Origin of the sequence: Bradyrhizobium sp. 142, assembly GCF_023074015.1 — a bacterium.
Lineage (GTDB): Bacteria > Pseudomonadota > Alphaproteobacteria > Rhizobiales > Xanthobacteraceae > Bradyrhizobium.
The window spans coordinates 1-57,671 of record NZ_JADPKQ010000209.1 but is presented as its reverse complement, the minus strand read 5'-3'; the positions used below and the strand labels follow the sequence as shown (position 1 = coordinate 57,671).

Below are 57,671 nucleotides of genomic sequence, written 5' to 3'. Positions count from 1 at the left end.
GTCGTCACGGTCGCCGACGCCAAATGGCTGTCCGACCGACTCAAGGACGCGCCCGAGGCCAAGAACCAGATCGCCTTCGCCGACGTCATCGTGCTGAACAAGACCGATCTCGTCACCAAGGGCGAGCTTGCCGAGGTCGAGGCCCGCATCCGCGCCATCAACCCCTATGCGAAGCTGCACCGCACCGAGCGCTGCTCGGTGGCTTTGGCCGACGTGCTCGATCGTGGCGCCTTCGACCTCGACCGCATCCTCGACATCGAGCCGGACTTCCTGAATGCCGATGATCATGACCACGATCATGACCATCACCACCATGGCCACGACCATCATCATGATCACGGCCACGGCCTGAAGCACTACCACGACGAGGACATGCAGTCGCTGTCGCTCAAGACCGACAAGCCGCTCGATCCGAACGTGTTCATGCCCTGGCTCCAGAACCTGGTGCAGGTCGAGGGCGGGAAGATCCTGCGCTCCAAAGGCATCCTCGCCTTCCACGACGATGATGATCGCTACGTCTTCCAGGGCGTCCACATGATGCTGGAGGGCAATCACCAGCGGAAATGGCAGCACGGCGAGCGGCGCGAGAGCCGCCTCGTCTTCATCGGTCGCGAATTGCCGGAAGAGGCTATTCGCACCGGCTTCGAGAGCTGCATCGTCTCGTGATGAAAGAGTTTACGCCGGCTCCCGATTCAGCCTCGATCGTTTCGGTCACCGACCGCGTCAAGCCGGTCGCGATTGGCATGGGCGTAATCTCAGCGCATTTTCTCGGCGATCGTGCCGCCTTTGTCGGCGGTGAGGAGAACGTCGCTTTCGTCGATGCCAAGGGCGAGATCAGCAAGGTCGCCGTTCACAGCGGCGGCATTCTCTCGATCGCGTCCGACGGCAAGCGCCTTGTGATGGGCGGTGACGATGGCAAGGTCGTCTCGCTCGATGCCAAGGGCGAGGTGACGCTGCTCGCCACCGACCCGAAGCGGCGCTGGATCGACGCGGTGGCGCTGCACCCGGACGGCGCCTTCGCCTGGTCGGCCGGAAAGTTCGCCTTCGTTAAGAGCGGCAAGCTGGAGGAAAAATCGATCGAGGTGCCCTCGACCGTCGGCGGGCTTGCGTTCGCGCCGAAGGGCCTGCGGCTCGCGATCGCGCATTACAACGGCGCGACGCTGTGGTTTCCGAACATGGCGGCCACGGCCGAATTCCTGCCCTGGGCCGGCTCGCATCTCGGCGTCACCTTCAGCCCGGACAACAAATTCCTGGTCACCACGATGCATGAGGCGGCGCTGCACGGCTGGCGTCTCGCCGACAACCGCCACATGCGCATGACCGGCTATCCCGGCCGCGTCCGCTCGATGTCCTGGAGCGCGGGCGGCAAAGCGCTGGCGACCTCGGGCGCCGACACCGTGATCCTGTGGCCGTTCGCCAGCAAGGACGGCCCGATGGGCAAGGAGCCCGCGATGCTGGCGCCGCTCCAGGCGCGCGTGTCGGTGGTCGCCTGCCACCCCAAAAACGACATCCTCGCCGCCGGCTACAGCGACGGCACCGTGCTGATGGTGCGGCTGGAGGACGGCGCCGAGATCCTGGTCCGCCGCAACGGCACGGCGCCCGTGGCCGCGCTCGCCTGGAACGCCAAAGGCACGCTGCTGGCGTTCGCGGATGAACATGGGGACGGCGGGCTTCTGGAGCTTTAATCTGTCATCGTTGATGCCTTCAGTCGCGGACGCTCTCGAAAGGCCCGATGAGGAAGGAAGCAGCATTTTGACGTCAGAACAAACATAGAACAAAATGCTCTATGGTAAGAAAACGCATCAATCAGCTCAAATCGCGGCCCCGGCGGCGACGGGCGGGGCTGGGCCTCAGTTCGAGGCCAAGGTTGGTGCATTCTACATTCTGCCGCTGCTGTCAGGCGGCGAGCCGCGCGGCCTCTCCAGGGCAACCGTCCGAAGCGTCGCCTTTCAGCAACGAGTTGCGGAACACCCGCTCGACGATGTGGTGGTCAAAGCAGTCAATTGGGACGGCTCCCCAGCCACATTGGAGATCCAGGTCAAACGCAGCCTAACCTTCACCGCCTCCGATACAGAGTTTCGCGATGTCGTCGGACAAATCTGGGAAGCGGCACAGAAGTCCGACTTCGCGACCAGCCGGTACGAACTCGCCGCGGCGATCGCGCGAACGACAACGCGTATCGAGCAGGCGTGCCAGGAAGTCTTGCACTGGGCCCGCCAACTCCCCGACGGCGCGACCTTTGCGGCGCGTATCAAACCGGCCGACATTCGCATCGGACGCGATGCGCAGCTTCGTCGACGTCTTTCGCGCCAACCTCGCGCTGGCTGGCGCGCCGGCAGACGACGAGACGGTCTGGCGGCTGCTTCGTCGCTTTCAGATTTTTGTTTTTGATTTTGAATCAACCGGCTCGGATTATGACCATCGGGCGCGCGAACATTTGCGGTGGATACTCGTCCCCGACCAGGCTGACCGCGCCAACGACCTTTGGCCCGTTCTCATCCGATCAGAGTGTTCCGCGCGAGGCGCACACCACCAGCGGTTTCGTCGATTTCATCGAGCGCCTGCTCAGCGGCTTCCGTCAGGCGCTCATAGACAGGACGCACATAAGGATGCGCCGTGAAGCGAACTCCATGCTGCTGCTCAAGCGTCGTGACGACTGTAGCCCGATCCATCGCGCCGGCCGCGCGAGCGCTTGCGCCGACATGATCGGATGAAGCGTACAACGTCCTCCACCAGCGTCCCGTGATGCTGATACAGGGTCGGCCCGGTGTCGGTAAATCCGCGGTCATGAAGCATCTTGCGGTGCGTCTGCAGACGGAAGGCTGCGTCCTGGCTCTGCGCCGCGGCAGGATTATTTCCCGCGGTTGGCTCGCGATGGCTCATACGATCGGTTGGGCCGGCTCCCAGGCGGAGTTGTTCAACGAGCTTGGCGCGGGTGGCGGAGCGATACTGTTCATCGACAACATCGACCAGATCGACGATCAAGGCGAATGGGCCACCGTCACCGATCTGCTGTCCCAAGCGACCCTCAGTCAGGGCTGGCGCATCGTCGCAACCTGCGGCGTCGAAAGTGATGACTGGAAAACGAAACTTGGATGAGGAAAAGGTCGAGCTGTCCTCGCAGAACAAGGCACTGGCCCTGATTTTGACAGACGGACATCTGGCAAAGGAAATTGCTGAAAACCTCTTCTATTTGTCGCGCCTGGTCGAACTCGGCGTCGGACAGGACGCAAGCATTGCAACCGAACTGGATCTTGCGCGCCTGTGGTGGCGCTACGGTGGCGGACGATCCGAGGACGACCGGAGATTTGCGCGCTTGAGACTGCTGCGCGCAATCGGCGCGCAAGCGATCTCGAACCCGTCGCAGGCGACGTTCAATGTCGACAATCTCGATTCCGCGACCGTGGCTGAATTGTTGCGCCTCGAAAGTCTGCGCGAGGAAATCCGGGGCGCAAGCGTAACTTTCCGCCACGATGTTCTTCGCGACTGGACGATCGGGTTTCAGTTTTACGAGGACGCCAATCTGTTGGCGGCGCAGCCAATGGAACGGCCACTGGCGGCTGTCTTGGCACGTGGCCTGGAGATCGCCGCACGATTGGCATTGGCCGATGACCCTACGGGGCAACGCTGGCTGGCATTGCTTGCCATTGCCGAGCGCGAAGGCAGCCATGGGAGCTGGAAGCGGCCGATCTTGCTGGCACTTCCGCGCTCTGAAGATGCTTCGACGTTTTTTGGGAGATTGGCGCCCGTTCTATTGGAATCAGGCGGGCGCCGTCTGCGCGAAGTCATTCGGCTCATGATCGCGGTTGAGTCTGAACCCCTCGCTGCCTTGATCGCGCGGGTAAGGCCGGACATAGCTCTACCGGCGGCGGGTGGTGGCGACTTCATCGCGCCGAAAGGTCCCAGTTGGGTTCCGCTCGTCGTGTGGCTCACGATATCCGCCAAGTCTCTACCGACCGAACTCATTCCGGATGCCGTCAAGGTATTTCAGGCGTGGCTAATGACCACGCACGGTCACAACCATCCAATCAACGCTCAGATTGTCGGGATTCTTTTTGATTGGCTTGCGCTCGTCGAATCGCGTGTGACGCATCGCGTCTATAAAGACATCAGCGAGGTTCCGCCGAGCCTCAATATCGATCATCTGGACGACGTGCGAAGCGACATCCGGATGATCGCGTTTACTTTCGCCAACCTGAATCCAGCGGCGGCGGCACAGTACCTGACCGCCATCAATTCACAAACCATCGCCTATCACGATCAGCAAACTCTTCTCAAATCGCCTGGAACGCTACCTGAGGCCGCTCCTGGGCGATTTGCAGATTTCGCGTTGGCGTCGCTGATCGAGAAGGACGATCCAGACCGATATTATTCGCGACGTCGCGACTACGGTCCGTTCCAGACTCACGAGCATGTCTTTCTGGATACGCCACTCGACCGCGGCCCGTTGCTCTCGGTTCTGAACGCGTCCCGCGAAGATGGATTACGGCTTATTCGCGGGCTCGTCGAGCACGCGACGCAATGGCGGCGCGAGCAATACCAAGAACAACGAAAGCCATTTCCACAAATCAATGTCCCTTTTCCGGGCAAGGCGAAGAGATTCGAGGGCGATCTCACCGTCTATCGTTGGGCACGGAACTCGGGTCCCTCGCTGATCGCAACAACGGCATTGAGAGCACTGGAAGCCTGGGGTCACCTCCAGATCGCGGCAGGACGCCCGTTCATCGAAATTCTTGATGACGTCCTTGGTCCCGATGGCTCAAGCGTTGCGTTCCTCAGTGTTGCGGTTGACCTCGCTCTCTCGCATTGGCGGGCGGCTGCTGATGCCGCTTGGCCCCTGGCGGCGAGTCCCCAACTGCTTCAATTGGACGAAGATCGCTTCCAGCATGATGTTTCTGGCGTTAATCGTCTCCCTCGTAGGGGAAGTCAGCAGATTCAGGCTGCCATTCGCGTGGATCTCAATGCGCAACCGTCTCGATGGACGCGCTTGGCCGACATGATTGCGCGTTACGTCTTCCGCGAAGATGCTACGTGTCTCAGGCTTCTCCGGGCGGCTCTCGAACAGTCGCGTGACGATCTCAATGACCAGATCGAAGACCATCCAAATCGGATCGAAGAGCTTCACCTAACGGTCGCACGCGCCATCCGCATGACGGAAGCCGAAAATTGGGAGAGCGTGTCGAGGACCTCGCAGGGCGGCACGCAAATCGAGGCCTATCAGTTTACCGAACCTCCTGAAGAACAACGGGAAAGAGAAGATCAGGCGGCACGCGCAAACGCCAGCCTTCAGCGCATGAATATTCGCCGTCGGATTCAGACTGCTCTCCTTGAATCCGACCAATCAACACCCGCCTTGTTACAAGAAGCACTTGAGTGGGCAGAAGCGCAGCTATCGGAAGCTGGGCCGATACCTGACGAAGAGGGTGAAAACTCAGGTAAAGAGAACAAAAGCTACGACGCCGAATGGAACCGACGAGCGGTCGTGATGACTGCGGCGCTCGTCGCGCGCGACTACGAAGCTGCGGATCGCGATGATGCTTTAGCTTGGGGAACACCAATCCTACTGGCAGCATCAGAGCAAAAAGTCAGGGAATATCAAGGCGATCAGATCGAATACAACACGACGGCTATTGCTACGCTCGGAATCGTGTCTCTTTTCTCAGAGGCGATTCTACCATAACGCAGAGCATGATCTTGCGCGCAGCGGCATACGAACATCCCGCCGCGCAGGAGGCGCTCGGCCAGAACCTGCTACGCCTTGGCGAGGTCGACGAACGGCTTCCCCGATCGATTGCCCGCATCGTCATGGTCAGCGCCGTCCATCCGCGCCGCGTCCTGGGCCTTGAGCAGCAGAAGGAAAACGAGCGCCTTTACCGCGAGGCAGTCGATGCTGCCATTGATATCGAACAGCGTTGGCTCGACGGCGAAGGTGCTGAGCCTTCATGGCCTGAATTGGCGTCGTGGCGATCGGCACCGCGCCGCGGTATACGCCTGGACGACCATGGACATATCGAAGACGACGACGATGACGACGAACCGGCGAGCCACTATGTTGATGAGCACGCAATAGGTCGGCTTATTCAACATCTCATCCGCTTCACGATCAGCGATGTGCCGGCTTGGGTTAAAGGGTTGGCTGGCCACCTCATGGCGTGGACCGACGATGCCAATGGCCCGCATGGAGACGGTGTGCGCGAGCGCGACAATCGTCCGCATACCTGGAATATCGAGTTCTTTGACTTCGCCGGCGTGTTGAGTGCTGCCCTTCCGCATTTGGAAGTGACCAACTTGTTTTTGAGTCGCATTGTGAAATTCTACGATGAAGCGTTTCACGACGCGATGGCGTCATTCCTTCGCGGGTACGACCGAGCCACGGTGGCAACGGACACAAAGGCTCCAGAAAATCCGGTCGCAGTTCGCGCGCTACTTGCGGATCGTATCAAGCGCGCTTGGAACTATCGGCGCTTGGGACGTGACAAAGGATTCACCAGCGGAACCCATGCCGGCGGTGCTCTGAATGCGATGTTCTACCAGGCGTCACGCTGGGCCAACACGGGACGTCCCACGATCCCAGATAATTGGTCGGGCTTGCAGACAAGTATGGCCACGCTCACCGAGCTCGTGGTCGGAGCGCCAACCTCAGGCTATCTGGCCAGCCTGTTCTTGAACTTGGTCGAATCTTCTCACGGCAAGGCCCTCATTCCTTTCGTCGTTCAGGCCATGGCGGCCTGGTGCGCAGCCTACGGCGTCGACCGGAATTTCTGGGCAGAGAAGAACATCGGCAGCCGCGTTTGCACCTGGTTCGATGCAGTTCTAACCAACGATGCCACGGCGCATGCTGTCTTGGCTGACCGGGCAGACGAACTTTTCAGGTGCCTCGATATCCTTGTTCAGTCAGGTGTGGCCCATGCACGCCTCCTTGAGGAAAGAATCGCGAATCCTTTTGAAGGCCGCAAGGCTGGCTAGCTGAGGTTGCCGCGTGATTAATCGTCATCTTCTGACCGTATAGGGGGCCATGCGGTTTCTGACGACCTTCCAGATTGCTGATTTCCTCGACACGCTGGTCAGCCTGTTCACGGCCTTTGTGCTGGGCACGCTGATCGGCGCCGAGCGGCAATATCGGCAGCGCACCGTGGGCCTGCGTACCAACGTGCTGGTTGCGGTCGGAGCCGCCGCCTTCGTCGATCTCGCCATGCATCTGACCGGCGCGGACGGCGCGGTGCGGGTGATCTCCTACGTCGTCTCCGGCATCGGCTTTCTCGGCGCCGGCGTCATCATGAAGCAGGGCATGGACGTGCGCGGGCTCAACACTGCGGCGACGCTGTGGGCGTCGGCCGCGGTCGGCTCCTGCGCCGGCGCCGACATGATCGCGCAGGCGGCTGCGCTAGCCGTGTTCGTCATCGCCGGCAACACCATGCTGCGTCCGCTGGTCAACGCCATCAACCGCATCCCGCTGAACGAGAAGGCGTCGGAAGCGACGTACTATTTCAAGCTCGCGGTTGCGGCAGATGCTCTGCCCGACATGCGCGACCGGCTCGTCGACAAGCTCGAGAGTGCAAAATATCCGGTGGCCGATATCGACGTGGTCGAGACCGGAGATGACCTGATCGAGATCGTCGCAAAGCTGGTCGCGACCGCGGTCGATCCGAACGAGCTGAATGCGGTGGCGACCGATCTGCAACACCTGCCGGGCGTGCGTCACGCCACCTGGGAAGTCAGCACCACCGACTAAGCGCGGCCTTTTGGCGCGCAGACGTGCGGTTCCCGATTTGCCCAGCAAGGAACCGCTGTCGCACCAATTCGTTGATCCCGCGGACAAAAGCGGTGATCGATATGACCGGCAAAGACCACAAGGGCACACTGACACGAGACCTGCTGATCGCCTGCTCGCTGTTTGTGGCTGGCGTCGTGGTGTCGGGCCTGTCGTTGGCGCAGATCCGTGCCGAGAGCCGGATGCAGACGGCGCAGGCGACGGGGCCGCTCCAGGGCACGCCTTCCGACGATCAGAGCAAGACGCCCGCGGAATCCAAGCCCGGCGGCGAACGGCCGACCACGCCGGCGCCAGAACCCGCGCGCCCCGAACCGCAAACCCAAGGCGCGGCGGGCGCGGCTAAACCAGCATTGCCGCCGGCACCTGCCGAGAAGATCGCGCCGCCAATCAAGGAGAAGTAGGCGGCAGCTACACTCACGGTGTCATCGTCCGCGAAGGCGGACGATCCAGTATTCCAGAGACCACGCGTGGATACGGAAAAGCCGCGGCGTACTGGATGCCCCGCCTTCGCGGGGCATGACAGCGGAGCTTGGGGCACGCGTCGCCCCCAAAGTGATGAGCAGAGAGAATTCCCCTCAGCGCACCAGAACATTCCGGAACTGCCAGGGATCGCTGGTGTCGATATCCTCCGGAAAAAGTCCCGGACGATCCGTCAGCGGCGTCCAGTCGGTGTAGTAACCTTTTACCGGGCCGAGATAAGGCAGCTGGATTTCCAGCAGACGATCGAAATCCATCTCGTCGGCTTCGACGATGCCTTCGTTCTGGTTTTCCAGCGCCCACACCATGCCGCCGAGCACGGCAGAGGTCACTTGCAGGCCGGTGGCGTTCTGATAGGGCGCGAGCTTGCGGGTCTCTTCGATGGAGAGCTGCGATCCGTACCAGTAGGCATTGTTGTCATGGCCGAACAGCAGCACGCCGAGCTCGTCGATGCCATCGACGATTTCATTCTCGTCGAGAATGTGGTGCTTTTCCTGCATCTTCGCTGCGCGGCCGAACATTTCATGCAGCGACAGCACGGCATCGTCAGCCGGATGATAGGCATAGTGGCAGGTCGGCCGATAGACCGCCGTGCCCGATGCATCGCGCACCGTGAAATAATCGGCGATCGAGATCGACTCGTTGTGAGTGACGAGGAAGCCATATTGCGCGCCGCGAGTCGGGCACCAGGTGCGCACGCGCGTGTTGGCGCCGGGTTGCATCAGATAGATGGCAGCACCGCAGCCAGCTTCGTGGGTACGCGCATTCTCGGGCATCCATTTTTCATGGGTGCCCCAGCCGAGTTCGGACGGCTGCACGCCTTCCGACAGGAAACCTTCCACCGACCAGGTGTTGACGAAGACGTCCGGCTCTTTCGGGGACTTGGAGCGCTGGGTGTCGCGTTCGGCGATGTGGATGCCCTTGATACCAGCCTGCCGCATCAAGTCCGCCCATTCGGCTCTGGTCTTCGGCTTAGGGGCATTGAGCTTAAGATCAGCGGCGACATTGAGTAGCGCCTGCTTGACGAAAAAGGAGACCATGCCGGGATTGGCGCCACAACAGGAGACGGCCGTCGTCGAGCCGGCGGGGCGCGCCTTCTTGGCGGCCAGCGTCGCTTCGCGCAGGGCGTAGTTGGAGCGCGCTTCCGGGCCCTTCGAAGCATCGAAATAGAAACCGAGCCAGGGCTCGTTGACGGTGTCGATATAGAGAGCACCGAGTTCGTTGCAGAGCTCCATGATGTCGGTAGAGCCGGTATCGACCGAGAGATTGACGCAAAAACCCTGGCCGCCGCCTTCGGTAAGCAGCGGGGTCAGCAACTCGCGATAATTGTCCCTGGTCACGCCCTTCTGGATGAATCTGACATTGTGCTTCTCGCAATGTGCTTTGCGGCCCTCGTCCTTGGGATCGATCACGGTGACGCGCGACTTGTCGTAATCGAGATGCCGCTCGATCAGCGGCAGCGTGCCTTTGCCGATGGAGCCGAAGCCGACCATGACAATGGGACCGGTGATCTTCGCGTAGATCTGCGAGGCGGGGCTCATGGGATGGTTTCTCCGGAACGTGCTGGCGGACAAATGGTGAGGATGGATCAGGTGCGGCGCTTCGCGGTCACTTCGATCTCGACTTTCATCTCGGGCTTGTAGAGCGCCGAGACGACGACGAGAGTTGCGGCCGGCCGGATCTCGCCGAGGACTTCGCCGCAGACGGCGAAGTGGGCGTCCGCGTCCTTGACGTCGGTGAGGTAGTAGGTCGCGCGGACGATGTCGGCCATCTCGAAACCGCCCTCCTTCAGGGCGGCTTCGATGGTCTTGAAGCAGTTGCGTGACTGGCTCGTGACATCGGCCGGAATCGTCATCGTGGTGTAGTCGTAGCCGGTGGTCCCCGCGACGAAGGCGAACTCGCCGTCGATCACGGCGCGGCTGTAACCGGCGGTCTTCTCGAACGGGGAGCCGGTGGAAATCAGGCGACGGGGCATGGGCTCGGACCTCGATTGAGGGGATGTTTCGCGGGTTAAAGGGCGTTTCTCGGGTTCGCGCAACCCCAAAGCAACGGGCGTCAGAATAGGCGCGTGCAGGCACCGCCGCGCGACGCGGCCCGTGGCCATCATGGCAATCCCTTAGGCCGCGTGCGCGTCGAGGGCGCGCGATGCCCGCCGTTTGGGCAAGGCCGCGCCCGTGGGGACGATCATCCCGGACACGCCGTCGAGTGCGCCTTCGGTGAATTCCAGCGCGAGCAGGCGGTCGCGCTCGAACGGGCCGGGCAGCGAGAGCTCACCGGTCCTGGCGGCCGAGAAGCCGAAGCGCGCGTAATAGGGGGCATCGCCGAGCAGGATCACGGCGGCATGTCCGCGCGCCCGGGCGGCGGCCAGCGCTTGTTGCATCAGCGCGGCGCCGATCCCGAGCTCGCGGCAGGCAGGGTCGACCGCCAGCGGTCCGAGGACCAAGGCGGGCCTGCCTCCGGCGCTGACGTGCCACAGACGCACGGTTCCCACGAGTTGTCCCTCGTGCACGGCGGCCAGCGCGAGGCCGGCGGCGGGTGCACGTCCGTCGCGCAAGCGCTGGCAGGTGCGGCCATGGCGGTTCTCGCCAAAGCAGGCATCCAGCAGCGATTCACGCATCGCGACGTCGGCAGCACGCTCGGCGCGGATCACGAACGGAGCGGCTTTCAAGGTGAGGGCGATCTGTGGCTTCCGAAAAGCAGTCATGGCGCGTCATTCCCCGCTTGGACCGGCGTGCGAGCAGCACGCCGGTCCAAGGCGTCGTCAGAATCGAAATGTCAGCGAGGAGCCGGCAAGCCGGCTCCGGGTTCGTCAGGCCTCAGAATAAGAGAGGCTGCTTAGATGTGGTACGTCTTCAGCGGCGGGATGCCGTTGAACGCCACCGCCGAGTAGGTCGACGTATAGGCTCCGGTACCTTCGATCAGCAGCTTGTCGCCGATCTCGAGCGTGACGGGGAGCGGATACGGGGTCTTCTCGTACAGCACGTCGGCGCTATCGCAGGTCGGCCCAGCGAGCACGCACGGCGTCATGTCCGCTCCGTCATGCGGGGTGCGGATGGCGTAACGGATCGACTCGTCCATGGTCTCGGCGAGACCGCCGAACTTGCCGATGTCCAGATAGACCCAGCGCACCTCGTCCTCGTCGCTCTTCTTCGAGATCAGCACGACCTCGGATTCGATGATGCCGGCGTTGCCCACCATGCCGCGGCCCGGCTCGATGATGGTCTCCGGAATCTGGTTGCCGAAGTGCTTGCGCAGCGCGCGGAAGATCGACCGGCCGTAGGTGACCACCGGCGGCACGTCCTTCAGGTACTTGGTCGGGAAGCCGCCGCCCATGTTGACCATGGTCAGGTTGATGCCGCGCTCGGCGCAGTCGCGGAACACCTGCGAGGCCATCGCCAGCGCACGGTCCCACGCCTTCACCTTGCGCTGCTGCGAGCCGACATGGAAGGAGATGCCGCACGGCTCCAGGCCCAGGCGCTTGGCGACGTCGAGCACATCGACGGCCATTTCCGGGTCGCAGCCGAACTTGCGCGACAGCGGCCACTCGGCGCCGGCACAGTCATAGAGGATGCGGCAGAACACCTTTGCGCCGGGAGCGGCACGGGCGACCTTCTCGACCTCGGCGGTGCAGTCGACTGCGAACAGACGAATGCCGAGCGCGAAGGCGCGCGCGATGTCGCGCTCCTTCTTGATCGTGTTGCCAAAGGAGATGCGGTCGGGCGTAGCCCCAGCGGCCAGCGCCATCTCGATCTCGGCGACCGTGGCGGTGTCGAAGCAGGAGCCCATGGAGGCGAGCAGAGCCAGCACTTCCGGCGCCGGGTTCGCCTTGACGGCATAGAACACGCGGCTGTCGGGCAGCGCCTTGGCAAAGGTCTGGTAATTGTCGCGCACGACTTCGAGGTCGACGACGAGGCAGGGCTCGGTGTCCCGGCCCTCGCTGCGGCGGTTGCGCAGGAATTCCTGAATACGTTCGGTCATAGCACTCTCCCAAACGGCCCAGCGACGGGGATCCGTTCAAAAAATGACGTCGGATAAGAGCGCTCCGGCCAGATCGCGCGATGGAGGCGCGACGAAGCCAAAGACTCAAACCAGACTGTGCTGCCGTGGATTGGTCGGGAATTTTCCCGCCCGCACACCTGGCAATGAAGGACAAGCCTTTTCAGTAGCCCGCGCCGGCGTTGGAATGCCGGTAGAGACCAAAAAAGCCCGATCCGTCGTTGCTTTAAGTCGCGTCCCCCGTTGAGAGCGGGGTGCGCCGGTTCGCCTCCGGCTGCCAGTCACGGTTGCAAAGAGTAAAGTCACCTTCGACAAGGCATCTCTTGAGAGAGATGCTGGACGCTTCGGGTTCGCTTCGTCTTCCGACTTTTCAGTCTTCCGACTTCGGCGCTTCCGAAGAGCCCCTCGGCTTCTTCACCCCTTGGCGGCTGTCCGGCCTCTTGTCCGGATACCTACCGACTGACACACGACCACAGGCACGTGCGAAATTGGGCAAGTCCGCACATAAGCGTTTTGACTCTGCTTCGCAAGAATTTTTTTAGGCTGCGAACAGAATTGCCTAACATCTGCTTGCGCGGTGATGCGCGAGCGCCGCTGAAGATGAACAGGCGTTAAGTTTTTCTGCGCGGCGCGCGTGTCGCGCGTGCGCGCTTCAGCCGCGCTTCGTGAACGGCTCGACGCGCTGAGCCCCACGGATGAAGGCGGTCATGACGAGGACGCCGAGTGCGAACAGCACGGCCTGGAGGATATGCGCACCTTGATCGCCGAGCCCGAACAGGATCGCGAGCGCCCAGCCGCCGGCAAAGGCCGCACCGAACACTTCGGCGCCGATCAGGATGGCGGCACTGATGATGGTGATGACGCTAGGCCAGACGATCTGACGGGAGGACGAGGAAGGCGCGTTCATGGGGTCAAGGTCCGTGGCTTCGAGGGCTGCAATCTCCCCGAAAAGCCCGCCGGGAGCAAGGCCAAATGGCCCAAAAAAGCCCCATCGCGTGCTATAGCTGGCCCCAACAAATCGGCTCAGAAATCGGGACTTGTGATGTCAGAAATCCGCCAAACTACGGACTCCGAGACCAACCCGCTGCTGAAGGCCTGGGTGACGCCGTTTGCGACCCCACCCTTCGACGAGATCAAGCCGGAGCACTTCCTGCCGGCCTTCGAGCAGGCCTTCGCCGACCATTCCGCCGAGATCGCGGCGATCACCAGCGATCCGGCCGTGCCCGACTTCGCCAACACCATCACGGCACTGGAGCGCTCCGGCAAGCTGTTGAACAAGGTCACCGCGGTCTTCTACGATCTCGTCTCGGCGCATTCCAACCCGGCCATCCTGGAGATCGACAAGGAGGTCTCGTTGCGGATGGCGCGGCACTGGAATCCGATCACGATGAATGCCGTGCTGTTTGGCCGCATCGCCCAGCTGCACGAGAACCGCGGCAATCTCGCGCTCACGCCGGAGGAACTCCGGCTGCTGGAACGCACTTACACGCGCTTCCACCGCTCCGGCGCCGGCCTTTCCGATGAGGCCAAGACGCGCATGGCCGAGATCAACGAAAAGCTCGCCCAGCTCGGCACCGGCTTCAGCCATCATCTGCTCGGCGACGAGCAAGAATGGTTCATGGAGCTCGGCGAGGGCGACCGGCAGGGCCTTTCCGAGAGTTTCGTCGCCGCCGCCAAGGCCGCGGCAGAAGAACGCGGCATGGCCGGCAAGGCCATCGTCACGCTGTCGCGCTCCTCGGTCGAGCCGTTCCTGAAGAGCGCAGGCCGGCGCGACCTGCGCGAGAAGATCTACAAGGCCTTCATCGCGCGCGGCGACAATGGCAACGCCAACGACAACAACACGATCGTCGTCGAGATCCTGAAGCTGCGCGAGGAGAGCGCGAGGCTGTTGGGGTACCCGACCTTCGCCGACTACCGGCTCGAGGATTCCATGGCCAAGACGCCGGAGGCGGTGCGCGGCCTGCTGGAACGGGTCTGGAAACCCGCCCGCGCCCGGGCGCTGGCCGACCGCGATGAGATGCAGACGCTGATCACGCAAGAGGGCGGCAATTTCAAGCTCGCGCCCTGGGATTGGCGCTTCTATGCCGAAAAGCTCCGCCTCCAGCGCGCCAATTTCGACGACGCCGCGATCAAGCCCTATCTCGCCCTCGATCATATGATCGCGGCTGCCTTCGACTGCGCCACGCGCCTATTCGGCATCACCTTCGAAGAGCGCAAGGACGTCCCGGTCTGGCATCCGGACGTCCGCGTCTGGGAAGTGAAGGGACGGGACGGCAAGCACAAGGCGCTGTTCTATGGCGATTACTTCGCCCGGTCGTCAAAGCGCTCCGGCGCCTGGATGACCTCGCTGCGCGACCAGCAGAAGCTCGACGGCGAGATCGCGCCGCTGATCCTCAATATCTGCAATTTCGCCAAGGGCGCCGACGGCCAGCCTTCGCTGCTGTCGCCCGACGATGCCCGGACCTTGTTCCACGAGTTCGGCCACGGCCTGCACGGCATGCTCTCCAACGTGACTTACCCGTCGCTGTCGGGCACCTCCGTCTTCACCGACTTCGTCGAGCTGCCGTCCCAGCTCTACGAGCATTGGCAGGAGCGGCCCGAGGTGCTCCAGCAGTTCGCCCGCCACTATCAGACCGGTGAGCCGCTGCCCGACGACCTGCTGCAGCGGTTCCTTGCCGCGCGAAAATTCAACCAGGGTTTTGCCACCGTCGAGTTCGTCTCGTCGGCCCTGATCGACCTCGAATTCCACACTCAGCCGGCTGCGGCCGCGCAGGACGTGCGTGCCTTCGAGAAAAAAGAGCTGGAGAAGATCGGCATGCCCGAGGAGATATCGCTGCGGCACCGGCCCACGCAATTCGGCCACATCTTCACCGGCGATCATTATGCCGCGGGCTATTACAGCTACATGTGGTCGGAGGTGATGGACGCCGACGCCTTCGGCGCGTTCGAGGAGGCCGGCGACATATTCGATCCGGCCGTGGCCAAGCGCCTGCATGACGACATCTATTCCTCGGGCGGATCGGTCGACCCGGAAGCAGCCTACGAGGCCTTCCGCGGCCGGCCGCCGGAGCCTGACGCGCTGCTCCGCCGTCGCGGCCTGCTCGACGACGCAAAGGCGGCCTGATGGGCATGCGCGCCCTGTTCGGATTGCTGCTCGCCGCCGGTCTCACGCTCGCAGGCAGCGCGGCGCGCGCGCATCCGCATGTCTGGATCACCGCGACCAGCGAGCTGCTCTACGCAGCCGACGGCACCATCACCAGCGTTCGCCACGCCTGGACCTTTGATGACATGTTTTCGGCCTATGCGGTGCAGGGGCTCGAGGCCAAGACCAAGGGGGCCTATTCGCGCGAAGAGTTGGCGCCGCTGGCGCAGACCAATGTCGAGTCGCTGAAGGAATATGCCTACTTCAGCTTTGCGCGAGCCGACGGCAAGAAGGAGCGATTCCAGGAGCCGGTCGACTACTTCCTCGACTACAAGGATACAGTACTGACCCTGCACTTCACCTTGCCGCTGAAGAATCCGGTCAAGCCCAGGCAGCTGATGCTCGAAGTGTTCGACCGCTCCTTCTTCATCGACTTCCAGATGGCCAAAGACAATCCGGTCAAGCTGGTCGGCGCGCCCGCCGGCTGCCAGACGAAGCTGGAGCGCCCGAGCGACGGTACGGCGAGCGCGCAGAAGCTCAACGAGCAGACCTTCATGAGCGGCGAGAACGCCAATTTCGGCATGATGTTCGCCAACAAGATCACGGTGGATTGTCCTTGACCAGTCGTCTTCGTCCCCTCGCGCGCGGGCTGCTTGCCGTTGTCGCGGTCCTCATCGTGCTGGGCGTGGCCGATGCTGCGCTTCACGATCTCCTCGCGCAAAATCCGTTCGGCGCGCCGCACCCCGCGCAGGCGGCGGAGCCTGAGGGCGGCGGCCTCGTCGGCTGGCTCCTGGCGAAGCAGTCGGAGTTCTATCGCCAGATGTCCGCGACGATCCGCACCGCTAAAACCGACGGCGCGGCGGTGTGGACGCTGCTCTTTATCTCGTTCGCCTACGGCATCTTCCATGCTGCCGGCCCCGGCCACGGCAAGGCGGTGATCGCTTCCTATCTTGTCGCCAACCGCGAGACCGCGCGGCGCGGAATCGTGCTATCGTTCGCGTCAGCATTGATGCAGTCGCTGGTCGCGATCCTCATCGTCGGCATCTCGGCCTGGGTGCTGAATGCGACGGCGAAAACCATGTGCAAGGCTGAAGGCGCGATCGAGATCGCGAGCTACGGCCTGATCGCGCTGTTCGGCCTGCGTCTGGTCTGGGTCAAGGGCGGCACCTTCATCCGGGCGCTCCATGCCGCCCAGCCCGTGCCGGCGATCGCGGGCGTGCCGCATCACAACGATGACGGCCATCACCATCATGATGCGCATGATCATCATCACCACGATCATGGTTACGGTCACAGTCACATCCATGCACATCACGGGCATGACCACGTCCATGACGAGCATTGCGGCCATTCCCATGGTCCGGCGCCGAGCGAGCTCGCCGGCCCGGGCGGCTGGCGCCGAGGGTTCGCCGCGATCCTGACCGTCGGCATCCGCCCATGCTCGGGCGCGATCCTGGTGCTCGTGTTCGCGCTGGCGCAGGGTCTGTTCTGGGCCGGCATCGCCGCGACCTTGTTGATGGGGCTCGGCACCGCGATCATGGTCGCTGCCATCGCGGTCGTTGCCGTTTTCGCCAAGGACATCGCCGGCCGCCTGAGCGCCGGGCGCGACGGCGGCGCGCTGTTCATGCGCGGCATCGAATTCGGCGCCGCCGGCCTCGTGCTGCTGTTCGGCGCGGGCCTGCTGTTCGGCTACATCGCGGCCGAGCGGACGACGTGTTTTTGAACTCTTCCCTCTCCCCTTGTGGGAGAGGGTCGCTTCGCAGAGCGAAGCGGGGTGAGGGGTTCTCTCCGCGAATTCCCCTTTATCAATCAGCTCGCGGGTACAACCCCTCATCCGGCGCTTCGCGCCACCTTCTCCCACAAGGGGAGAAGGGAAGAAAAGGTCACACCGGCAAAAATCGCTTCAACATCGGCATGAAGAAAATCCCGAGATTGATCGCAAAGCCGATGCTCCAGAGGATCGAGCGCAGGGTCGGGCGGTTGCCGAGATAGGTCAGCACATAGGCGATCCGCACGATCAGGAACAGCACCGCGAGCTCGTCGATGAGGCGCTGCGGTGAATCCCGGAATTCGGCGAGCAGCACGGCGAAGGCGAAGAACGGGAAGGTCTCGATGCCGTTCTGGTGCGCGCCGAGCGCGCGCTGCGCGATGGCGTCCTCATAGAAGGCGGGATCGCGCGGCCGGGAATTGTCGAAGCCGCGAAACCGGAGCCATTTGATCGAGACGATCGTCGTCAGATAGAGTAGCAGCGCTCCAAGAACGCACCATTCCGCGAGTGTCATCGGCCCTCCCACGCTCGGGTGCGACCCTAGCGAAATCGGCCTCATCTTGACAAGTTCGGAGCAACGCGCGACGCAACTTGCCATGACGAACATTGCCCCCATCGCGACCGTGAAGCCAGCCGTGCTGGCTGGCCTGCCGCGTGTCGGCGTGCTCCTGGTCAATCTCGGCACGCCCGATACGGCCGATGCTCCCGGGGTGCGTGTCTATTTGAAGGAATTCCTCTCCGATCCCCGCGTCATCGAGGACCAGGGCCTGATCTGGAAGCTGGTGCTGAACGGGATCATCCTGCGCAGCCGTCCCCGTACCAAGGCGCTCGACTACCTGAAGATCTGGAACACCGAGAGAAACGAGTCGCCGCTGAAGACCATCACGCGATCGCAGAGCGACAAGCTTGCAGCCGCGTTGTCGGACCGCAGCCACGTCGTCGTGGACTGGGCGATGCGCTACGGCAATCCCTCGATCCGGTCGGGCATCGAGGCGCTGATCGCCAAGGGTTGCGAACGCATCCTCGCCGTGCCGCTTTATCCGCAATATTCGGCCCCGACCTCGGCCACCGTCTGCGACGAGGTGTTTCGCGTGCTCTCCCGCCTGCGCGCGCAGCCGACATTGCGGGTGATGCCGCCTTATTACGAGGACGAGGTCTATATCGAGGCGCTTGCGACCTCGATCGAGGCGCATCTCGCCACGTTGCCGTTCAAGCCGGAGCTGATCGTCGCCTCGTTCCACGGCATGCCGAAATCCTATGTCGACAAGGGCGATCCCTATCAGGGCCAATGCGTCGCCACCACCGAGGCGCTGCGCCGGCGGCTCGGGATGGACGCGGCAAAGCTGCTGCTGACGTTCCAGTCGCGCTTCGGCAATGCCGAGTGGCTCCAGCCCTACACCGACAAGACGATGGAGCGGCTCGCCAAGGAAGGCGTGCGCCGCATTGCCGTGGTGACGCCGGGCTTCTCCGCCGACTGCCTGGAGACGCTGGAGGAGATTGCGCGGGAGAATGCCGAGATCTTCAAGCATAATGGCGGCGAGCAGTTTTCCGTGATCCCCTGCCTCAATGACAGCGAACCCGGCATGGATGTGATCCGCACCCTGGTGCTGCGCGAGCTCCAGGGCTGGATTTGACGAGCGCCGCATGAATCGTCGCGAGGTCTTGGGGCTTCTTGGGACGCTTGCCACGCTGCCGTCTGCGGCGCTAGCGCAGTCCGCCGCGACGCGCCGGCTCGGCGTGCTCTCAGTCACGGCCGACGATGATGCGGTCGGGCAGACCCGCAGCGCCATCTTGGTCGAGGCGCTCGCCGCGTACGGCTGGAAGGAGCACGGCAACCTCGAGATCGACTGGCGCAGCGGTGGCGGCGACCGGGCGCGCATCGCGCGGCTCGCCGATGAATTGGTCGCGCTCAAGCCCGACATCCTGCTCGCAGTCGGCACGCCGTCTGTGGAAGAGCTGCGCCAGCGCACCGCGACGACGCCGATCGTGTTCGCCGTTGTCACCGATCCCGTCGGCCAGGGGTTTGTTCAGAACCTCGCCCATCCCGGCGGCAACATCACCGGCTTTACCGATTATGACGGCCCTCTGGCCGGCAAATGGCTGGAGATGCTGACGCAGGTCACGCCGCGCGTCGCCCGTGTGCACGTCGTCTACAATCCGGCCACCGCCCCGTTCGCCGGCCTCATGCTGCGCACGATCGAGGGCGCTGCGCAGAAGCTCGGTGTGACCGTCGAGCCCGCGCCGGTGCACGACGCCGCCTCGATCGCCGCGCTGGCATCGCGGAAGGATGGCGGCTTCCTGATCCTGCCGGACTTCTTCACCATGGCCAATCGCGCGCATCTGCTGGCCGCGATCGCACAAGCGCGCGTGCCGGCGGTGTTCTGGAGCCGCACCTTCGTCGACGAGGGCGGATTGATGTCCTACAGCACGGACAGCGTCGAGCAGCTCCGCCGCGCCGCCTCCTATATCCATCGCATCCTGAAGGGCGCGCTGCCTGCCGACCTGCCGGTCCAGAACCCCACCAAATTCGAGCTCGCGATCAACCTGAAGGCGGCCAGGGCACTCGGCCTCACCATCGCCCCCGGCCTGCTCGCACTCGCAAACGAGGTCATCGAATAGGCTTGTCGAGACAGGCGGTAGAGTCAGAAACGTTAATGCTGGCCGCTAGGTCTGCGCCGGCACGCTTTCAAGAGCGTCGTGCAAATACTTAATCGTGACCGTTCCCTCTCCGTGCGTCTTGTGCAGAATTGCGCCGATGCCGACGTGAGTCGCGACCGCTGAACCGTTGAGGTCGTGATCCCGACCAATGACAGCGCGGGAAAGGTTCTTTTCCTGCCTTGGAGGACATATGAGCGGTTTCGACATTTTCGCGATTGTGCTGGTATTGCTCGTCATCGTCACGCTCTTTGCCGGCGTGAAGACGGTGCCTCAGGGCTATGACTGGACCATCGAGCGGTTCGGCAAATACACCCAGACGCTGACGCCGGGGCTCAATCTGATCGTGCCCTATTTCGATCGCGTCGGTCGCAAGATCAATATGATGGAGCAGGTGATCAACATTCCCGAGCAGGAGGTGATCACCAAGGACAACGCCACCGTGACGGTGGACGGCGTCGCCTTCTTCCAGGTGTTCGACGCCGCGAAAGCCAGCTACGAGGTCTCCAACCTCGAGCAGGCGATCATCGTGCTGACCATGACCAACATCCGCTCGGTGATGGGCTCGATGGATCTCGACCAGGTGCTGTCGCACCGCGACGAGATCAACGAGCGCCTGTTGCGCGTGGTCGATGCCGCGGTCTCGCCGTGGGGGTTGAAGGTCAACCGGATCGAGATCAAGGACATCGTGCCGCCGGCCGATCTCGTCGAGGCGATGGGCCGGCAGATGAAGGCTGAGCGCGTCAAGCGTGCCGACATCCTGCAGGCCGAAGGCGCCCGCCAGTCCGAGATCCTGCGCGCCGAGGGCGCCAAGCAGGGCCAGATCCTCCAGGCCGAAGGCCGCCGCGAGGCCGCCTTTCGCGATGCCGAGGCGCGCGAGCGCCTGGCGGAGGCCGAGGCCAAGGCGACCCAGATGGTCAGCGACGCCATCAGCAAGGGCGACGTCGCTGCGCTGAACTATTTCATCGCCGACAAGTACATCAAGGCGTTCGGCCAGCTGGCCGACTCGCCGAACCAGAAGATCATCATGCTGCCGGTGGAAGCGATGAGCATGCTGGGCTCGCTCGCCGGCATCGGCGAGATCGCCAAGGCAACGTTCGGCGAAAGCGCGGCGTCTGCCGCGGCCGCCGCCCGCCGCGGCTCGGTGCCACCCATGGCTCCCACGCCGCCGGCAGTGCCGCCGAGGTGACGGGATCATGCGCATGACCCGGAAAAGTGGACACCAGTTTTCCCTCGCGACAAACGCGGAACGCGTTTGCGCGGAGGTCATGCGCCCATATAACGAGGTCGTGTCATGACCGACATGTTCGTTTCGCTCGGCACCTGGAACTGGCTGATCTTCGGTTTCGTCCTGATGGCGCTGGAAGTACTGGCGCCGGGCGTATTCCTGTTCTGGCTGGGACTCGCCGCGCTGTTGGTCGGCCTGATCTCGTTCGCCGTTGCCGTGTCCTGGCAGATTCAGCTCGTGATGTTCGCGATCTTCGCCGCCGCCGCCGTGCCGGTGTGGCGCCGCCTCGCCCGACCGAAGCTGGATGCGAGCGCCAGCCCCTTCCTCAACAAGCGCGCCGAGGCGCTGCTCGGCCGCGAGTTCACGCTGGAGAAGCCGATCGTCGACGGCAGCGGCACCATGCGCATCGGCGACACCGTCTGGCGCGTCGCCGGCCCGGATACGCCGGCTGGGACGAGAGTGAAGGTGGTGCAGGTGGATGGCGCCAACCTGACGGTCGCCGCGGCATAGTCCGCCGTCATTGCGAGCGAAGCGAAGCAATCCAGAATCTTTCCGCGGGAGCAGTCTGGATTGCTTCGCGGAGCCTATCATCGGGCCGCGCTTCGCCCGGACCCGTTGGCTCGCAATGACGAGTTTGTTGGACCGGCGTCGCCAGGCTTAGACGCCATTCTTGCTGCTCCACCTCTCCGCAAATTTGTGCAGCGGCATGAATGTCTCGCACAAGTCCCGCCCGAGCGGTGTCAGGCTGTAACCGCCGCCTTCGCCGAGTTCTACGAAGCCCGCTTCGCGCAGTTCGCTCAGCCGCGCTTGCAGCACCGTCGGCGAGGCTTCGTCGCAGGCGGTGCGCAGCGCGCGGGAGGTGAGGGGAGCATCGCGCAACTCCCACAAGATCCGCAGGCTCCAGCGCCGTCCCAGCAGGTCGAGCAGCGCCATGATCGGCCGTCCCGTGCGCGAGCCGCGGACGCCGCTTGATCTGGAAGAGGCTTGTTTCGCCATCGTGCCCCTCTTGCGTTCTGCTACAGATAATGTAGCATTTTGCTACGATAATTGTAGCGCCAGAGACGGCCCATGTCTCAAGCCATATCTCAAGCCATGTCTCAGGATACGCCTCGCATCGCGCAGCTCGCGCCACCTTATCCCCCGGAGATCGGGGTGCAGTTCAACCGCATCATGCGCGGCGCGCCGCCGCTGATGCTGTTCCGGGTGATGGCGGGCCACAGCCGCGCCTGGGACAAGTTTCGCGCCGGCGGCCTGCTCGATCCCGGGCCGCTGTCCTTGCGCCAGCGCGAGATCGTCATCGATCGCACCTGCGCGCTGAACAAATGCGAATATGAATGGGGCGTGCATGTCGCGATCTTCGCCGGTCCGGCGAAACTCACCGCGGACGAGGTCCGCGCCACCGTGCAGGGCGATGCGACGTCAGCCTGCTGGTCGCCGGCCGAGCAGGCACTGATCGCCGCGGTCGACGCGCTGCATCACCGCGCGACGCTTGACGATGCGGAATTCGCCGCGCTTGCGGCGCATTACGACGAGGCGCAGATTCTCGAGATCATGCTGCTGTGCGGATTCTATCGCACGGTGTCGTATCTGGCGAATGGGCTGCGGCTGCCGCTGGAGGAGAAGGCAGCGCGGTTTCCGGCGGTCTAACCGCCCGTCATTGCGAGCGTAGCCAAGCAATCCAGAGTCTCTCCGCAGAGGCAGTCTGGAATGCTGCGCTGCGCTCGCAATGACGGAGGAGAGAGAGGGCGCGCTAAGCCACGCCCGCCCGCAACAGATCGTGCAAATGCACGATGCCGACCACCTTGTTCGCTTCTGTCACGACCAGCGTCGTGATCTTGCGCGTGTTCAGCACCTCGATCATCTCGGTCGCGAGCATCGACGGCGGCACGGTTTTCGGCTGCCTGGTCATGATGTCGTCGACCGACGCCGTCAAAAGATCCGGCCGCATATGACGGCGCAGATCGCCGTCGGTGATGATGCCCGCGACCTCGCCTCCCTCGTCGACGATGCAGACGCACCCCAGGCCCTTGGCCGACATTTCCATCACGGCGTCCGACATCTTGGTGCCGGCCGGCTTCACGGGGATCTCTGCGCCGGTGCGCATGTAGTCGCGGACGAATTTCAGCATGGCGCCAAGCTTGCCGCCGGGATGGAAATGCGCGAACTCCAGCGCGGTGAAGCCGCGGCCTTCGAGCAAGGCAATCGAAATCGCATCGCCGATCGCGGCCTGCATCAGCGTTGAGGTGGTCGGCGCCAGATTGTGCGGACAGGCCTCGCGCGCCTTCGGCAGTTCGATGACGATGTCGGCGGCCTGGCCGAGCGAGGAGCCGGCGTTCGAGGTCACCGCGATCATCGGGATCGCAAACCGCGCCGAATAATTCACGAGGTTCTTCATCTCCGGCTGCTCGCCGGACCAGGACAGCGCCATGATGACGTCGTCGGTGGTGATCATGCCGAGGTCGCCATGGCCGGCTTCGGCGGCATGCACGAAGAAGGCGGGCGTACCGGTCGAGGCCAGCGTCGCCGCGATCTTGCGCGCCATGTGGCCGGACTTGCCGAGCCCGGTGACGATGACGCGGCCCTTGGCCTGCCGGATCAGCTCGACTGCCGCGGCAAACGTAGCGCCGAGCGGGCCGCGCAGCGCGGCGGCGAGCGCGTTGATGCCGCCGCTCTCCGTCTCCAGCGTGCGGAGCGCGGATTCGACGCTGGCGGGGGCGGGGCCGGATGATTGGGTCATCAGCGGTTTCGGACTCGGCATGATTTGATCCAGGAAGGTGGGCGATTGCCCGGTCGGCGCCTCCTTAGCACGCCGGCGCCTTCGAGGCGACGCGGCCTCCAGACCCTCAACGGGTCATTAACCATAATTGTTTTAACTCCATTAACGATGGTTCCCGCTGTTCGCGGCGGCCTATCGCGGAAGTGCCTGATTTCGTTGGAGTTGTTCTTATCGTGGGGTCGTCTCCAGGCAGGAGCCGGAGCAAGCGCGCGCAACTCGTCCGCGCCGCTTTGCCGTGCCTGCTGCTGACGGCGCTGGAGAGCGCTCCGGCCACGGCCCAGAGCCTCACGCCCGATCTGTTCAATCCGAGCCGCGGCGGCTTCGCCTCGCCGGACACGCTGCCGACGCGCCGCACGGCCGGCATGCAGCAGCCGCCTTCCGATGCGCTGCCGGGGCTGCCAGATCCCAATGCCGATCCACGCAAGCGCCAGCAGGTGCCGGCGAGTTCGCGCATCGGTCAGGTCCCGACCTACGGGCTGCCTGCCGCCAACGGTGCCAGCGGTTCAGGGTACGACTCGCTCAACCGCAAGCGGCAGCAGCCAAAGCTCTATCCGGGGCAGCCGAAGCCAAAGCGCCCCGGACCAGGCTCGTCGATGCCATCAGCGACCCCGGTCACGAGCCTCGGTCCACCGCGCATCGCGCCGCCGCCGTCGGACACCGCCAACAAGACGCCGATCCCGCGAGCGATGGCCGGCACCGTGCCCGGCCAGCCGCTCCGCCGCCGCCTCAAGCTCGACGAAGATCCGTTCGGCGCGGTTGGCGACTACGCCGGCAGCTTCCTGATCAAGGGCGGGCTCGAGCTCTCGGCCGGCTACGACAGCAATCCGGCGCGCCTCAACAAGCCGGTCGGCTCGCCGGCCTACGTGGTCGCGCCCGACCTGCTCGTGATGTCGGACTGGGAGCGTCACGCGCTGGTTGCGGATTTGCGCGGCTCGTTCTCGGGATACACCAACAACATGCCGGCGACCATCGACGGCTTCGCTTCGCCCTCGCCGGTCGAGGTCGACCGTCCCGACTTCACCGGCCATGTCGACGGCCGTTTCGACGTCGATCGCGACCTCAAGCTGACCTCGCAATTTCGCCTCAGGCTCGCCACCGACAATCCCGGCAGCCCGAACGTGCAGGCCGGCCTGCAGAAATTTCCGGTCTACGCCACTTATGGCGGCACCTTCGGCTTCGACCAGACCTTCAACCGCTTCCAGGTCGCGACCGGCGCCACCGTCGATCGCACCGCCTACACCAACTCCAAGCTCACCGACGGCACGACCTCGAGCAACGACGACCGCGACTTCAACCAGTATGGCGGCGTCGGGCGTTTCTCCTATGAGCTGAAGCCGGGCTTGAAGCCGTTCGTCGAAATCCAGGGCGACAGCCGCGTGCACGACCAGGCCGCTGACCGCAACGGCTACTTCCGCGATTCATCCGGCGGCTATGGAAAGGTCGGCTCGTCCTTCGAGTTCTCGCGCATCCTGACCGGTGAAGTCTCGGTCGGCTATTCCGCGCGCAACTATGTCGACCCGCGGCTGAGCCAGCTCGCAGGCTTCCTCACCTCCGGCTCGCTGATCTGGAACGCCAGCGGCCTGACCACGGTGAAATTCTTCACCGACACACAGATCGCGGAAACCACCGTCCCCGGCTCCTCCGGCGTGCTGGTGCGCACCTACGCTGCCGAAGTCGATCACGACTTCCGCCGCTGGCTCACGGCCGTGGGCAAGTTCACCTACGGCACGCTCGACTACCAGGGCCAGAACCGCAACGACAAGACCTACTCGCTCGAAGGCAACCTGATCTACAAGCTCAACCGCAACCTCTGGATCAAGGGCACGCTGCGGCATGACATTTTGGATTCGAACCAGCCGGGATCTAGCTCGCAAGGGACGGTGGTGATGGTCGGGGTGAGGATGCAGAATTGAGGGCTCCCGGATGGTGGGCCCGGCGGAGCCAAGCCTCAGATGTCGTCCTGGCGAAGGCCAGGACCCATTACCCCAGGGAGAGATTTGACGACGACCGGTCGTTCGGGATTAGCACCGTCTGCCATCGATAGATTTCGCGGTATGAGTCCTGGCCTTCGCCAGGACGACAGCGGATTGCTTGTCTGCCTTCGAGCTGTGCGGCTCGCTAGAACCTACCTTGGCAGATCCGTCTTCCCCATCAAGAACGTATCGATCGACCGCGCACACAGCCGGCCCTCGCGGATCGCCCACACCACCAGCGATTGGCCGCGGCGCATGTCGCCGGCCGAGAACACGTTCGGGCGCGAGGTCTGGTAGTCGAGCGTGTTGGCCTTGACGTTGCCGCGCGGGTCGAGCTCGACCGAGAGCAGCTTGAGCAGACCTTCGTGCACGGGATGGACGAAACCCATCGCGAGCAGGACGAGCTCGGCGTCGAGATCGAACTCGGTGCCGGCAATCGGCTTGAACTTGTCGTCGACGCGCACGCAGTGCAGCTTGCTGACCTTGCCGTTCTCGCCGGAAAACTTCTGCGTCAGCACGGCGTATTCGCGGATCGCGCCTTCGGCCTGGCTGGAGGAGGTGCGCATCTTCAGCGGCCAGTTCGGCCAGGTCAGGCCCTTGTTCTCGCGCTCGGGCGGGGCCGGCATGATCTCGAGCTGGGTGACCGAGAGCGCGCCCTGGCGCAGCGAGGTGCCGATGCAGTCAGAGCCGGTGTCGCCGCCGCCGATGACGACGACATGCTTGCCACCGGCCAAAATCTCGGTGACGCCGCCCAGCGGCTCCTCGGAGACGCGGCGGTTCTGCTGCGGCAGAAAATCCATCGCATAGTGGACGCCGTCGAGGTCGCGGCCGGGGATCGGCAGGTCGCGCGGAGCTTCCGCGCCGCCGGTCAGCGCGACCGCATCGTACTCGTTGAGCAGCTCGCGCGGATCGACATTGCCTTCGGCGCCGACATGGCTGTTGTAGTGGAAGGTGACGCCTTCGGCTTCCATCTGCGCCACACGGCGGTCGATGATGTTCTTCTCCATCTTGAAGTCGGGAATGCCATAGCGCAGCAGGCCGCCGGCCTTGGCGAACTTCTCGAACAAATGCACGTCGTGGCCGGCTCGCGCGAGCTGCTGCGCGCAGGCCATGCCGGCCGGACCAGAGCCGATCACCGCGACCTTCTTGCCGGTCTTGACCGCTGCGACTTCCGGCTTGACCCAGCCATTGTCCCAGGCGCGATCGACGATCGCGCATTCGATGGTTTTGATGGTGACGGGGTTGTCGTCGATGTTGAGCGTGCAGGATGCCTCGCACGGCGCCGGACAAATGCGGCCGGTGAACTCCGGGAAATTGTTAGTCGAGTGCAGGTTGCGCGAGGCTTCTTCCCAGTTGTCCTGATAGACGAGGTCGTTGAAGTCGGGGATCTGGTTGTTGACCGGGCAGCCGGGCGTGCCGGGCGCGACCGACCCGGTGCCGTGGCAAAAGGGAATGCCGCAGTTCATGCAGCGCGCAGCCTGGTCGCGCGTTTCCTTCTCGCTCAAGGGAACGACGAATTCGTGAAAATGCTTCACGCGCTCGGCGACCGGTGCGTACTTGCGATCATGCCGTTCGATTTCGAGAAAACCCGTGATCTTGCCCATCAAACCCGAAGTCCCTGCCGCTTAATCGTTTGTCGTTTCGCCCCTCATCCTGAGGAGCGGCGCCGTTAGCGCCGCGTCTCGAAGGATGAAGGCCCCGCTGATGGTCTCATGGTTCGAGACGGCGCGTCGCGCCTCCTCACCATGAGGCTTTCTTACCTACGCCCCGATCGCGATTTTCGGCTCGGCGTCCGCGTTGGCGGCCAGTTCGCGCAGCGCGCGCCGGTACTCGACCGGCATCACCTTGCGGAATTTGGGCAGCCAGTCCTTCCAATTGGCAAGGATGTCGGCGGCGCGCTTGGAGCCGGTCGCTTTGGCATGGCGCGTGACCAGGACGTGCAGCCGCTCGACGTCGGACTCGAGCAGGTTGTTGAACACGTCGACCCGGCCGTGCGCCTCGAGGTCACCAAACTGGTTGTAGGCGCTCTGGGCAATCATCTCCTCCGAGAGGACCGGCTGGAGCTCGACCATCGAGAGGTTGCAGAGCTTGTCGAAGTCGCCGCTTTCGTCGAGCACATAGGCGATTCCGCCGGACATGCCGGCTGCGAAGTTGCGCCCGGTCTTGCCGAGCACGACGACGATGCCGCCGGTCATGTATTCGCAGCAATGATCGCCCGCGCCCTCGACCACCGCGACCGCGCCGGAGTTGCGCACGGCAAAGCGTTCGCCGGCGACGCCGCGGAAGTAGCACTCGCCTTGAATTGCGCCGTACATCACGGTGTTGCCGACGATGATGCTCTCTTCCGGCACGATGCCGCTGTCCTTCGGCGGCTTGACGATGATCTTGCCGCCCGACAGGCCCTTGCCGACATAGTCGTTGGCTTCACCCTCGAGATCGAAGGTGACGCCGTGCGCGAGCCAGGCGCCGAAGGCCTGGCCGGCGGTGCCCTTGAGGCTGACATGAATGGTGTCATGCGGCAGCCCCGCATGGCCGTAGATCTTGGCGACCGCACCCGACAGCATCGCGCCGGCGGAACGGTTGGTGCTGTTGATCGCGGCTTCGATCTTGACCGGTGCGCCGCGGTCGAGCGCGGGCTGCGCCTTCTCGATCAGCGAGCGGTCGAGCACCGCTTCCAGATGATGGTTCTGGCGCTCCGAATGATAGATCTTCTGGCCCTTCTCTTCCTTCTGGCGGACAAATAGCTTGGAGAAGTCGAGGCCCTTGGCCTTCCAGTGCGCGACCAGCTTGGTCTGGTCGAGCAGCTGAGTCTGGCCCACCATCTCATTGAAGGTGCGGAAGCCGAGGCTCGCCATGATCTCGCGGACTTCCTCCGCAACGAAGAAGAAGTAGTTGATCACGTGCTCGGGCTGGCCGGTGAAGCGCTTGCGCAGAACCGGATCCTGCGTCGCGACCCCGACCGGGCAGGTGTTGAGGTGGCACTTGCGCATCATGATGCAGCCGGCCGCGATCAGCGGCGCGGTGGCAAAGCCGAACTCGTCGGCCCCCAGCAGCGCGCCGATCACGACGTCGCGGCCGGTGCGGAAACCGCCGTCGACCTGGACCACGATACGGCTGCGCAGCCGCTCGCGCACCAGCGTCTGGTGGGTTTCGGCAAGGCCGATCTCCCACGGCGAGCCGGCATGCTTGATCGAGGTCAGCGGCGAGGCGCCGGTGCCGCCCTCGAAGCCCGCGATGGTGACGTGGTCGGCGCGCGCCTTGGCGACGCCCGCGGCCACCGTGCCGACGCCGATCTCGGAGACGAGCTTGACCGAGACCGCGCCGTCCGGGTTGACGTTCTTGAGGTCGTAGATGAGCTGCGCCAGATCCTCGATCGAGTAGATGTCGTGGTGCGGCGGCGGCGAGATCAGGCCGACGCCCGGCGTCGAATGCCGGACCTTGGCGATGGTGGCGTCGACCTTGTGACCGGGCAGCTGGCCGCCTTCGCCGGGCTTGGCGCCCTGGGCCATCTTGATCTGCATCATGTCGGAGTTGACGAGATACTCCGTCGTGACGCCGAAGCGGCCGGATGCGACCTGCTTGATCGCCGAGCGCATGGAATCGCCGTTCGGCATCGGCTTGAAGCGGTCGGCTTCCTCGCCGCCTTCGCCGGTGTTCGACTTGCCGCCGATCCGGTTCATGGCGATCGCGAGCGTGGTGTGCGCCTCGCGCGAGATCGAGCCGAAGCTCATCGCGCCAGTGGCAAAACGTCGGACGATGTCCTTGGCCGGCTCGACTTGCTCGATCGGCACCGGCTTTCGCTTCTCTTCCTCGGCGCCCTTGATCCGGAACAGGCCGCGCAGCGTCAACAGGCGCTCCGACTGCTCGTTGAGGATCTTTGCAAAGGCGCGGTAGCGCTCCAGCGAATTGCCGCGCGCGGCGTGCTGAAGCAGCCCCACCGACTCGGCGGTCCACGCATGGTCCTCGCCTCGGGTGCGGTAGGCATATTCGCCGCCGACGTCGAGCGAGGTCTTGTAGACCAGCGCGTCGCCGAACGCGTCGGCATGACGGCGCACCGCCTCTTCGGCGATCTCCGACAGGCCGACGCCCTCGACGCGGGTGTGGGTGCCGGCGAAGAATTTTCCGACGAAGTCGGCCTTGAGGCCGACCGCGTCAAAGATCTGCGCGCCGCAATAGGACTGGTAGGTCGAGATGCCCATCTTGGACATCACCTTGAGCAGGCCCTTGCCGATCGACTTGATGTAGCGCTTGACGATCTCGTAATCGTCGAGCGAGCCGGGCAGGCGGTCCTTCATCGCGATGATGGTTTCGAACGCGAGATAGGGATTGATCGCTTCGGCGCCGTAGCCGGCGAGGCAGGCGAAATGATGCACTTCGCGCGGCTCGCCGGATTCGACGACGAGGCCGACCGAGGTGCGCAGGCCGGTGCGGATCAAATGGTGATGCACGGCGGCGCAGGCGAGCAGCGACGGGATCGGCACCCGGTCGGTGCCGACCATGCGGTCGGACAGGATGATGATGTTGACGCCTTCACGCACCGCGCTTTCAGCGCGCGCGCAGAGCTCATCCAGCACCTGGTCCATACCGGCCGCACCGAGGCCGGCGTGGAAAGTCGTATCCAGCGTGCGCGACTTGAAGTGGGATTCGGCCACGTCGGAGATGGAGCGGATCTTTTCGAGATCCGCGTCGGTCAGGATCGGCTGACGTACTTCAAGACGCTTGGTGGTGGCCATCCCCTGGAGGTCGAACAGGTTCGGCCGCGGTCCGATGATCGAGACCAGGCTCATCACCAGCTCCTCGCGGATCGGGTCGATCGGCGGATTGGTGACCTGCGCAAAATTCTGCTTGAAGTAGGTGAACAGCGGCTTGGCCTTGTCCGACAGCGCCGAGATCGGCGTGTCGTTGCCCATCGAGCCGGCTGCCTCCTCGCCGGTGGCCGCCATCGGCGTCATCAAGATGGCGATGTCTTCCTGGCTGTAGCCGAACGCCTGCTGGCGATCGAGCAGCGACAGGTTGGAGCGTACGCCGGTGGTCGGCACCTTCGGCAGCTCTTCCAGCACGATCTGGGTCCGCTCCAGCCACTCCTCGTAGGGATGACTCCGGGCGAGCTCGGCCTTGATCTCGTCGTCGGGAATCAGGCGGCCCTGCTCGAGGTCGACCAGCAGCATCTTGCCGGGCTGGAGCCGCCACTTGGTGATGATCTGGTCCTCAGGGATGGTCAGCACGCCCATCTCGGACGCCATCACGATGCGGTCGTCCTTGGTGACGAGGTAGCGCGCCGGCCGCAGGCCGTTGCGGTCGAGCGTGGCGCCGATCTGACGGCCGTCGGTGAAAGCGATCGCGGCGGGGCCGTCCCACGGCTCCATCAGCGCGGCATGATATTCGTAGAAGGCGCGGCGCTTCTCATCCATCAAGGGATTGCCGGCCCACGCCTCCGGAATCATCATCATGACGGCGTGCGGCAGCGAGTAGCCGCCCTGCACCAGGAACTCGAGCGCGTTGTCGAAGCAGGCGGTGTCCGACTGTCCTTCGTAGGAGATCGGCCAGAGCCGATTGATGTCCTTGCCGTAGAGCTGCGAGCTCACTGAGGCCTGGCGTGCCGCCATCCAGTTGACGTTGCCGCGCAGCGTGTTGATCTCGCCGTTATGCGCGATCATCCGGTAGGGATGCGCCAGCGACCAGGCCGGGAAGGTGTTGGTCGAGAAGCGCTGATGCACCAGCGCCAGCGCGCTCTCGAAATCCTTCTCGTGCAGATCGGGATAGTACTTGCCGAGCTGGTCGGCGAGGAACATGCCCTTGTAGATCACCGTGCGGCACGACATCGAGCACGGGTAATAGCCGGCGAGCCCGCGGTCGCGGCGCTGGTAGATTGCCTGGGAGATCGACTTGCGCAGGATGTAGAGCCGGCGCTCGAAATCGTCCTCGGTCTCGGCGGTGCCGTTGCGGCCGATGAACACCTGCATGCAGGCGGGTTCGGTCGGCTTCACGGTGACGCCGAGTGAGGAATTGTCGGTCGGCACATCGCGCCAGCCGAGCAGCGTCAGGCCTTCTTCCTTGATCTGGTCGGCGATGATGCTCTTGATGACGTTGCGCCAGGCGGTGTCGCGCGGCATGAACAGCGCGCCGATGGCGTATTCGCCGGGGTTGGGCAGCGCGAAGCCGAGCTCCTTGGCCTTGCGGGCGAAGAAGGCGTGCGGGATCTGCACCAGGATGCCGGCGCCGTCGCCAGCGCGCGGGTCGGCACCCACAGCGCCGCGATGCTCGAGGTTGCAGAGGATGCTCAGCGCGTCCGCGACGATCTCGCGGGACTTCTTGCCCTTGATGTTGGCGATGAAGCCGACGCCGCAAGAATCCTTTTCCAGGCTGGGATCGTAGAGGCCTTCCGCCGGCGGACGTGAATTGTGCTCCTGAATCGGATCGGTCGTTTTCGAGGCGACCGTCGCCGACAGTTGTTCTGCCACGATGTTTGCGCGCTCGAATTGCGACCCGTTCATGATTCCTATCCTCTCCATGCGGCAAGCTGCCTCACCGCCATCTTCGGCGCACCTTGGGCGTTCCGCGGCACCCGCTCCTGGGCTACCGCTCGTCCGCTGCGAGCCGCATTTTCTTAAATTCAGGCCAAGGCGTTCTACGTCCCCGAGAACGGCTTTGCCTGTTGCCTTCTGGCGCTCGAAAGCACCAACTTTCGCTGCAATCCCTATGCCGGAACCGCAAGCAAAATTGAGACAGTCTTACTGTCCTAAACATCACCTTGCCAAATTTTTGTCTATCACACAAGCGCGTGCAAGTCCCGATTCCCAACATGTCAATCAACGCTTTCCGCTTGCGCGCCGCCCTGGATTTGAAGCAAACGCGCCCCTATCCGGCCCAAGCGCCGCCGGAATCCCGAATGAAGCTTCGTCTTGGCCCTTCGAAAGGCGCGCCACGCCGCAAGAAGCGAAAGAGCGCAAGCCCCGTCAGGGCCTGACAGGAGCGTATCGACCATGAAGTTTTTCACAGGATGTGTGGCCGCAGCCTTGCTGGCGCTAGCCGCGACTGCGGCCCAAGGGCAAATTCTGGCGAACGGGGCCGCGCGCGGAGCCTATGTCGCGGTGTCGGATTTCGATGGGCCGTATGGGCCGCCCGAAGCCGCCCCGCCACCACCGCCGCGTTACGGATATGGCTATGATGACGGGCGCGCGCCGGCGCCGGTGGCGGCCTTACCGGCCACCGAGGTCTATGCCGTGTTGCGCGACAACGGCTTCTCGCCACTCGGAATCCCTCGCCTGCGCGGTGCCGTCTACACGATTGCGGTGATCGACCGCCGCGGCGACGACGGGCGTCTTGTGATCGACGCCCGCGATGGCCGGATCCTCCGTTTCGTGCCGGCCGCCGACGCCTTCGGCATGGCTCCGGCCCATGAGGAGCGCGCGGTAACACCTTACGGGCCACAAAGCGCGCTGCCGCCGCTGACCATGGTCCGCAGCGGCCCACCGCGGCCGCCAGCCCCGATCCCGCATGTCGCAAGCCGCACCGTCCCGCTGCCCAAGGCCGCCCCGCCGCGCGGCGAGAGGCCGATGGCCGCCACCAAGCCGGCGTCGCCCGAGCCGGCGCCGCAGCAGGCCCAGGCACCGCAGGCTCAGCCTGTGCAGCAGACGGCCGCCGCGCAACCGAAGACCGCCGAGTCGGCGGCGCAAGCCGCCGCGCCAACCGTCGGCCAGGCCAAGCCCGCAGGGACGATCCTCCCGACCCAGGACATGCCGGCGGCACAGGGGCTGGATTGAGCGCGATGCTGGGTGATCGGCTCGCTGCGAGATGCGAGCTGGTCCCACACCTCCGGTGTCGTCCTGGCGAAGGCCAGGACCCATACCGCGAGGTCTATCGGCGGTAGAAGGTGCGAGTACCGGGCGCGAGTACCGGGCGACAGGTCTTCGCCAAATCTCTCTCTGAGGTAATGGGTCCTGCCTTCGCCAGGACGACGGCGCGGAGAGGGACGAGCAAATCAAAAGGCGCCTGGAGGACCTCGGGCGCCTTTTTCTGCTGGAAGGAATCACCCCTCAGCTCCGTCCATACCCCGCCGCTTCCAGGATCAAATTCGCCACGTCCTTTCCAGCGAGAGGTGGCCGGCATCGAGCTCGATCGTGGTTGCGTTCATGCGCTTGGCGAGGAAGCGTTCGAAATCGGGATTGATGGTGTCATCGTTCTTCGACACCGCGTACCAGCTCGGCTTGGAGTGCCATGCCGCTTCGGTGGTGCGGCCGGCGAAGATCGAGGCCGCCGTCGGCCATTGCACCGCGTAAAGCTCCTTGGCCCGCTCCGGCTTCACGCCATTGGCAAAATACTTCAGGAAGGCGTCTTCCGAGAGTTTTGTGTAGCCGTCGCGCTCGACGATGCCGGCGCGCACTGGACCGGTCGGAAACTGCTTCGACAGCGCGACAAAATCCTCGTTCGCATCGGGGGCGCGCGCGGCGACATAGACGAGCCCGGTGACCTTCGGGTCAGTGCCGACCTGGCTGATCACGGTGCCGCCCCAGGAATGCGCAACCAGCACGGACGGCCCGTCCTGCTCGGCCAGCGCACGCTCGGTCGCCTCGACGGAGTCCGCAAGCGACGACAGCGGATTCTGCACGGCGGTGACGTGCAATCCGGCGGCCTGAAGGATCGGGATCACTTCCGACCAGCTCGAGCCGTCGGCCCAGGCGCCGTGCACCAGCACGACGTTCCTCGCCTTGACGGTCTGCGGTGTCTGCGCGTGGGCAAGGCTGATCGGAGCCGCTAGCAGGCTCGCGGCGACGAAAAGGCTGCGCCAAAGTGTCATGATCGTTCTCCGTCTTGTTTTGGGTTGGATATCCAAAGGACGAGGCGCAGGGCGGCGGCGTTGCGCCGTTTCACCGCTCTGTGATGCAGTGCAGTAGTCCAGCAACGCAGTCCGCCAATCGGTGACGTCCTGAAAGGCCGAGACCATCATCTCAGGGAGGGTATGGCAGTTTCGTCCTTCGGTATTCCTTCCGCGCACGATTATCGATCTCGCGGTAGGATTTGTTGGCCTCGCCGGGACAAGGAGAGCCAAACAAAAAAACGCCCCGGGGCACCGGGGCGTTTTCGCAACTTGGCGGCTATCGTTGTGCTTAGGCGGCGACCGAGTTCTCGATCACCTGCGCGCCTTGCGCGCCGGTGTTGATCGCGATCTGGCGCGGTTTCTTGGCTTCGGGAATCTCGCGCACGAGGTCGACATGAAGCAGGCCGTTCTCGAGCGAGGCATTCTTTACCTGCACAAAGTCGGCGAGCTGGAAGGCGCGCTCGAACGCACGCGCGGCGATGCCGCGGTAGAGCACTTCGGACTTCGAGTTCTCGTTCGCGACTTTGTCGCCCTTAATCGTCAGCGTGTTTTCCTTCGCGACGATAGAGAGGTCATCCTTGGAGAAGCCGGAGACTGCAACCGTGATGCGGTAGGCGTTCTCGCCAGTGCGCTCGATGTTGTAGGGGGGATAGCCGGGGCTGCCGTCCGAACCGGCCTGGTCGAGCAGGTTGAAGAGACGGTCGAAGCCGACGGTGGAACGGTAGAAGGGGGTCAGATCGTAGGTACGCATGGTCAAGTCCTCCATTGAGCGACTGTTGGCAACCCGCCCGCCTATCGGGCCGGGCTTAGTCTGTGTGCAGCCTGATGTTCCGGTTCCGAAACACTGGTAGCGGCCTGCACCATGGTGATATGGGTTTGGGGAAACTGCGTTCAAGAGGGCGGCAATCAGCGCCTCTGTGGCGCTCCCGCCCCCTGATTTTCAGCACTTCCCCACCCATGACGCTTGTCTCGATTCCGTCCAATCCCGTGCCCGAAGACGTCGTCAGCGGTACCATCAAGACGCCCGATGGTGCCGAGCTGCGTTTTGCGCGCTGGGCGCCGCCCGCGGGCCGCAAGGGTACCGTCTGCGTCTTCACCGGGCGCAGCGAGCAGATCGAGAAATATTTCGAGACGGTGCGCGACCTGCGTGACCGCGGCTTTGCGGTGGCGATGATCGACTGGCGCGGGCAGGGCCATTCCTCGCGCCGGCTGCGCGATCCGCGCAAGGGCTATGTGCGCGACTTCGCCGACTTCGAGATCGACGTCGAGACCTTCGTGCAGCAGGTGGTGCTGCCCGATTGCCCGCCGCCCTTCTTCGCGCTGGCCCATTCCATGGGCGGCGCGGTGATGCTTCGCCTGGCGCATGCGGGAAAACGCTGGTTCGACCGCATGGTGCTGTCGGCGCCGATGATCGACCTGCCCGGCCGCGCCACCTCGTTTCCGGTGCGGACGCTAGTGAAGACGATGCGGCTGCTCGGTCAGGGTGGCCGCTACATTCCCGGCGGCAGCGACCGCCTCACCGGGCTCGATCCCTTCATCAACAACCCCCTGACCAGCGACCCCGTGCGCTATGCCCGCAATGCCGCGATTCTGGAGGAGGATCCGACGCTCGGGCTGGCCTCACCGACGGTCGCCTGGGCCGATACGGCGTTCCGCGCGATGAACACCTTCAAGCGCATGAGCTACCCGTCCGAAATTCGCCAGCCGATCCTGATGCTGGCGGCCTCCAATGACACCGTGGTGTCGACCGCGGCGATCGAGGAGTTCGCCTATCATCTGCGCGCCGGCTCCCACCTCGTCATCGCCGGCTCGAAGCACGAGATCCTCCAGGAGCAGGACCGCTACCGCTCCCAGTTCTGGGCCGCCTTCGACGCCTTCGTACCGGGCACGCCGCTGTTCAAGTGAGAGTTTGGATTGAATGGCTGCCGCGCGCGAGGTGCGCTCCCTCGCCCCGTTCTTACGGGGAGAGGGTTGGGGTGAGGGGCTGCTTCCGCAGGGGACGGTGACAATGGGACTGGCGGAGACTCCTCATTCTCCGTCATTGCGAGCGCAGCGAAGCAGCCCAGAATCCTTCCGCGGAGACAGTCTGGATTGCTTCGCTGCGCTCGCAATGACGATGTGGATGCAATCCGACCTTTCCCCGCAAGCAGGGTGAGGTAAGAAAGAGCGCTACAGCGTCTTCAGATACTCGATCAAATCGTAGCGCTCGGCGTCGTCCTTGAACGTGCGGCCGATCACGCCGGGGCGTTTCGGCTCGCCTTCCCTGCGCTCGAAGGAATGGCCGAGCACGCTGTTGCCCTGGATCGGTTTGTCGTCAGGTCCCGTCATGGAGAACTGCGTTTCGCCGGTCTTGCAGCGCTCGTCCGCGCTGACCACAAAGCCGACGGTCACGGGATCATAGTCGCGGTGGCCCATGCAGAACTTCGTCGGGCGCTCTTTCTGCGGCTTCAGCAGCCAGTACAGCGAAGGCACCGAGCCGTTGTGCAGATAGGGGGCGGTCGCCCAGATGCCGTTCAGCGGCCGCGCCCGATAGCGTGGTCCGGGTGCCGGATTGAGGCAGTTCTTGCGGGCGAGATTCCACAGTTTCGCCCGCTCGGCGTCCGGGATCTTCTCGTCGTCCATCCACTTGCGGGCGACGAGGTCGACGACCGTCATCAAGCCCAGTGCGTACACCATCTCGGTCGGCGAGCTCGCGGTCGAGCCGTCGCATTGCCACCAGGTCTTGAGATCAGCCGTATTCACCTTCAGGAAGCCGGGCATGTCGACCGTCCTGCTGCTCAGCACAAGGGACTGTTCGGGATCGGTCTTGATCTCGTCGAGCGGGATCGTCACCGCGTTCAGGACCTTGCTGTCGCCGCTTGTCTCCCAATGTTTCGAGGACCAGAAGGCTGGGGTGTCGACGGCCGGCAGGTGACATCCGGAGCACATCTCGGCGTAGATCGCACGACCCCGTTCGATGCGATCGGGCTTCAGCTTCCAGGCATCGTCGAGGATCTGCGACGGCCATTTCGGCGACAGCAGGCCACCGAACTTCGGCTCGGCCGCCTTGAACGGATCGGGACCTCTGAGCATGTCCTCGATCCAGCCGAGTGTGTTGATATGAACCGAGGACCGCCAAAGCCTGTCCTCCGGATAGGCATCGGAGAGATTGAGCAGCGCGGTCACGCCGAGGGCTTCGCCGGCATTGCGGATCAGCGGCTGTTCGATCGAGGCGTCGTATTGGGCGAATTTGAACCACGGCACGGTCCATATCGCGGGATAGCTGACCGGCGCGTCCTGGGCATGCAGGTTCTTTTCGAATCCACTGAGCCCGCTCAGCGCGAGATCCTGTGAAAACACCTGGTTGCCGATGCGATTGAGGGCGTCGAGGCGGCCGAAACCTTCCTCGGTGTCCTTCTGCACCTTCTTGTCCCAGGTCTCCTTGTGCGCGATCGTATCGTTGTACTTGTTCTGCCAGTCGATCAGGAACGTGCCGATCGCGCCGAGCTTCTGCTTGAGCGCGTCGCGGTCGGTCTTGCTGGCTTCGGGGCCGAGCACGCGATCGGCAAAGCGCTGGAAGCGGAACGGAACATACACCGTGTAGGCGATCGACAGGCCGGTCGCGATCTCGAGCTTCTTCAGGTCGGTCATGGCGGGGCCGCCGTCGAAGCGCACGTCCGCGCCCTTGTAGTGGATCTGGCCGGTATGGCAGGCCGCGCAGGTCAGTCCGATCTTGTCCTCTTCGCGACGGCCCGTTGCGGGATCGACGACACCGGTCATCCGCGCGAAGCCCACCGGCAGCCCGTCGACGTTCTCCGCCGCCGTCCACCGGGTCGACCAGTCCGGCAACTGCGTTGTCGTCTCATAGACATTGGCGTAGCCAAAGCGGCGCAGTGTCGTCGCGTCGGTCTGGATCGACTGCGGGCTCGGGATGAAGCCGAAGCGCTCGAGATAGGCGCTGTCCTTCATCATGCCGGGCCGCGACACCAGATGAAGGCGTGGCTGCTCCAGCGCGAGGAACCAGCTGTAGGGCACCGGAAAAGTCGCGGTGCCCTGAGTGGCATGGTGGAACCAGTGCCGGTCCTTCAGCGACCAGTTTTGCTCGAGCCAGTAGGCTGCCGTCGTCTCCGGCACCCTGGGCAAGGGCGGCGGCAGCAGCTGCGCGAGGATTCCCTTCTGCGGCAGCATGGCGCGGACTTGGTCGGGGAATTCGGCCACCGCAACGAGCGCGACGAGGCCGATGGCGAGCAGCCAAGCCGCAACCTTGAGGGCGCCGCGCACTGTGCGCTGGCAGGCCGACAGTACCGGCTGCGACAGTAGCCGCTGGTTGATGCGAGCCGGGAATTTGCGCTCATTGAACAGCATGCGCACGTCGGCCACGCTGAGATAGCGGTCCTCGCCTTCGCCCTTGCCCATGATCTTCAGAAGGACGGGCCATTCGAATTTCATCAGCAACGGATAGTACCAGCGCGCGGCGCTGCCGGCGCGCTTGAGGTTGTCGTTCATGAAGGTCTTGATTTCCGAAGCGTTGAGACCTTGCTCGGTGTTGCCGCCGTCCGGATCGGTGTAGGCACGGCCGAAGCTGGCAAGCCGCGCAATCTCGTCCTCGTTGACGTTGCCGTCGACGCCGAGGATGCGCGAGCCGGCGCCGCGCTTGTCGAGGGGGCCGCCGCGCAGCGCGTCGAGCTGCGCGCCGGCAAAGATGCTCTTCAGGATGTGCTTAAGACCGTTGGCGATGAGCGCCACGCCGCGGACCTGGAGGCCGGCGAATGCCTTCTTCGGCCCCGTTTCGCCGCTCGCATCCGCGATGGTCTGCGACAGCGCGCCGAGCGGAACCGTTCCGCCGGCAACAAAACCCTCGCCGACGAGGCCGCGCAGGAACGGACAGGGATTGTCCTGCGACACTTCGATCGAGGGAACGAAGGGTTTCGAGGTGGGGTCATGCATGGCCCAAAAATCCTGAAAACAGCGAATCGGGAAAATCAGACGCGCCGATCAAGCGCGGAAAGTCCTAACAAACAGACTTTAGACTATACTACTTCAGCGTGTGACAATGTGTGGCTGAATTCACTGGGGGTTGTCAACAAAAGCGGACGCGAAATCGCCGCGCGGCGCAGCTTGCCCTCAGGATTCGGCGGCGCGTTTGACGTCGCTCTGGATCAGGGTCAATTTGCCGAGCGGGACGCCCGCCTTCAGCAGGCCCTCGCGGTAATGGGCAATGTCCTCGGGCCGTTTCCAGTGAAAATTGCGCAAATGGCGGTCGATATTCAGGGTAGGGTAGTTGCGCGTGAGCACCAAGGTGGCCTCGCTCGCTTCGACGATCCGCCCCAACTGCGCCAGCGCCGCGGCGCGGATCGCCAGCGCCTGCATGTGGTTGGGGTTGATGTAGAGCTGCTCGCGGGCCCACGACAGGGTCGCATCATACTGCCCCAGAAGATAATGGCTGAATGCGTTTAGCGCCGCCCATTGGTAGCGCGGATCGCTGTTGTCGCGCTGCGCCGCCATCGAAAACAGCTCGATCGCCTCGCGGTGCTCGCCGATGACGAAATGACAGATGCCGAGCACGCCGCGCGCGCCCACGTCGTAGGGATTGAGGGCGACCGCGCGCCTAGCGGCGTCCATCGCGGCCTCGTCATGCCCCTCCATGGCGTGGACCCAGGACAGGATCGAGAACGCGAAGGAGGAGCGCGGGTCGAGCCGGACGCTGGTTTCAGCGAGGTTCATCGCCTCGGCCCACATCTGGCGCGTGCCCTTGACCCAGCCGAACTGGATGCTCTGGATCTGGATCGTGGCGAGATAGGCGTGTGCGATCGACAGTTTGGGCTCGAGCCGGATGGCCTCCCGGAACAACTCGACGGCGGCGTTGAGGTCCTCTTTGGTCTGCCGGTAGTAGTGCGACAGCCCCTTGAGGAAGCGGTCCCAGGCGGTGACGTCGGTGGAGAGCCGCGCCGGCGCCGAGGCCTCCGCCCGGACGATCTCGGTGGCGATGGCGGCGGACAGGTTCGTGGTGATCTCGTCCTGCATCGCGAAGAGGTCGCCGATGTCGCGGTCGTAGCGGCCGGTCCAGAGCTGCTCGCCGGTTTCCGGCGCAATCAGTTCGGCGGTGACGCGGATCTTGGCTCCGGCACGCCGCACCGAGCCCTGGATCAAATAGGTGGCGTCGATCTCCCGCGCGATCAGGCGGGTGCTGGTGTTCCTGCCCTTGAAAGTGAAGGTCGAGTTGCGGCTCAGCACGCGATAGAAGGATTGCAGCGACAGCGCGTGGATCAGATCCTCGGTCAGGCCGTCGGAGAAATATTCATCCTGGGCGTCGCTGAGATTGGCGAAGGGTAGCACGCCGACAATCGCGGTCCGGTACTGCTGCGCGAGACTGGATGCCTCCTTCAGCTCGGGCGCAAGCGCCGGTGCGCCCTCGTGCGTCCAGGTCCAGACGCCGATCGGATCCTTGATGTTCTTGAAGCGATGGTTGCCGGCATCGACCAGCGACACGCTCAGATGCTTGCTCGCCTCCTCGCAGGCCTTGGCCGAGATGGCGAAGCCGCCGGGGCTCGCCACGGATTCGAGGCGCACGGCAATGTTGACATCGTCGCCGAAGACTTCGTCCTCATCGGCGATGACGTCACCCATATGGATGCCGAGGCGAAACTGCATGGCACGATCGGCAGGAAGGTGCTGGTTACGCTCCGCCATCAGCGTCTGCATCGCGATAGCGGCCTCGGTGGCGCCGACGATGCTCGGGAACTCCAGCAGGAATCCGTCGCCGGTGTTCTTCACGACGCGGCCGCCATGATTGAGGATAATGGGGTGGATCGCGCTGCGATGGGCCTTGAAGGCGGCATGGGTGCCGGCCTCGTCGCTGCCCATCATGCGCGAATAGCCGGCGACATCGGCGCAGACGATGGCAGCCAGGCGTCTTTCCATATCCACGGAGCTCCAAGGGCTGGCGGACCGGCCACGGGCGGTGGCAGTCGCCTCGAATCCTGCATTTCAAGAACCCTGCCTTTATAGAGCAGATGAGGCCCAGCGAAAGTATGATCCGCATTGCAAATTTGGGGTAAATTCTGCGCAATCGCGGCGGTGGACGGTGCGGGCCGAACCGATTAAGCCGAATCGCTTGAGACCGCCCGATCGGGGCGGCGGGGGAACGGCATGCTGGGCATTCACGAGATCTGGCTTTTCGTCCTGTCGGGATTGCTGCTCAATATCACGCCAGGGCCGGATACGGTCTATGTCATCGGCCGCAGCATGCAGATGGGATGGCGGGGCGGGGCCGCTGCCGCCTTCGGCATCAGTTGTGGCTGCTTTTTCCATGTCGCGGGCGCGGCGATCGGCCTTTCGGCCCTGCTGATGGCCTCATCCACCGCCTTCTCGATCCTGAAGCTGGCCGGCGCGGCCTATCTCGTCGTGACTGGCTTGCAGATGCTGTGGTCGCGCCCGGCGCTGGGGACGGCCATTGACGAGCCCGAGCGGGCCTCGCTGCGGCGAGTCTTCCTCCAGGGCGTCTTCACCAATGCGCTCAATCCCAAGGTGGCGCTGTTCTTCCTGGCCTTCCTGCCGCAATTCGTCGCAGCCGACGCGCCGCATAAGCCGCTAGCCTTCCTGACGCTGGGCCTGATCTTCATCTGCACGGGAACATTGTGGTGCCTGGTGCTGGCGGCGTTCGCGGCGAAGGCCGCCCACCGGCTCCGGCAGTCCGAAGGCGTGATCGCCTGGATCAACCGTACCCTCGGCGGCCTGTTCATCTATTTCGGCATTCGCGTCGCCATGCTGGAGACGCGGTAACCCGCCTTACGCGAATTCCTTCGCCAGCGCGCTGCCGGCGGGATAAAGGCCAAGCAGGATCATCGCGATCAGAAACCAGCGGCGAAACGCCTCCGCCGGCATCCGCGCCCGCACCGACTGGCCGATGAACATGCCGGCAAAGGCGCAGGCCATGCCGACGGCGCCGGGCACGGCATTGGCCGGCGTCAGCAATCCGCCGGCCGTCAGGTTGAAGGCGAGCGCCAGTGTCGCAGTGGTGAAGAACACGCCGAGCGCCTGCACCAGTTCGTCCTTCTCCATGCCGATCGCCTGCATGAACGGCATCGAGGGGATCACCTGCACGCCGGTCGAGGCCGAGATCACGCCGGTGACGACACCGACCACGCCGCCGACCCATTTCTCGTTCTGCGGCGCGACGCGGAAGTGAAACTTATTCAGCCCGATGACGGCGTAGATCATCAGCAGCACGCCGAGTACGATCGTGCCGTAGCGCGCATGCGGACCGGTCAGCGCGCCGGCATTGAGCCAGCATCCGATCACTGTGCCGATCATCAGCGGCCACAGCCGTCTCAGGATGTCGCGCAAGTGAGGGCCGACGAAGGTCTGCCAGATGTTGGTGACGATGGCTGGCACGATCACGATGGCGATCGCACGGCTCGGGGCCATGCTCACTGCAAGCAGGCCCATCGACACGGTCGGCAGGCCGAGCCCGACCACGCCCTTGACGAATCCGGCAACCAGGAACACGGCGGCGATGACGATGAGGAGCGGGTCGATCATCCCTGCACATTGACCGAAGCCGCGCCCCGGCACAATCTGGAGGTTACGCAGACAGCCTTCGTCTTGAACGAAGGCTGAGGAGAACCCGCCATGCGCTTCGACCTCGTTGACCTCCAACTCTTCATCGCAGTCGCCGACCAGCGCAGCATCACCCGCGGCGCGGAGCGCTCGCACCTGGCCCTGGCCTCGGCGAGCGCGCGCATCAAGGGGCTCGAGGAGGCGCTCGGTGTTGCGCTGCTCAAGCGCGGGCGCCGCGGCGTGGAGTTGACCGCGGCTGGCGAGAGCCTGCTCGATCACGCCCGCCTCGTCATTCACCAGATCGACGCCATGCGCGGCGATCTCGCCGGCTTTGCCAGCGGTGTGCGGGCGAGCGTGCATTTCCTCGCCAACACCTCGGGCCTGTCGGAGCATCTGCCGAAGGCGCTCGCCGGCTTTCTGCGCGAGCATCGCGACGTCGCCATCGACATCGAGGAGCGCGAGAGCACCGACATTGCGGCTGCGATCACCGCGGGCGCCGCCGACCTCGGATTTGCCGCCGAGCACGCGCTGCCCGACCACATCGAGCGGTTCTCCTTCAGCGAGGATCGCCTGACGCTGGTGACGTCGCGGCGCGGCCCGTTCGCCGGGCGCCGCCAGATCGATTTCCAGGAGGCGGGGGCCTGCGACTTCGTCGGGCTGACCAGCGCCACCGCGCTGCAGATGCACATCTCGAAGCACGCGGCCCGGCTCGGCATGCGGCCGCATTTCCGCGCCCGCCTGCGCGACTTCGACGCGATCTGCCAGCTCGTCGCCGCCGATGTCGGCGTAGCCCTCGTGCCCGAAGCCGCCGCCCGCCGCTGCGCCAAACTGATGCCGCTCGCCATAGTCCGCCTGCGCGACGCCTTCGCCAGTCGCCGCCTCGTGATCTGCGCGCGCAGCTTCAAGACACTGCCGCGACCGGCCAAGATGCTGGTGGAGCATTTAAGGGCCGCGGCGGTGTGACGGGGCGCTGCTCTGACGCTCCCCTGGAGCGCTCACTCGCGTCAGCGCGCAATGGCGCCATCATTGGAGGCTCTCGGAGATTGTGCCGGCGTCGCTGGAGCGCGACATTTTTGCCATCGACGGCCGATTCCAGCGACCGGTTCCCGTTGCGAGGTTGTGCCGAGTTTTGAGCGGTTTTCGGAAGCCGGCGGGCGTTCAGGCGAAGGATTCGCGCGTGGCCACAACTGGCAACATGGAGTACAACGCCTGCTAGTTTCAGGAATTGCCTCTGTCGCTGTTAAGCTTTAAATTTCCCGCAACTCGCCTTGTCGAAAACGGGCGCCGCCCGGCGCTCGCGAGAGCCGAATGTGGATTGCAACCGACGGGGCCCGCCTTACCGAACTTGAGGCCTGCCCTTATTAATGGCGAGACAAGTAATCCGGTTAATGGCGAGACAAGTAATCCGGCCGTGAGCAAGACCGACAGCGCGAGAGACGATGCCGCCGGCGCGAGCTGCAGCGAAGAACCGGATGGAAACGAACGATGACCGACGACAAGACCAAATTGCTGAGATCGCTGACGATCGATCGCAGCGCTAACAAGGCGGAGGGATCGAGTAGCCGCCGGTTGCCAATCTCGGCGGCGATCGTCGCCTGCGTCGTCGCATTCGCCGCCTTTGCCGCCTTTGCCGCTTTCGAATTTCGCAGACAAGATCCGCCGAAGGAGACCGCATCGCAGATCGCGTCCGCCCCGCAGCCCGAGACGCCACAGCCCGAACGAACTACAACGAATAACAAGGCGGCGGGCAGTCTTGCGGCCTCCGGCTATGTGGTGGCGCGCCGCAAGGCAACCGTTGCCGCCGAGATCACCGGAAAAGTGGTCGAGGTCTTCATCGACGAAGGCATGACGGTGAACGACGGTCAGGTCGTCGCGCGCCTCGATAGCGTGCTTGCCGAAAAGGATTATGAGCTGGCCCGCTCGCGGGTCGAGACGGCCGATGCCGCGGTGGCCGCGATCACCGCGGATCTGGAGGATGCGACCCGGATCATGTCGCGGGTGCAAACACTGTCGCAAAAGAATTTCGCCACCGAGGCCGATCTGACCAAGGCACAGGCCCGGGTCGGCGTGCTCAGCGCGCAATTGCGCCAGGCCAAGTCGCAATTCGAGACCGCCACGATCGACGCCAAGCGCAGCGGCTCGATGCTTGACAAGCATCAAATTCGAGCGCCGTTCGCCGGCGTCGTCATCGACCGTAGCGCACAGCCGGGCGAGATGATTTCGCCGATGTCAGTCGGCGGCTATACGCGCACCGGTATCTGCACGATCGTCGACATGGATTCGATCGAAATCGAGGTCGACGTCAACGAAGCCTTCATCGGTCGGGTCGTCCCCGGCGGCGCCGTGAGCGCGATTCTGGATGCCTATCCGGACTGGACCATTCCGGCCTCGGTGATCGCGATCGTGCCGACGGCGAACCGCGAGAAGGCCACGGTGAAGGTCCGCATCCGCTTCGACAAGAAGGACCCGCGCATCCTGCCCGACATGGCGGTCAAGGTGAATTTCCTCGTGGACGCCAAAGGAAAGGGTGCTGCTGAAGCCACCGCCGCGAACTAACCCCCCAAGCCGGATTCCTTGAGAAGGAGACGAGCGTGACAGCCGAGCATCCGATGATTCGCCTGACCGGCGTAGCTAAACGTTTCACCAAGGGAAAGGAGACGATCTCGATCTTCGATCATCTCGACCTTAGGATCCCCCGCGGCGACTTCATTGCCGTCATGGGGCCGTCCGGTTCAGGCAAGACCACGCTGCTCAACCTGCTGGGCGGCATCGACCGCGCAGACGCCGGCGAGATCGCGGTTGCCGACCAGCGCATCGATGGTCTTTCCGAGGGCGAACTTGCCACCTGGCGCGCCGCCAATATCGGCTTCATCTTCCAGTTCTACAATCTGATGCCGATGCTGACCGCGGCGCAGAATGTCGAACTGCCGCTGTTGCTCACCAGGTTGAACCGCAAAGAGCGCGCCGAGCGCGTTCACACCGCTCTTTCCGTGGTCAGCCTCGCCGATCGCACCAAGCACCGTCCGCGCGAAATGTCGGGCGGCCAGCAGCAGCGCGTGGCGATTGCGCGCGCCATCGTCTCCGATCCGAACCTCTTGCTATGCGACGAACCAACCGGCGATCTCGACCGGCAGTCCGCCGACGAGATCCTTTCGATCCTGCAACTGCTCAATGGCGAACTCGGCAAGACCATCGTGATGGTGACGCACGATCCTGCCGCGGCAAACTATGCCAAGCGCGTCCTGCATCTCGACAAGGGCCGTTTCGTCGAACGGGAGCTGGCCGCGTGAACGATTTCGACCTGGTCCGGAAAAACCTGTTTCGCCGCAAATTGCGCGCCAGCCTGATGATCGTGTCGATTCTGATCGCCTTCATGATCTTCGGTGTGCTCGCCGGATTTTACCGCGCCTTTACCGCCGGCGAGGATCGCGCCGCGGCGGACCGGATGATTACCGTCAACAAGATCAACTTCACCCAGCCGATGCCGATCGCCTACTTCAATCGCGTCCGTGCGGTAGAGGGCGTGCGGCAGGTGACCTTCGCCAACTGGTTCGGCGGCTATTATCAGGACCCGAAGAACTTCATCATGGCGCTCGCGATCGAGCCGAATACCTACTTCGACGTCTACCGCAGCGAATTCGAGGTTCCACCCGAACAGCTTCAGGCCTTCATGCGGGACCGCGGCAGCGCGGTGGTCGGCGAAAAGCTGGCGCAGAAGTGGGGTTGGAAGATCGGCGATCGCATCCCGCTTAACAGCAACATCTTCAGCCAGAAGAGCGGCGGCCACACCTGGGATCTCGCCATTGCCGGCATCGTCAAGGGCAAGGCCGAGCACATCGATACTAACTTCCTCCTGTTTCAGTACGCCTATTTCGACGAGACCCGCAGTTTCGGCAAGGACACCATCGGCTGGATGATCCTTCAGACGACCTCGCCTGAAAACAACGATCGGGTGGCTAAGGCAATCGACGCGATGTTCGCCAATTCCAGCGCCGAGACCTCGACCGATACCGAAAAGGCGTTCGGCAAGGCCTTCGCGGCTCAGTTCGGCAACATCGCGCTGATCGTATTGCTGGTGGTCGGCGCCGCCTTCGTCACCATCCTGATGATCGTCGGCAACACGATGGCGCTGTCGATCCGGGAGCGCACGCGTGAGATCGGCGTACTGAAGACCCTCGGCTTTTCTGGCCCGCGCATCCTCGCGATGGTGCTGGGCGAGTCCGTGCTGCTGGCGCTGCTCGGCGGCATTCCCGGAATGGCGATTGCGGGGCTGATTGCGATGGCGCTCCGCAACAGCCTCGCCAACGTCGCGCCCGCTTTTTCGGTATCGCCAACGATCGCGCTACAAGGATTGGCACTGATGATCGCGCTTGGGCTGATCACCGGAATCATTCCGGCGCTCAACGCCATGCGGCTCAAGATTGCAACCGCGCTCGGACGGGGGTAGGCATGCGTTCGCTTTGGCTTCAAGTCGCGGCGGTTACCGCCATCAATCTCAAGAGCATTGGACAGCGGCGCTGGCTCTCCCTCTCGACCGTGATCGCGATCGCCCTGGTGGTGATCGTGCTGCTCGCGTTCCTGGCGATGGCCAACGGCTTCCAGCGCACCATCGCGGGGTCCGGGGCCGACGACATCGCCATCGTGCTGCGGGCCGGCTCGCAGGCCGAGATCAACAGCACGGTGAGCCGCGACCAGGTGCGGCTGATCGAGGACGGTCCCGGCATCGCCCGCGGTAGCGACGGCAAGCCCCTGATCTCGCCGGAACTCTATCTCGTGGTCGACGGCATCAAGCGTTCGACCAAGACCAAGGCGAACCTTCCGCTGCGCGGAATCGGTGAACAGGGGACGAACTTACGCAAGGACATTGCCATCACCGCAGGCCGCATGTTCAACCGAGGCAGCAATGAGGTCGTGGTCGGCAAGGCATTGTTGCGCGAGTTCGAGGGATTCGACGTCGGCTCCACCGTGTCGTTCGGCGCCTCGCGCTGGACCGTCGTCGGTGTGTTCGAGGCCGGGGGCAGCGTGTTCGAATCCGAGATATGGGCCGACCTTAATGTTGTGCAGAGCCTGTTCAACCGCAACAACGTCGTGCAAACCGTGCGCGCGCGCCTCACCGGGCCGGCCGCACTCAACGAGCTCAAGAGCTACAGCGACAACGATCCGCGGCTGAAGCTCGATGTCAAATCCGAAGCAGCCTACTTCGCCGAGCAGGCCTCGCAGACCTCCGACCTGATTCAGAAGCTCGGCTGGCCGCTGGCGATCGCGATGGCCCTGGGCGCGGTCGCCGGCGCGCTTAACACGATGTATTCGTCGGTCGCAGCCCGCGCGACAGAAATCGCAACGCTGCGCGCCATCGGCTTCGGCGGCTTCCCCGCCTTTGTCGGCACGCTCGCCGAGTCGCTTTTGCTCGCCGTTATCGGCGGCCTGCTGGGCGCCGCCACGACCTATCTGATTTTCGACGGCGTCACGGCGTCTACCCTTGGCGGCAACTTTACGCAGGTGGTGTTCGACTTCAAGCTTAGTCCCTGGCTGATCGCCGAGGGCGTCGCGCTTGCACTGATCGTGGGCCTGATCGGTGGATTGTTTCCGGCTGTCCGGGCCGCTCGATTGCCGATCGTCGAAGGCTTATACGCGCGCTGAGCTGGCCCTCATCGCTCGCGCCCGCAGTGAAGAGCTTTCGCGACTTCACGTGGCGCCTTGCGCGTGGCCTTTGCGACCGCGTTCTGGCGGATGCGAGCCCCGGAAACAGAAACGGGATCGCGAGGAGGCGCTTGCGCCAGTTTCTCATCAAGCCCCGCGCATCGCTTATCCGTTGAGCAGTTTCATTGCTTCTTCGTGGACCCGCGCGTCACCGGCGGCGATGATGCGGCCGCCGCCCTGGGCCGGCTTGCCCTCCCAGGTGGTGACGACGCCGCCGGCGCCGGTCACGATCGGGATCAGCGCTGCGATGTCATAGGGCTTCAGCTCGGTCTCGACCACGAGATCGACGTGGCCGGCGGCCAGCATGCAATAGGAGTAGCAATCGCCGCCATAGCGCGACAGCCGCGCGCCCTGCTCAATGCGGCCGAAGATGGCGCGATCGTGCTCGTTCATCAGCAGCGGGCTGGTGGTGTAGGTCGTCGCCTCGCTGAGCGAGGCACAGCGGCGGACCTGGAGCCGGCGCTCGCCGGAGGGACCCTTATAATGGGCCGAGCCGTTGTCGCCGGAAAAGCGCTCGCCGATGAAGGGCTGGTGCATCATGCCGTACACCGGCGCTCCCTTGTGCAAGAGCGCTATCAGAGTGCCCCAGATCGGAAAGCCGCCGATGAAGGACTTCGTGCCATCGATGGGATCGAGCACCCAGACATACTCCGAATCCTCGCGCTCGCTGCCGAATTCCTCGCCGATGATGCCGTGCTGGGGGAAGTTGGCCTTGATCAGCCGCCGCATCACCGCTTCAGCGGCGCGGTCGGCCTCCGTCACGGGGTCGAAATCCTTGGTCTTGCTCTTGTCGTCAATCGACAGCGAGGTGCGGAAGAACGGCAGGATGGTTTCGCCGGACGCAGTGGCGAGCCGTCCGATGAAGGCGGAGAAGTCGATCACCGTCACGGCGTCTCCTCAAAACGAAAGTCGGGTGAAGCTTCGCATCTGCCTACCTCAATTCGCCTGTGACGGGCAGCGCTGTCTTGATTTGCTCCCTGGTATTTTGGATGCCGCACCATGTTTGTCTCAGCGGAGCCATAGGCTGGCCAAATATCGATCATCGAGTTGAATGCTTAGTTCCAGGCTTGCCTCGTTCGTATGCAAATGACAATCAACCCATTGAAATTCCTTATCAAAGGAACTGAATCTGGGTTTCTCTGGAAGCAACCGAGCCATGTGTGTTTTGCATGGGAAACCGCTCAAAAGCCCTTGCACTTTGTGCGGCGCGGCCGCATATTGTTGCGGTGCGGTAGCGCTCTGCGTTACCGCTGCCCTCCTTGGGCGTTTCCTCCCTAGACTTGGGCCGCTTGTTCATAACAAGCGGCCCTTTTTTCTTGCGGCCTTCGTCTTCACTTCAAGCGCACGAAAACGCCAAGCGAAGATTCCGCGCTCGATCCGCTTGGGCCTGTTGCCCGTGTCCGGTCGTGATCCGCGACTTGATCGCGCGGCGAAGCTTGCGCCTATTCGGCCGCGGCCTGGAACGGGCCGAGATCGCCAAACGGGATCGTCGTCGCCAGAACGTCGGCAAGCACCGCGAAATCGGACGCGACCTGAGCGAAGCGCGGGCTGCGCTCGCGCCGCCGCTCGTCCATGTAGATCGCACGGTTCAGCTCGAGCTGGACGGCATGCAGGCCGCTGGCCGGATTGCCGTAGTGCTCGGTAATGAAGCCGCCGGCATAGGGCTTGTTGCGGCCGATCGAATAGCCGAGCCCGCTCATGGTTTCCTCGACCCGGTCCGGCAACAGCGGCGTGCAGCTCGTGCCATAGCGGTCGCCGATCACGATATCGGGCCGGCGCGGCTCGTCACGGGAGACGCCGACCGAGGGCATCGAGTGGCAGTCGACCAGCACCACGGTGCCGAACATCTGGTGCACTTTGTTGATCAGACGGCGCAGCGCGCGGTGGTAGGGCTTGTAGAGCGTCTCGATCCGCGCCAGCGCATCGTCGACCATGATGCGCTCGCGATAGATCTCCTGGCCGTCGCCGACCACGCGCGGGATGGTGCCGAGCCCGCCCGCCACCCGCATCGAGCGGGTATTGGCGAAGCTCGGCAGGCGGCCCGAGAACATCCGCGGGTCGAGCTCATAGGGCTCGCGATTGACGTCGACATAGGAGCGGGGAAAATTGACCCGCACGGTCGGAAAGCCGCGGTCGCTGAGATGGCCGATCAGCTCGTCCATGAAGGAATCTTCCGACCGCCGCAGCGTCGGCAGGTCGATCCGCGAGGTCGTGAGGAATTCGTCCGGGTAGGTCGAGCCGGAATGGGGCGAGTTGAAGATAACCGGCGCGCGCCATTGCGCGGGCTCCACGATCTCGAAGGCTGGCGACGCTTCGCCGACAAACCGGGTCATCTTCTCAGGCTTCGTCCCTTCGCGCCGCAAGATCCGGAAAGATCCGGCAAGATCCGGATCGAATCGATTCGGCCGGTCGAGCGGCTCTTATGTGTCCTCATTGTCCGGAATCGCAACCGCCCTGCCAAGCGAAAAGATGCGATCGGCACTGGAACGTATCTTAACCCTGCGGGGATGGAGGAGGGTGTCTCTGAGCCGCTCGATTGCTTCCAGCCGCATTCGGGTTCACAAGGGGCGCTCGCACAGCTCGCCAAGGGTTTCGCTGAGGGTTAAAGATTTTCACCCGAAATTTACCCTCTGTCGGGCTTAGTGACCGCTGCTGATGCCTTGGGGATTCAACGTTCCTGCCATGCCAAAAATCCTGCTCGCCGAAGACGACAACGACATGCGCCGTTTCCTGGTCAAGGCGCTGGAAAACGCCGGTTTTCAGGTCTCGTCCCATGACAATGGCATGGCCGCCTATCAGCGGTTGCGGGAAGAGCCGTTCGAGATGCTCCTGACCGACATCGTGATGCCGGAGATGGACGGTATCGAGCTCGCCCGCCGGGCCTCGGAACTCGATCCCGACATCAAGATCATGTTCATCACCGGCTTTGCCGCGGTGGCGCTGAACTCGGATTCGGACGCCCCCAAGAACGCCAAGGTGCTGTCCAAACCCGTGCACCTGCGTGAATTGGTGAGCGAAGTGAACAAGATGCTGGCCGCCTAAATCCGCCTGTTCCGTCCTTGCGCCGGCTCTCCTGAGCCGTTATAGGGACCCCACCCGATCTAGACGATCTCTAGGGCACGTAGCTCAGCGGGAGAGCACTACCTTGACATGGTAGGGGTCACAGGTTCGATCCCTGTCGTGCCCACCATCCTTCGCTCGCGATAGCCGAGAGAAGGATGCCGCGCCGAAGCCCAACGGGCTCAGGCGGGCTTGTCGCCGCGAGCTACGGCGCGGCAAGCCACGATCCAGGCAATTTCGATGCGAAGCGTGTCCGGCGTAGCTCGCAGAGCGTAGACGGACTGGCGCGTCTTGCTCACTGGAACACCCACACGCGCTCCGGCATTGGTTCGCCGTGCCGAAAACTTTCAAGAGCGGCGATCACGTCAGCTGGAATTCCGAGGCCGGCCGGGTGCGCGGCCATATCCTGCGCGTGCACACCAAAGACGTCGAGTACAAGGGCTACGTCCACCATGCCAGCCCGGACGATCCGCAATACGAGATCAAAAGCGACAAGACCGATCACGTCGCCTTGCATAAGGGCCGTACGCTGCGCTTGCTGCGGAACTGACGGGCCGCGGGCAATCTGACAGCTGGGGCGTCTCATGGCTCACCCGTTCTTCACGATCGGCCACGGCACACGTCCGATCGGTGAATTCGTCGCATTGTTGCAGGGCGCCTCCGTCACGTTTGTCGCCGACGTTCGCGCGGTGCCCCGCTCGCGCACCAATCCCCAATACAACCGCGAGACCCTGCCGCAAACACTTGCGGCCGTTTCGATCGGCTATAAGCATATCGCCTCGCTCGGCGGCCTGCGCAGCCGCAAGCGCGAGGTACCGCACCAGACCAACGCCTTCTGGCAGAACGACAGCTTTCACAATTATGCCGACTACGCCGTAAGCGAGAGCTTTCGCGAGGGGCTCGCGCATCTGCGCGAACTCGGACGGGCGCAGCGATGCGCCATCATGTGCGCCGAGACGGTATGGTGGCGATGCCACCGGCGGATCATCACCGATTACCTGCTCGCCGCCGGCGAGAGCGTGTTTCACATTATGGGACCTGGGAAAATCGAGGAGGCGGCGATGAACTCGGCCGCACGCGTCCTGCCCGGCGGCCGCTTGAGCTACCCAGGCCCGGATCCGTAGCCGCCTGCATTGTCTTCTGTCACCCCTTGACCGCGCCGGCGGTGAGCCCGGAGACGAGATAGCGGCGCACCGCCAGCGAGAAGATCAGCACCGGCGCCATCACCAGCGAGCCGCCGGCGGCGATCTTGCCCCATTCCCAGCCCTCGTAGTTCATGAAATTGACCACAGCGACCGGCGCGGTGCGCGCATTGGTGCGGGTCAGGATCAACGCGAAGAAGAAGTCGTTCCAGGCATAGAGGAAGCAGAGGATCGCGGTCGCGGCGATGCCCGGCGTCACCATCGGCAGCACGATTTTCGTGAACACCGTGCGCGTCCGCGCGCCGTCGACAAGGGCTGCTTCCTCCAGTGAGACCGGAATGGTGTCAAAGAACGGCTGCATCATCCAGATCACCAGCGGCAGGTTGAAGCTGGTGTAGACCAGCACCAGACCGGTAATGGTGTCGAGCAGCCCGATCCAGCGGTAGAACAGGAAGAATGGAATCGTGAACGCGATCGGCGGCGCCATGCGCGTCACCAGGATGGCAAAGCCGAGCGCGTGCTTGCCGCGCCCGGCCCAGCGCGACAGCGCGTAGGCCGCGGGCACGCCGAGCAGCAGCGCAAGCGCGGTCGAGAGCGAGGCGCTGAGCAGACTGTTGACGAAGGACGCCGAGAACGCGCTGTGCCACAGCGAGATATAGTTTTCGAGCGTCGGCGTGAACAGCAGGGGCGGCGGGAATTGCAGGATCTGGTCGTTGGATTTGAAGCTCATCTGCAACAGCCACAGGAACGGCGAGAGCAGGACGAGCAGCGTTGCAATGATCGCGACCAGCCGGCCGGGTGTGGCGCGGCGTCCAAGGCGTCCGCTCATGCCATCGCCTCCCAGCGCCGGCCCATCCAGACCAAGCCAAGGCTGATGCCGGCAACGAGCAGCAGCATCACCACAGTCACGGCGCTGGAATAGCCGATCTCGTTGGTGTCGAAGGCGAGGAGGTAGGCATAGTAGTTCGTGACCTCGGTGAGCGTGCCCGGCCCACCGCCGGTCAGGAGGAAGATCAGCGGGAACGCCTTCACGCTGTCGATCAGGCGGAACATGCCTGATATCACCAGGATCGGCATGATGAAGGGCAGGGTGACGTACCAGAAGATCTGCAGGCGGCTCGCGCCGTCAACGAGGGCGGCTTCCGAATATTCGTCCGGAATGGTCTGCAGCGCCGCCAGCACCATTAGGAAGGTGAAGGGCAGCCACTCCCAGGTGTCGGCGATGATGATCGCGGTCAGCGCGAAATCGACGCTCGAGGTCAACGCCGGCATCGCGACATGTAGGGCTTGCGCGGCGTCGTAGAGCGGGCTGATGTCGGGCGTGTAGATCAGCTTCCAGATCACGGCGACGACGATCGGGGGCAGCACCATCGGAATCAGGAAAGAAGGTGCGCGCGAATTCGACGAAGCGCGACGGGATGTTGAGTAGCAGTGCCAGCGCCATGCCGAGCAGGACCTGGAACAGGACGCCCCAGAACGAGAGCCTGGCCTGGACCAGCAGCGAGTTGATTGTGCATCCAATTCTCTGTGCGGTGTCGCTTGGTATGCTCGTGCATGCGTTGTGGTGCCGGTGTGACAGAAGTCGCAAGCCCTAAGTCGTGCAGCTATCCCAGTTCAGTGTTCGCGAGCTGTGATACCTTCCACTTCTCAGTAGCCACGATGACCTTACTGAAGTCGCGGGGCGAGCCGCCCGTCATCAAGTGAGCGGGACAAAATCGTGCTCGCCCATGCCCTGCAGGACCAGAAATACGGCCGAGATGTCACCGGCGTTAGCGATCAGGTGAGGACGTCCCGGACGAACAGAATAGGTCATACCGACCGTCAGGCACACCTCTTCTTCGGGCTCTCGCGCAAGAACACGTATCGCTCCGCTGATGATGTAGAATGTATCCTGCGCTTCCGTGTGGTAGTGCCAAGGTATCGTTTGGGTCGGACTGATCTGCATCTCTGCGATCCGGAAACCGGGCCGAGCGGCGTGAAGGGCGCGACGTTCAACTTCATATGTCCGGAGTGGGGCGTTCAGCGGCTGCATGTGAACTCTCTCCAATTCTGCGCAACATGCGGAGGCTAACCTCATTCCGGCTTGATATTGGCCAACCGGATCACTCTGCCCCACTTCTCGGTTTCGTCGGCAATTATCTTGCCGAAATCGGCGGGAGAGCCGCTAAGTGCGGTGCCATCCAGGTGCGTAAGCCGTGCCTTGAAATCGGGATCAGCGAGTGCGGCGTTGATCTCCTTGTTGAGCTTGTCGATGATCTCGATGGGCGTGTTCCTGGGCGCTCCGAGACCAAAGATCGAGCTTGCCTCATAACCCGCGACGAACTCGCCTATCGTCGGGATTTCCGGCAGCGCCTCCGAGCGCGTTGCCGTCGTTATCCCGAGCGCGCGCAGCTTGCCGGCCCCGATATACCCAACCAATATGGCAAGGTTCGTGAAGAGGACCTGCACCTGACCACCGAGTAGATCGGTGAGCGCGGGCGCCACGCCGCGATAGGGCACATGCTGGATGTCGAGGCCGCCGGCCTCTTGCTTGAATAGCTCGGCGGTGATGTGGGTGATCCCGCCGACGCCGCCCGACCCGTAGAAGAGCTTGCCCGGGTGCGCCTTGGCATGGTCGATGAACTCGGGAAGCGTCTTGGCCGGTACCGAGGGATGGACCACCATGACGAGGGCACCGCGGATCAAACCAGCCACAGGCGCAATGTCCCGAATGAAATCGAACTCGAGCTTTTCGTACAGCGTGGTGTTGATCGCGTTTGGCGTGCCGACGAGGAGGAGCGTGAGGCCGTCTGGCGCTGCGCGCACGACCGCCTCGGTAGCGATATTGCTACCGGCGCCCGGCCGGTTCTCGATGACGAATGGCCGGCCGAGCCGCTCCGACAACCACTGTCCGATCAGACGCGCGAGGATGTCATTCGGGCCGCCAGCGGCAAAGCCGACAATAATATGCACCGGCCGCGAGGGATAAGAATACGCCCAAGCGACCGATGAGAGCGTGGGGAGCGCAGCAGCACCCGCTGCAAGGTGGAGAAGTTGGCGTCGGGAATGTGTCACTAGCTTGCTCCTCCCGTGCCACCTATACCCGGCCCGCTCCTGAAGCGCCAACATAGTTGATGCCGCCATACCTGCATAAGGCTATTATCTGATGAGATCATCTCAAACCGGAAATGGGTGGCCTCATGCAGATGAGCGATCGCATCGGAAGCCGCATGAAACTGCAGGATCTGCACGTCCTCATGGCGGTGGTGCAGGCCGGCAGCATGGGCAAGGCAGCGCTCATCTTAAATACGACTCAGCCAAATGTTTCGAGAGCAATCGGCGATCTCGAGCATACGCTCGGCGTCCGCCTGCTCGACCGCCATCAGCGAGGAGTTGAGCCGACGGAATGCGGCCGCGCGTTGCTGAATTGTGGAACGGCGGTCTTTGATGATCTTCGTCAGGGCGTGAGGCACATCGAATGTCTTGCCGATCCGAGCGCTGGGGAAGTGCGAATTGGCAGCACCGCGTTCTTGGCCGCAAGCTTCGTTTCCGCGCTGATAGATCGGCTCTCGCGGCGCTATCCGCGGATCGCATTTCATCTCGTAACCGGATATATAGAGCCACTGCACCAGGAGCTGAGCGAGCGCAAGGTTGATCTGTTAATCGTGCGAAGTCCCGGCCCGCATCCTGACGAGCGGCTGGACTTCGAGTTTCTTTTTGATGATCGCTATGTCGTAGCGGCGGGTGCAAAAAATCCATGGGCCCGGCGGCGCAAGATCCAAATCTCCGATCTGGCAAGGGAGCGTTGGGTCCTGCCACCACCCGAAAGCGTGATCGGATCAATCATAGCGGAAACCTTTCGTGCCAGCGGGCTTGATTACCCCCGTGCGACAGTAGTCACTGATTCCCCTCACACGCGGGTTAGCCTTTTGGAAACAGGGCGGTTTATTACGGTTTTCCCGGCTTCGGCACTGAGGCTTCTCACCAGGGGCGCGGCGCTCAAGGTTTTGCCCGTTGAACTGCCAATGGCCCGACGGCCAAACGGAATCGTTACCCTAAGAGATCGCGCCCTCAGCCCGGTCGCGCAGCTCTTCATTGACAGCGCCCGTGAGTTCGCAAAGCCGATGGCGAAACGAAAATGACAGACGGCATCTCCTTTTTGGCCCTTCGCGGATCAACGATAACGTCGTCTGTCGCACCGCTGCTAGCGACTCGGTTTCCTTCAAAGCAAAGGATTGCCCGAGGGGCAAACCTGCGCGATTGACCCGAATGTATGGTCCGGCCGCGCGTTGCAAGAGGTTTCGTCAACCTGGCAGATGCGGTCTTGCATCAATGTATCCGGCCTCTGATTGGAGCGTGTTGTGCTCCGGGCCATCATGGATATCAGCGCGCATTCGAGCTGATTAGCGGACAGGCCTCGAAGGGGCCATTCGGGTCACCAGTGTTCGCATGCGCCGGGAAGACCGATTCTCCATCGTCGTCTCAATCCTCTCGCAGACCTCGGCGGGTAAGGGATGTTGGTTACGTCATCGATAGCTCCTCACTTCGCACTGTTCCTTTGTTCGTGCCTGGCGGTCGTTCCTTCGTCCCGGCCTGCGCGCGCAGACGCGCCGCGCGCAAGGGCCGTCAAGGCCGGCCGTCGTGCTGT

Annotated in this window: 50 protein-coding genes, 1 tRNA gene and 1 pseudogene (1 of these 52 running past the window's edge); 31 read left to right on the top strand and 21 right to left on the bottom strand. The window is 63.6% G+C overall.

From position 1 onward, the window contains the following. The 9 genes from IVA82_RS19275 to IVA82_RS19235 all read left to right on the top strand — a co-directional run. A protein-coding gene (locus tag IVA82_RS19275; RefSeq protein ID WP_247386807.1) for a GTP-binding protein crosses the window boundary here: on the top strand, positions 1–666 show its 3' portion. Its footprint begins 378 nt before the window's first position; only the last 666 of its 1,044 coding nucleotides appear in the window; its start codon lies off the left edge, out of view; its stop codon occupies positions 664–666. Further along, positions 666–1,685: a WD40 repeat domain-containing protein gene (locus tag IVA82_RS19270; RefSeq protein WP_247386808.1), complete on the top strand. Its 1,020-nt coding sequence runs from the start codon at positions 666–668 to the stop codon at positions 1,683–1,685. Before IVA82_RS19275 ends, IVA82_RS19270 begins: the two co-directional genes overlap by 1 nt. A 94-nt stretch (positions 1,686–1,779) precedes the next feature. Next, positions 1,780–2,391 carry a hypothetical protein gene (locus tag IVA82_RS19265; protein ID WP_247386809.1) on the top strand — a complete coding sequence of 204 codons (612 nt, stop codon included), beginning with the start codon at positions 1,780–1,782 and terminating at the stop codon, positions 2,389–2,391. Between the two features lie 23 nt (positions 2,392–2,414). Further along, complete coding sequence (locus IVA82_RS19260; RefSeq protein WP_247386810.1) at positions 2,415–2,714, top strand: hypothetical protein; 300 nt, start codon at positions 2,415–2,417, stop codon at positions 2,712–2,714. Positions 2,715–2,745: 31 nt separating this feature from the next. Further along, a complete protein-coding gene (locus IVA82_RS19255; RefSeq protein WP_247386852.1) occupies positions 2,746–3,099 on the top strand; it encodes an AAA family ATPase in 354 nt (117 codons plus the stop codon). Beyond that, complete coding sequence (locus IVA82_RS19250) at positions 3,092–5,680, top strand: hypothetical protein (RefSeq protein WP_247386811.1); 2,589 nt, start codon at positions 3,092–3,094, stop codon at positions 5,678–5,680. The genes IVA82_RS19255 and IVA82_RS19250 overlap by 8 nt, the downstream gene beginning before the upstream one ends. Before the next feature lie 14 nt (positions 5,681–5,694). After that, positions 5,695–6,966, top strand: coding sequence for a hypothetical protein (locus IVA82_RS19245; RefSeq protein WP_247386812.1), 1,272 nt, complete (start codon positions 5,695–5,697; stop codon positions 6,964–6,966). Positions 6,967–7,015: 49 nt separating this feature from the next. After that, complete coding sequence (locus IVA82_RS19240; RefSeq protein ID WP_247386813.1) at positions 7,016–7,732, top strand: MgtC/SapB family protein; 717 nt, start codon at positions 7,016–7,018, stop codon at positions 7,730–7,732. 101 nt (positions 7,733–7,833) lie between these two features. Next, the gene (locus tag IVA82_RS19235; protein ID WP_247386814.1) at positions 7,834–8,172 is read left to right on the top strand and encodes a hypothetical protein; all 339 of its coding nucleotides are present in this window, start codon (positions 7,834–7,836) and stop codon (positions 8,170–8,172) included. A gap of 174 nt (positions 8,173–8,346) precedes the next feature. On the opposite strand, the gene IVA82_RS19230 is transcribed toward IVA82_RS19235, so the two are convergent. The 5 genes from IVA82_RS19230 to IVA82_RS19210 form a co-directional block, all read right to left on the bottom strand. Then, positions 8,347–9,789, bottom strand: a complete 1,443-nt coding sequence (locus tag IVA82_RS19230) for a homospermidine synthase (RefSeq protein ID WP_247386815.1) — start codon at positions 9,787–9,789, stop codon at positions 8,347–8,349. A gap of 47 nt (positions 9,790–9,836) precedes the next feature. Next, positions 9,837–10,223 carry a RidA family protein gene (locus IVA82_RS19225; protein ID WP_247386816.1) on the bottom strand — a complete coding sequence of 129 codons (387 nt, stop codon included), beginning with the start codon at positions 10,221–10,223 and terminating at the stop codon, positions 9,837–9,839. Between the two features lie 141 nt (positions 10,224–10,364). Further along, positions 10,365–10,952 carry an N-acetyltransferase gene (locus tag IVA82_RS19220; RefSeq protein WP_247386817.1) on the bottom strand — a complete coding sequence of 196 codons (588 nt, stop codon included), beginning with the start codon at positions 10,950–10,952 and terminating at the stop codon, positions 10,365–10,367. Between the two features lie 131 nt (positions 10,953–11,083). Then, entirely contained in the window at positions 11,084–12,226 is a 1,143-nt protein-coding gene (locus IVA82_RS19215; RefSeq protein ID WP_247386818.1) for a type III PLP-dependent enzyme, read from the bottom strand. A 670-nt stretch (positions 12,227–12,896) separates the two neighbouring features. Further along, complete coding sequence (locus tag IVA82_RS19210; protein ID WP_148740681.1) at positions 12,897–13,151, bottom strand: hypothetical protein; 255 nt, start codon at positions 13,149–13,151, stop codon at positions 12,897–12,899. A 135-nt stretch (positions 13,152–13,286) separates the two neighbouring features. Between IVA82_RS19210 and IVA82_RS19205 the strand changes: the two genes are divergently transcribed. From IVA82_RS19205 to IVA82_RS19195, 3 genes are read left to right on the top strand one after another with little or no spacing between them, the layout of a single operon-like run. After that, positions 13,287–15,368, top strand: a complete 2,082-nt coding sequence (locus IVA82_RS19205; protein ID WP_247386819.1) for a M3 family metallopeptidase — start codon at positions 13,287–13,289, stop codon at positions 15,366–15,368. Further along, entirely contained in the window at positions 15,368–16,006 is a 639-nt protein-coding gene (locus IVA82_RS19200; RefSeq protein WP_247386820.1) for a DUF1007 family protein, read from the top strand. Before IVA82_RS19205 ends, IVA82_RS19200 begins: the two co-directional genes overlap by 1 nt. After that, on the top strand, positions 16,003–17,109 hold the full coding sequence (locus IVA82_RS19195) for a nickel/cobalt transporter (protein ID WP_247386821.1): 1,107 nt from the start codon (positions 16,003–16,005) through the stop codon (positions 17,107–17,109). The genes IVA82_RS19200 and IVA82_RS19195 overlap by 4 nt, the downstream gene beginning before the upstream one ends. A 160-nt stretch (positions 17,110–17,269) precedes the next feature. On the opposite strand, the gene IVA82_RS19190 is transcribed toward IVA82_RS19195, so the two are convergent. Then, a complete protein-coding gene (locus IVA82_RS19190) occupies positions 17,270–17,668 on the bottom strand; it encodes an MAPEG family protein (protein WP_247386822.1) in 399 nt (132 codons plus the stop codon). Positions 17,669–17,750: 82 nt separating this feature from the next. On the opposite strand from IVA82_RS19190, the gene hemH reads away from it, so the two are divergent. The 4 genes from hemH (at position 17,751) to IVA82_RS19170 (ending at position 21,547) form a co-directional block, all read left to right on the top strand. Next, positions 17,751–18,788: a ferrochelatase gene (gene hemH / locus IVA82_RS19185; protein ID WP_247386823.1), complete on the top strand. Its 1,038-nt coding sequence runs from the start codon at positions 17,751–17,753 to the stop codon at positions 18,786–18,788. 10 nt (positions 18,789–18,798) lie between these two features. After that, positions 18,799–19,773, top strand: coding sequence for an ABC transporter substrate-binding protein (locus IVA82_RS19180; protein WP_247386824.1), 975 nt, complete (start codon positions 18,799–18,801; stop codon positions 19,771–19,773). A 229-nt stretch (positions 19,774–20,002) separates the two neighbouring features. Next, complete coding sequence (locus tag IVA82_RS19175) at positions 20,003–20,998, top strand: SPFH domain-containing protein (RefSeq protein WP_247386825.1); 996 nt, start codon at positions 20,003–20,005, stop codon at positions 20,996–20,998. Positions 20,999–21,103: 105 nt separating this feature from the next. After that, positions 21,104–21,547 (top strand): NfeD family protein, encoded by a 444-nt coding sequence (locus IVA82_RS19170; RefSeq protein ID WP_247386826.1) that lies wholly within the window; start codon positions 21,104–21,106, stop codon positions 21,545–21,547. Between the two features lie 147 nt (positions 21,548–21,694). Here the strand turns inward: IVA82_RS19170 and IVA82_RS19165 are convergent, their stop codons facing one another. After that, positions 21,695–22,033 (bottom strand): helix-turn-helix domain-containing protein, encoded by a 339-nt coding sequence (locus IVA82_RS19165; protein ID WP_247386827.1) that lies wholly within the window; start codon positions 22,031–22,033, stop codon positions 21,695–21,697. Between the two features lie 96 nt (positions 22,034–22,129). On the opposite strand from IVA82_RS19165, the gene IVA82_RS19160 reads away from it, so the two are divergent. Continuing rightward, on the top strand, positions 22,130–22,684 hold the full coding sequence (locus IVA82_RS19160; RefSeq protein WP_247386853.1) for a carboxymuconolactone decarboxylase family protein: 555 nt from the start codon (positions 22,130–22,132) through the stop codon (positions 22,682–22,684). A 103-nt stretch (positions 22,685–22,787) separates the two neighbouring features. On the opposite strand, the gene IVA82_RS19155 is transcribed toward IVA82_RS19160, so the two are convergent. Next, positions 22,788–23,795, bottom strand: a complete 1,008-nt coding sequence (locus tag IVA82_RS19155) for a KpsF/GutQ family sugar-phosphate isomerase (protein ID WP_247386828.1) — start codon at positions 23,793–23,795, stop codon at positions 22,788–22,790. A gap of 191 nt (positions 23,796–23,986) precedes the next feature. Here IVA82_RS19155 and IVA82_RS19150 point away from each other — a divergent pair, with 191 nt between their 5' ends. After that, positions 23,987–25,726, top strand: coding sequence for an outer membrane beta-barrel protein (locus IVA82_RS19150; RefSeq protein WP_247386829.1), 1,740 nt, complete (start codon positions 23,987–23,989; stop codon positions 25,724–25,726). Between the two features lie 212 nt (positions 25,727–25,938). On the opposite strand, the gene IVA82_RS19145 is transcribed toward IVA82_RS19150, so the two are convergent. Continuing rightward, positions 25,939–27,390, bottom strand: coding sequence for a glutamate synthase subunit beta (locus IVA82_RS19145; protein WP_247386830.1), 1,452 nt, complete (start codon positions 27,388–27,390; stop codon positions 25,939–25,941). Between the two features lie 156 nt (positions 27,391–27,546). Next, the gene (gene gltB, locus IVA82_RS19140) at positions 27,547–32,280 is read right to left on the bottom strand and encodes a glutamate synthase large subunit (RefSeq protein ID WP_247386831.1); all 4,734 of its coding nucleotides are present in this window, start codon (positions 32,278–32,280) and stop codon (positions 27,547–27,549) included. A 489-nt stretch (positions 32,281–32,769) separates the two neighbouring features. Here gltB and IVA82_RS19135 point away from each other — a divergent pair, with 489 nt between their 5' ends. Next, positions 32,770–33,549, top strand: a complete 780-nt coding sequence (locus IVA82_RS19135; RefSeq protein ID WP_247386832.1) for a hypothetical protein — start codon at positions 32,770–32,772, stop codon at positions 33,547–33,549. 273 nt (positions 33,550–33,822) lie between these two features. Here IVA82_RS19135 and IVA82_RS19130 read toward each other — a convergent pair. Then, positions 33,823–34,583: pseudogene (locus IVA82_RS19130) on the bottom strand (alpha/beta hydrolase). A 310-nt stretch (positions 34,584–34,893) separates the two neighbouring features. Next, positions 34,894–35,355, bottom strand: coding sequence for an Hsp20 family protein (locus IVA82_RS19125; RefSeq protein WP_247386833.1), 462 nt, complete (start codon positions 35,353–35,355; stop codon positions 34,894–34,896). Positions 35,356–35,561: 206 nt separating this feature from the next. Between IVA82_RS19125 and IVA82_RS19120 the strand changes: the two genes are divergently transcribed. Next, the gene (locus tag IVA82_RS19120; RefSeq protein WP_148740698.1) at positions 35,562–36,509 is read left to right on the top strand and encodes an alpha/beta hydrolase; all 948 of its coding nucleotides are present in this window, start codon (positions 35,562–35,564) and stop codon (positions 36,507–36,509) included. A gap of 264 nt (positions 36,510–36,773) precedes the next feature. Here the strand turns inward: IVA82_RS19120 and IVA82_RS19115 are convergent, their stop codons facing one another. Beyond that, on the bottom strand, positions 36,774–39,530 hold the full coding sequence (locus IVA82_RS19115) for a di-heme-cytochrome C peroxidase (RefSeq protein WP_247386834.1): 2,757 nt from the start codon (positions 39,528–39,530) through the stop codon (positions 36,774–36,776). A 177-nt stretch (positions 39,531–39,707) separates the two neighbouring features. Then, positions 39,708–41,504, bottom strand: coding sequence for an adenylate/guanylate cyclase domain-containing protein (locus IVA82_RS19110; protein ID WP_247386835.1), 1,797 nt, complete (start codon positions 41,502–41,504; stop codon positions 39,708–39,710). A gap of 228 nt (positions 41,505–41,732) precedes the next feature. Between IVA82_RS19110 and IVA82_RS19105 the strand changes: the two genes are divergently transcribed. Beyond that, positions 41,733–42,365 (top strand): LysE family translocator, encoded by a 633-nt coding sequence (locus IVA82_RS19105; RefSeq protein ID WP_247386836.1) that lies wholly within the window; start codon positions 41,733–41,735, stop codon positions 42,363–42,365. Between the two features lie 6 nt (positions 42,366–42,371). On the opposite strand, the gene IVA82_RS19100 is transcribed toward IVA82_RS19105, so the two are convergent. Beyond that, positions 42,372–43,124: a sulfite exporter TauE/SafE family protein gene (locus IVA82_RS19100; protein WP_247493449.1), complete on the bottom strand. Its 753-nt coding sequence runs from the start codon at positions 43,122–43,124 to the stop codon at positions 42,372–42,374. Positions 43,125–43,214: 90 nt separating this feature from the next. Between IVA82_RS19100 and IVA82_RS19095 the strand changes: the two genes are divergently transcribed. From IVA82_RS19095 to IVA82_RS19075, 5 genes are all read left to right on the top strand, one after another. Then, complete coding sequence (locus tag IVA82_RS19095) at positions 43,215–44,105, top strand: LysR substrate-binding domain-containing protein (RefSeq protein ID WP_247386838.1); 891 nt, start codon at positions 43,215–43,217, stop codon at positions 44,103–44,105. Positions 44,106–44,627: 522 nt separating this feature from the next. Next, positions 44,628–45,698: an efflux RND transporter periplasmic adaptor subunit gene (locus IVA82_RS19090; RefSeq protein ID WP_247386839.1), complete on the top strand. Its 1,071-nt coding sequence runs from the start codon at positions 44,628–44,630 to the stop codon at positions 45,696–45,698. Between the two features lie 53 nt (positions 45,699–45,751). Then, positions 45,752–46,432 (top strand): ABC transporter ATP-binding protein, encoded by a 681-nt coding sequence (locus IVA82_RS19085; RefSeq protein ID WP_247386854.1) that lies wholly within the window; start codon positions 45,752–45,754, stop codon positions 46,430–46,432. Then, positions 46,429–47,589 carry an ABC transporter permease gene (locus tag IVA82_RS19080; RefSeq protein ID WP_247386840.1) on the top strand — a complete coding sequence of 387 codons (1,161 nt, stop codon included), beginning with the start codon at positions 46,429–46,431 and terminating at the stop codon, positions 47,587–47,589. Before IVA82_RS19085 ends, IVA82_RS19080 begins: the two co-directional genes overlap by 4 nt. A 2-nt stretch (positions 47,590–47,591) precedes the next feature. Next, a complete protein-coding gene (locus tag IVA82_RS19075) occupies positions 47,592–48,782 on the top strand; it encodes an ABC transporter permease (protein WP_247386841.1) in 1,191 nt (396 codons plus the stop codon). 165 nt (positions 48,783–48,947) lie between these two features. Here IVA82_RS19075 and hisN read toward each other — a convergent pair whose 3' ends face one another. Together hisN and IVA82_RS19065 are read right to left on the bottom strand one after the other, a co-directional pair. Next, positions 48,948–49,730 (bottom strand): histidinol-phosphatase, encoded by a 783-nt coding sequence (gene hisN / locus IVA82_RS19070; protein ID WP_247386842.1) that lies wholly within the window; start codon positions 49,728–49,730, stop codon positions 48,948–48,950. Between the two features lie 554 nt (positions 49,731–50,284). Further along, positions 50,285–51,175, bottom strand: a complete 891-nt coding sequence (locus IVA82_RS19065; RefSeq protein ID WP_247386843.1) for an N-formylglutamate amidohydrolase — start codon at positions 51,173–51,175, stop codon at positions 50,285–50,287. Positions 51,176–51,524: 349 nt separating this feature from the next. Here IVA82_RS19065 and IVA82_RS19060 point away from each other — a divergent pair, with 349 nt between their 5' ends. The 4 genes from IVA82_RS19060 (at position 51,525) to IVA82_RS19045 (ending at position 53,026) form a co-directional block, all read left to right on the top strand. Continuing rightward, positions 51,525–51,884, top strand: coding sequence for a response regulator (locus IVA82_RS19060; RefSeq protein ID WP_007597092.1), 360 nt, complete (start codon positions 51,525–51,527; stop codon positions 51,882–51,884). A 73-nt stretch (positions 51,885–51,957) separates the two neighbouring features. Next, a tRNA-Val gene (locus tag IVA82_RS19055) sits at positions 51,958–52,032 on the top strand. 204 nt (positions 52,033–52,236) lie between these two features. Beyond that, positions 52,237–52,452, top strand: coding sequence for a DUF2945 domain-containing protein (locus tag IVA82_RS19050; RefSeq protein WP_148740709.1), 216 nt, complete (start codon positions 52,237–52,239; stop codon positions 52,450–52,452). 34 nt (positions 52,453–52,486) lie between these two features. After that, on the top strand, positions 52,487–53,026 hold the full coding sequence (locus IVA82_RS19045) for a DUF488 domain-containing protein (protein WP_247386844.1): 540 nt from the start codon (positions 52,487–52,489) through the stop codon (positions 53,024–53,026). 19 nt (positions 53,027–53,045) lie between these two features. Here IVA82_RS19045 and IVA82_RS19040 read toward each other — a convergent pair whose 3' ends face one another. From IVA82_RS19040 to IVA82_RS19025, 4 genes are all read right to left on the bottom strand, one after another. Next, a complete protein-coding gene (locus IVA82_RS19040; protein WP_247386845.1) occupies positions 53,046–53,873 on the bottom strand; it encodes a carbohydrate ABC transporter permease in 828 nt (275 codons plus the stop codon). Beyond that, positions 53,870–54,565 carry a sugar ABC transporter permease gene (locus IVA82_RS19035; RefSeq protein ID WP_256469672.1) on the bottom strand — a complete coding sequence of 232 codons (696 nt, stop codon included), beginning with the start codon at positions 54,563–54,565 and terminating at the stop codon, positions 53,870–53,872. The genes IVA82_RS19040 and IVA82_RS19035 overlap by 4 nt, the downstream gene beginning before the upstream one ends. 175 nt (positions 54,566–54,740) lie before the next feature. Beyond that, positions 54,741–55,076 (bottom strand): cupin domain-containing protein, encoded by a 336-nt coding sequence (locus IVA82_RS19030; protein WP_247386847.1) that lies wholly within the window; start codon positions 55,074–55,076, stop codon positions 54,741–54,743. A gap of 41 nt (positions 55,077–55,117) precedes the next feature. Continuing rightward, positions 55,118–56,152, bottom strand: coding sequence for a tripartite tricarboxylate transporter substrate binding protein (locus tag IVA82_RS19025; protein ID WP_247386848.1), 1,035 nt, complete (start codon positions 56,150–56,152; stop codon positions 55,118–55,120). Positions 56,153–56,253: 101 nt separating this feature from the next. Between IVA82_RS19025 and IVA82_RS19020 the strand changes: the two genes are divergently transcribed. Further along, the gene (locus IVA82_RS19020) at positions 56,254–57,165 is read left to right on the top strand and encodes a LysR family transcriptional regulator (RefSeq protein ID WP_247386849.1); all 912 of its coding nucleotides are present in this window, start codon (positions 56,254–56,256) and stop codon (positions 57,163–57,165) included. Positions 57,166–57,671: the final 506 nt, after the last annotated feature.

Bases quoted from the DNA above. Each gene is read 5' to 3' on its own strand.
- IVA82_RS19270 (WP_247386808.1), top strand. From the start codon at position 666: ATGAAAGAGTTTACGCCGGCTCCCGATTCAGCCTCGATCGTTTCGGTC.
- IVA82_RS19265 (WP_247386809.1), top strand. From the start codon at position 1,780: ATGCTCTATGGTAAGAAAACGCATCAATCAGCTCAAATCGCGGCCCCG.
- IVA82_RS19260 (WP_247386810.1), top strand. From the start codon at position 2,415: ATGACCATCGGGCGCGCGAACATTTGCGGTGGATACTCGTCCCCGACC.
- IVA82_RS19255 (WP_247386852.1), top strand. From the start codon at position 2,746: ATGCTGATACAGGGTCGGCCCGGTGTCGGTAAATCCGCGGTCATGAAG.
- IVA82_RS19240 (WP_247386813.1), top strand. From the start codon at position 7,016: ATGCGGTTTCTGACGACCTTCCAGATTGCTGATTTCCTCGACACGCTG.
- IVA82_RS19235 (WP_247386814.1), top strand. From the start codon at position 7,834: ATGACCGGCAAAGACCACAAGGGCACACTGACACGAGACCTGCTGATC.
- IVA82_RS19230 (WP_247386815.1), bottom strand. From the start codon at position 9,789: ATGAGCCCCGCCTCGCAGATCTACGCGAAGATCACCGGTCCCATTGTC.
- IVA82_RS19225 (WP_247386816.1), bottom strand. From the start codon at position 10,223: ATGCCCCGTCGCCTGATTTCCACCGGCTCCCCGTTCGAGAAGACCGCC.
- IVA82_RS19220 (WP_247386817.1), bottom strand. From the start codon at position 10,952: ATGACTGCTTTTCGGAAGCCACAGATCGCCCTCACCTTGAAAGCCGCT.
- IVA82_RS19215 (WP_247386818.1), bottom strand. From the start codon at position 12,226: ATGACCGAACGTATTCAGGAATTCCTGCGCAACCGCCGCAGCGAGGGC.
- IVA82_RS19210 (WP_148740681.1), bottom strand. From the start codon at position 13,151: ATGAACGCGCCTTCCTCGTCCTCCCGTCAGATCGTCTGGCCTAGCGTC.
- IVA82_RS19205 (WP_247386819.1), top strand. From the start codon at position 13,287: ATGTCAGAAATCCGCCAAACTACGGACTCCGAGACCAACCCGCTGCTG.
- IVA82_RS19200 (WP_247386820.1), top strand. From the start codon at position 15,368: ATGGGCATGCGCGCCCTGTTCGGATTGCTGCTCGCCGCCGGTCTCACG.
- IVA82_RS19190 (WP_247386822.1), bottom strand. From the start codon at position 17,668: ATGACACTCGCGGAATGGTGCGTTCTTGGAGCGCTGCTACTCTATCTG.
- hemH (WP_247386823.1), top strand. From the start codon at position 17,751: ATGACGAACATTGCCCCCATCGCGACCGTGAAGCCAGCCGTGCTGGCT.
- IVA82_RS19180 (WP_247386824.1), top strand. From the start codon at position 18,799: ATGAATCGTCGCGAGGTCTTGGGGCTTCTTGGGACGCTTGCCACGCTG.
- IVA82_RS19175 (WP_247386825.1), top strand. From the start codon at position 20,003: ATGAGCGGTTTCGACATTTTCGCGATTGTGCTGGTATTGCTCGTCATC.
- IVA82_RS19170 (WP_247386826.1), top strand. From the start codon at position 21,104: ATGACCGACATGTTCGTTTCGCTCGGCACCTGGAACTGGCTGATCTTC.
- IVA82_RS19165 (WP_247386827.1), bottom strand. From the start codon at position 22,033: ATGGCGAAACAAGCCTCTTCCAGATCAAGCGGCGTCCGCGGCTCGCGC.
- IVA82_RS19160 (WP_247386853.1), top strand. From the start codon at position 22,130: ATGTCTCAGGATACGCCTCGCATCGCGCAGCTCGCGCCACCTTATCCC.
- IVA82_RS19155 (WP_247386828.1), bottom strand. From the start codon at position 23,795: ATGCCGAGTCCGAAACCGCTGATGACCCAATCATCCGGCCCCGCCCCC.
- IVA82_RS19145 (WP_247386830.1), bottom strand. From the start codon at position 27,390: ATGGGCAAGATCACGGGTTTTCTCGAAATCGAACGGCATGATCGCAAG.
- gltB (WP_247386831.1), bottom strand. From the start codon at position 32,280: ATGAACGGGTCGCAATTCGAGCGCGCAAACATCGTGGCAGAACAACTG.
- IVA82_RS19135 (WP_247386832.1), top strand. From the start codon at position 32,770: ATGAAGTTTTTCACAGGATGTGTGGCCGCAGCCTTGCTGGCGCTAGCC.
- IVA82_RS19125 (WP_247386833.1), bottom strand. From the start codon at position 35,355: ATGCGTACCTACGATCTGACCCCCTTCTACCGTTCCACCGTCGGCTTC.
- IVA82_RS19120 (WP_148740698.1), top strand. From the start codon at position 35,562: ATGACGCTTGTCTCGATTCCGTCCAATCCCGTGCCCGAAGACGTCGTC.
- IVA82_RS19115 (WP_247386834.1), bottom strand. From the start codon at position 39,530: ATGCATGACCCCACCTCGAAACCCTTCGTTCCCTCGATCGAAGTGTCG.
- IVA82_RS19110 (WP_247386835.1), bottom strand. From the start codon at position 41,504: ATGGAAAGACGCCTGGCTGCCATCGTCTGCGCCGATGTCGCCGGCTAT.
- IVA82_RS19105 (WP_247386836.1), top strand. From the start codon at position 41,733: ATGCTGGGCATTCACGAGATCTGGCTTTTCGTCCTGTCGGGATTGCTG.
- IVA82_RS19100 (WP_247493449.1), bottom strand. From the start codon at position 43,124: ATGATCGACCCGCTCCTCATCGTCATCGCCGCCGTGTTCCTGGTTGCC.
- IVA82_RS19095 (WP_247386838.1), top strand. From the start codon at position 43,215: ATGCGCTTCGACCTCGTTGACCTCCAACTCTTCATCGCAGTCGCCGAC.
- IVA82_RS19090 (WP_247386839.1), top strand. From the start codon at position 44,628: ATGACCGACGACAAGACCAAATTGCTGAGATCGCTGACGATCGATCGC.
- IVA82_RS19085 (WP_247386854.1), top strand. From the start codon at position 45,752: ATGATTCGCCTGACCGGCGTAGCTAAACGTTTCACCAAGGGAAAGGAG.
- IVA82_RS19075 (WP_247386841.1), top strand. From the start codon at position 47,592: ATGCGTTCGCTTTGGCTTCAAGTCGCGGCGGTTACCGCCATCAATCTC.
- IVA82_RS19065 (WP_247386843.1), bottom strand. From the start codon at position 51,175: ATGACCCGGTTTGTCGGCGAAGCGTCGCCAGCCTTCGAGATCGTGGAG.
- IVA82_RS19060 (WP_007597092.1), top strand. From the start codon at position 51,525: ATGCCAAAAATCCTGCTCGCCGAAGACGACAACGACATGCGCCGTTTC.
- IVA82_RS19045 (WP_247386844.1), top strand. From the start codon at position 52,487: ATGGCTCACCCGTTCTTCACGATCGGCCACGGCACACGTCCGATCGGT.
- IVA82_RS19040 (WP_247386845.1), bottom strand. From the start codon at position 53,873: ATGAGCGGACGCCTTGGACGCCGCGCCACACCCGGCCGGCTGGTCGCG.
- IVA82_RS19030 (WP_247386847.1), bottom strand. From the start codon at position 55,076: ATGCAGCCGCTGAACGCCCCACTCCGGACATATGAAGTTGAACGTCGC.
- IVA82_RS19025 (WP_247386848.1), bottom strand. From the start codon at position 56,152: ATGTTGGCGCTTCAGGAGCGGGCCGGGTATAGGTGGCACGGGAGGAGC.
- IVA82_RS19020 (WP_247386849.1), top strand. From the start codon at position 56,254: ATGAAACTGCAGGATCTGCACGTCCTCATGGCGGTGGTGCAGGCCGGC.